General features: G+C 40.7%; 48 protein-coding genes (2 of these 48 only partly in view). 7 read left to right on the forward strand and 41 right to left on the reverse strand.

Annotated elements, in window-relative coordinates:
* The 23 genes from ACPUEN_RS15655 to ACPUEN_RS15765 all read right to left on the reverse strand — a co-directional run.
* On the reverse strand, window positions 1-677 hold the 5' portion of the coding sequence (locus tag ACPUEN_RS15655) for a glycosyltransferase family 4 protein (RefSeq protein ID WP_425636834.1). Its footprint begins 472 nt before the window's first position; 677 of the gene's 1149 nt are visible here — the first part of the coding sequence; the start codon lies at window positions 675-677; the stop codon falls past the left edge of the window.
* A gap of 15 nt (window positions 678-692) precedes the next feature.
* Complete coding sequence (locus ACPUEN_RS15660; protein WP_425636835.1) at window positions 693-1811, reverse strand: glycosyltransferase family 4 protein; 1119 nt, start codon at window positions 1809-1811, stop codon at window positions 693-695.
* Window positions 1812-1895: 84 nt separating this feature from the next.
* Window positions 1896-2639 (reverse strand): class I SAM-dependent methyltransferase, encoded by a 744-nt coding sequence (locus ACPUEN_RS15665; protein WP_425636836.1) that lies wholly within the window; start codon window positions 2637-2639, stop codon window positions 1896-1898.
* A 136-nt stretch (window positions 2640-2775) separates the two neighbouring features.
* Window positions 2776-4185 carry an O-antigen ligase family protein gene (locus ACPUEN_RS15670; protein ID WP_425636837.1) on the reverse strand — a complete coding sequence of 470 codons (1410 nt, stop codon included), beginning with the start codon at window positions 4183-4185 and terminating at the stop codon, window positions 2776-2778.
* Window positions 4176-5111: a glycosyltransferase family 2 protein gene (locus ACPUEN_RS15675; protein WP_425636838.1), complete on the reverse strand. Its 936-nt coding sequence runs from the start codon at window positions 5109-5111 to the stop codon at window positions 4176-4178. Before ACPUEN_RS15675 ends, ACPUEN_RS15670 begins: the two co-directional genes overlap by 10 nt.
* Entirely contained in the window at window positions 5095-6384 is a 1290-nt protein-coding gene (locus ACPUEN_RS15680; RefSeq protein WP_425636839.1) for an oligosaccharide flippase family protein, read from the reverse strand. The genes ACPUEN_RS15675 and ACPUEN_RS15680 overlap by 17 nt, the downstream gene beginning before the upstream one ends.
* A gap of 13 nt (window positions 6385-6397) precedes the next feature.
* Window positions 6398-7465, reverse strand: a complete 1068-nt coding sequence (locus ACPUEN_RS15685; protein ID WP_425636840.1) for an exopolysaccharide biosynthesis protein — start codon at window positions 7463-7465, stop codon at window positions 6398-6400.
* Complete coding sequence (locus ACPUEN_RS15690; RefSeq protein ID WP_425636841.1) at window positions 7465-10044, reverse strand: SLBB domain-containing protein; 2580 nt, start codon at window positions 10042-10044, stop codon at window positions 7465-7467. The genes ACPUEN_RS15685 and ACPUEN_RS15690 overlap by 1 nt, the downstream gene beginning before the upstream one ends.
* Before the next feature lie 119 nt (window positions 10045-10163).
* The gene (locus tag ACPUEN_RS15695) at window positions 10164-11168 is read right to left on the reverse strand and encodes a radical SAM/SPASM domain-containing protein (RefSeq protein ID WP_425636842.1); all 1005 of its coding nucleotides are present in this window, start codon (window positions 11166-11168) and stop codon (window positions 10164-10166) included.
* Between the two features lie 45 nt (window positions 11169-11213).
* Complete coding sequence (locus ACPUEN_RS15700) at window positions 11214-12254, reverse strand: adenylate/guanylate cyclase domain-containing protein (RefSeq protein WP_425636843.1); 1041 nt, start codon at window positions 12252-12254, stop codon at window positions 11214-11216.
* Between the two features lie 11 nt (window positions 12255-12265).
* On the reverse strand, window positions 12266-12649 hold the full coding sequence (locus tag ACPUEN_RS15705) for a response regulator (protein ID WP_425636844.1): 384 nt from the start codon (window positions 12647-12649) through the stop codon (window positions 12266-12268).
* Window positions 12646-13563: a sensor histidine kinase gene (locus tag ACPUEN_RS15710; RefSeq protein ID WP_425636845.1), complete on the reverse strand. Its 918-nt coding sequence runs from the start codon at window positions 13561-13563 to the stop codon at window positions 12646-12648. Before ACPUEN_RS15710 ends, ACPUEN_RS15705 begins: the two co-directional genes overlap by 4 nt.
* The gene (locus tag ACPUEN_RS15715) at window positions 13556-17269 is read right to left on the reverse strand and encodes an ATP-binding protein (protein WP_425636846.1); all 3714 of its coding nucleotides are present in this window, start codon (window positions 17267-17269) and stop codon (window positions 13556-13558) included. The genes ACPUEN_RS15710 and ACPUEN_RS15715 overlap by 8 nt, the downstream gene beginning before the upstream one ends.
* Window positions 17270-17271: 2 nt before the next feature.
* Entirely contained in the window at window positions 17272-21036 is a 3765-nt protein-coding gene (locus ACPUEN_RS15720; protein WP_425636847.1) for a two-component regulator propeller domain-containing protein, read from the reverse strand.
* Window positions 21037-21291: 255 nt separating this feature from the next.
* Window positions 21292-22674 (reverse strand): sensor histidine kinase, encoded by a 1383-nt coding sequence (locus ACPUEN_RS15725; protein WP_425636848.1) that lies wholly within the window; start codon window positions 22672-22674, stop codon window positions 21292-21294.
* Between the two features lie 139 nt (window positions 22675-22813).
* A complete protein-coding gene (locus ACPUEN_RS15730; protein ID WP_425636849.1) occupies window positions 22814-23881 on the reverse strand; it encodes a DUF3500 domain-containing protein in 1068 nt (355 codons plus the stop codon).
* Between the two features lie 58 nt (window positions 23882-23939).
* Entirely contained in the window at window positions 23940-24131 is a 192-nt protein-coding gene (locus ACPUEN_RS15735) for a hypothetical protein (RefSeq protein ID WP_425636850.1), read from the reverse strand.
* Window positions 24132-24151: 20 nt separating this feature from the next.
* The gene (locus ACPUEN_RS15740; RefSeq protein ID WP_425636851.1) at window positions 24152-26185 is read right to left on the reverse strand and encodes a prolyl oligopeptidase family serine peptidase; all 2034 of its coding nucleotides are present in this window, start codon (window positions 26183-26185) and stop codon (window positions 24152-24154) included.
* Window positions 26186-26210: 25 nt separating this feature from the next.
* Window positions 26211-27098: a catechol 1,2-dioxygenase gene (locus tag ACPUEN_RS15745; protein ID WP_425636852.1), complete on the reverse strand. Its 888-nt coding sequence runs from the start codon at window positions 27096-27098 to the stop codon at window positions 26211-26213.
* A gap of 140 nt (window positions 27099-27238) precedes the next feature.
* The gene (locus tag ACPUEN_RS15750) at window positions 27239-28537 is read right to left on the reverse strand and encodes an APC family permease (RefSeq protein ID WP_425636853.1); all 1299 of its coding nucleotides are present in this window, start codon (window positions 28535-28537) and stop codon (window positions 27239-27241) included.
* An 18-nt stretch (window positions 28538-28555) separates the two neighbouring features.
* Window positions 28556-30253, reverse strand: coding sequence for a gamma-glutamyltransferase (gene ggt, locus ACPUEN_RS15755; RefSeq protein ID WP_425636854.1), 1698 nt, complete (start codon window positions 30251-30253; stop codon window positions 28556-28558).
* 113 nt (window positions 30254-30366) lie between these two features.
* The gene (locus ACPUEN_RS15760; protein WP_425636855.1) at window positions 30367-31113 is read right to left on the reverse strand and encodes a DUF2490 domain-containing protein; all 747 of its coding nucleotides are present in this window, start codon (window positions 31111-31113) and stop codon (window positions 30367-30369) included.
* A gap of 129 nt (window positions 31114-31242) precedes the next feature.
* Entirely contained in the window at window positions 31243-31602 is a 360-nt protein-coding gene (locus ACPUEN_RS15765; RefSeq protein ID WP_425636856.1) for a cupin domain-containing protein, read from the reverse strand.
* A 147-nt stretch (window positions 31603-31749) separates the two neighbouring features.
* Between ACPUEN_RS15765 and ACPUEN_RS15770 the strand changes: the two genes are divergently transcribed.
* Window positions 31750-32388: a type IV toxin-antitoxin system AbiEi family antitoxin domain-containing protein gene (locus ACPUEN_RS15770; RefSeq protein ID WP_425636857.1), complete on the forward strand. Its 639-nt coding sequence runs from the start codon at window positions 31750-31752 to the stop codon at window positions 32386-32388.
* The gene (locus ACPUEN_RS15775; protein WP_425636858.1) at window positions 32385-33242 is read left to right on the forward strand and encodes a nucleotidyl transferase AbiEii/AbiGii toxin family protein; all 858 of its coding nucleotides are present in this window, start codon (window positions 32385-32387) and stop codon (window positions 33240-33242) included. Before ACPUEN_RS15770 ends, ACPUEN_RS15775 begins: the two co-directional genes overlap by 4 nt.
* Before the next feature lie 42 nt (window positions 33243-33284).
* Here ACPUEN_RS15775 and ACPUEN_RS15780 read toward each other — a convergent pair whose 3' ends face one another.
* Both ACPUEN_RS15780 and ACPUEN_RS15785 read right to left on the reverse strand, forming a co-directional pair.
* On the reverse strand, window positions 33285-35273 hold the full coding sequence (locus ACPUEN_RS15780) for a heavy metal translocating P-type ATPase (protein WP_425636859.1): 1989 nt from the start codon (window positions 35271-35273) through the stop codon (window positions 33285-33287).
* Between the two features lie 9 nt (window positions 35274-35282).
* The gene (locus ACPUEN_RS15785) at window positions 35283-36395 is read right to left on the reverse strand and encodes a P1 family peptidase (protein ID WP_425636860.1); all 1113 of its coding nucleotides are present in this window, start codon (window positions 36393-36395) and stop codon (window positions 35283-35285) included.
* 340 nt (window positions 36396-36735) lie between these two features.
* On the opposite strand from ACPUEN_RS15785, the gene nth reads away from it, so the two are divergent.
* The 3 genes from nth to ACPUEN_RS15800 are packed head-to-tail and all read left to right on the forward strand — an operon-like array spanning window position 36736 to window position 40402.
* The gene (gene nth, locus ACPUEN_RS15790) at window positions 36736-37407 is read left to right on the forward strand and encodes an endonuclease III (protein WP_425636861.1); all 672 of its coding nucleotides are present in this window, start codon (window positions 36736-36738) and stop codon (window positions 37405-37407) included.
* Window positions 37407-39182 (forward strand): asparagine synthase (glutamine-hydrolyzing), encoded by a 1776-nt coding sequence (gene asnB / locus ACPUEN_RS15795; protein WP_425636862.1) that lies wholly within the window; start codon window positions 37407-37409, stop codon window positions 39180-39182. The genes nth and asnB overlap by 1 nt, the downstream gene beginning before the upstream one ends.
* Entirely contained in the window at window positions 39179-40402 is a 1224-nt protein-coding gene (locus tag ACPUEN_RS15800; RefSeq protein ID WP_425636863.1) for a glycosyltransferase family 4 protein, read from the forward strand. The genes asnB and ACPUEN_RS15800 overlap by 4 nt, the downstream gene beginning before the upstream one ends.
* 337 nt (window positions 40403-40739) lie before the next feature.
* Here ACPUEN_RS15800 and gldB read toward each other — a convergent pair whose 3' ends face one another.
* The 7 genes from gldB to ACPUEN_RS15835 all read right to left on the reverse strand — a co-directional run bounded on the left by gldB (window position 40740) and on the right by ACPUEN_RS15835 (window position 48488).
* Window positions 40740-41753, reverse strand: a complete 1014-nt coding sequence (gldB, locus tag ACPUEN_RS15805) for a gliding motility lipoprotein GldB (RefSeq protein WP_425636864.1) — start codon at window positions 41751-41753, stop codon at window positions 40740-40742.
* Between the two features lie 66 nt (window positions 41754-41819).
* On the reverse strand, window positions 41820-43193 hold the full coding sequence (locus tag ACPUEN_RS15810; protein ID WP_425636865.1) for an alkaline phosphatase family protein: 1374 nt from the start codon (window positions 43191-43193) through the stop codon (window positions 41820-41822).
* Between the two features lie 92 nt (window positions 43194-43285).
* Window positions 43286-44497, reverse strand: a complete 1212-nt coding sequence (gene eboE / locus ACPUEN_RS15815; protein ID WP_425636866.1) for a metabolite traffic protein EboE — start codon at window positions 44495-44497, stop codon at window positions 43286-43288.
* A 23-nt stretch (window positions 44498-44520) separates the two neighbouring features.
* Window positions 44521-45675 (reverse strand): 3-dehydroquinate synthase, encoded by a 1155-nt coding sequence (locus tag ACPUEN_RS15820; protein WP_425636867.1) that lies wholly within the window; start codon window positions 45673-45675, stop codon window positions 44521-44523.
* A 69-nt stretch (window positions 45676-45744) separates the two neighbouring features.
* A complete protein-coding gene (gene eboC / locus ACPUEN_RS15825) occupies window positions 45745-46659 on the reverse strand; it encodes a UbiA-like protein EboC (protein ID WP_425636868.1) in 915 nt (304 codons plus the stop codon).
* Between the two features lie 2 nt (window positions 46660-46661).
* Window positions 46662-47567 carry a TatD family hydrolase gene (locus tag ACPUEN_RS15830; RefSeq protein WP_211320443.1) on the reverse strand — a complete coding sequence of 302 codons (906 nt, stop codon included), beginning with the start codon at window positions 47565-47567 and terminating at the stop codon, window positions 46662-46664.
* Window positions 47568-47606: 39 nt separating this feature from the next.
* On the reverse strand, window positions 47607-48488 hold the full coding sequence (locus ACPUEN_RS15835; RefSeq protein ID WP_425636869.1) for an EboA domain-containing protein: 882 nt from the start codon (window positions 48486-48488) through the stop codon (window positions 47607-47609).
* A 293-nt stretch (window positions 48489-48781) separates the two neighbouring features.
* Here ACPUEN_RS15835 and ACPUEN_RS15840 point away from each other — a divergent pair, with 293 nt between their 5' ends.
* Both ACPUEN_RS15840 and ACPUEN_RS15845 read left to right on the forward strand, forming a co-directional pair.
* Window positions 48782-49432 carry a hypothetical protein gene (locus ACPUEN_RS15840; RefSeq protein WP_425636870.1) on the forward strand — a complete coding sequence of 217 codons (651 nt, stop codon included), beginning with the start codon at window positions 48782-48784 and terminating at the stop codon, window positions 49430-49432.
* Window positions 49433-49685: 253 nt separating this feature from the next.
* Entirely contained in the window at window positions 49686-50987 is a 1302-nt protein-coding gene (locus tag ACPUEN_RS15845) for an APC family permease (protein WP_425636871.1), read from the forward strand.
* Window positions 50988-51087: 100 nt separating this feature from the next.
* On the opposite strand, the gene moaA is transcribed toward ACPUEN_RS15845, so the two are convergent.
* The 9 genes from moaA to glp form a co-directional block, all read right to left on the reverse strand.
* Window positions 51088-52101, reverse strand: coding sequence for a GTP 3',8-cyclase MoaA (gene moaA, locus ACPUEN_RS15850; protein WP_425636872.1), 1014 nt, complete (start codon window positions 52099-52101; stop codon window positions 51088-51090).
* Complete coding sequence (moaCB, locus tag ACPUEN_RS15855; protein ID WP_425636873.1) at window positions 52085-53002, reverse strand: bifunctional molybdenum cofactor biosynthesis protein MoaC/MoaB; 918 nt, start codon at window positions 53000-53002, stop codon at window positions 52085-52087. Before moaCB ends, moaA begins: the two co-directional genes overlap by 17 nt.
* 232 nt (window positions 53003-53234) lie before the next feature.
* Entirely contained in the window at window positions 53235-53663 is a 429-nt protein-coding gene (locus ACPUEN_RS15860; protein WP_425636874.1) for a molybdenum cofactor biosynthesis protein MoaE, read from the reverse strand.
* Window positions 53644-54678, reverse strand: coding sequence for a molybdopterin-synthase adenylyltransferase MoeB (moeB, locus tag ACPUEN_RS15865; RefSeq protein ID WP_425636875.1), 1035 nt, complete (start codon window positions 54676-54678; stop codon window positions 53644-53646). The genes ACPUEN_RS15860 and moeB overlap by 20 nt, the downstream gene beginning before the upstream one ends.
* A 1-nt stretch (window position 54679) precedes the next feature.
* Window positions 54680-54916: a MoaD/ThiS family protein gene (locus ACPUEN_RS15870; protein ID WP_111609834.1), complete on the reverse strand. Its 237-nt coding sequence runs from the start codon at window positions 54914-54916 to the stop codon at window positions 54680-54682.
* Window positions 54917-54944: 28 nt separating this feature from the next.
* Window positions 54945-55757, reverse strand: coding sequence for a uroporphyrinogen-III C-methyltransferase (gene cobA, locus ACPUEN_RS15875; RefSeq protein ID WP_425636876.1), 813 nt, complete (start codon window positions 55755-55757; stop codon window positions 54945-54947).
* Complete coding sequence (gene mobA, locus ACPUEN_RS15880; RefSeq protein WP_425636877.1) at window positions 55754-56335, reverse strand: molybdenum cofactor guanylyltransferase; 582 nt, start codon at window positions 56333-56335, stop codon at window positions 55754-55756. The genes cobA and mobA overlap by 4 nt, the downstream gene beginning before the upstream one ends.
* A gap of 3 nt (window positions 56336-56338) precedes the next feature.
* Window positions 56339-57091, reverse strand: coding sequence for a sulfite exporter TauE/SafE family protein (locus tag ACPUEN_RS15885; protein WP_425636878.1), 753 nt, complete (start codon window positions 57089-57091; stop codon window positions 56339-56341).
* A 1-nt stretch (window position 57092) separates the two neighbouring features.
* On the reverse strand, window positions 57093-57671 hold the final stretch of the coding sequence (gene glp, locus ACPUEN_RS15890; RefSeq protein WP_425636879.1) for a gephyrin-like molybdotransferase Glp. The gene runs 597 nt beyond the window's last position; 579 of the gene's 1176 nt are visible here — the last part of the coding sequence; the start codon falls outside the window, past its right edge — the gene reads right to left on this strand; the stop codon is at window positions 57093-57095.

The raw sequence follows: 57671 nt of genomic DNA on the forward strand, positions 1-57671 counted from the left end.
TAAGAACTTACTATCCTCTTTGCCATTTCTAAAAAGAAAAGCTGTCCTTTACCAGGGTTAATCCTGCCCACCATAGTGATGATTAGGTGATCATCGGCTATTCCTAGCTCTTGAGGCAGTATTTCAGGTTTTTCAAGAAAATCTGAGTAGGGAATTCCATTGTGGATAACTGTTGGTTTGGATACGCTTAACTTCTCCTCCCAATGATTTTTCACCGCATTTGATACTACGATGGGTGAGGGAGTAGTACGATCTAACAATCTTCTCAATAGACCTACCAAAGGAGCAGGGCCCAAAAGGATTTCATGAATGTGCCAGGTATGAGGTATGTCGTTTGTCCTAGCCCAATGTGCGCCGACAACGACGGCTAAGGTGTTGGAATAGACTAGGTCGAAATTGAACTCACGGTGGAGCTGACTTAAAAATATATAGGCTTTATAGTTCATGATTAGCCTATTCACAAGACCAGAAATAGTCACATACTTCCTGCGTAAAATTCCGAGGTTTTGAATATGAACAATAGCACCCAACTCCAAAAGGTCTTGTTGCAACGGACCTGGTTCAGGCAGCACAACCACTGCTTTTAGCCCAGCACTTTTATAAACTTTTACTACTTCTATCAGAATTCTGGAAGAGCCATATCGGTCTGAGGAACTATTGAGGAAAAGTACTGTCAATTGAAAAATCGGTTGCTAATTTTTAAGGATTACATTTTGAAATCCTTCAATAAATTTCTGAGCAGAAAATTTCTTGGATTGCTCTTTGCCTTTTTTAATCATAGTCGCAACCCGGCTATTTTCGCTAATCAAAAGTATCATTTTTTCAGTCAAATCTTGCTGATCTCCTGTTGTCACAGTAAGGCCTGCCCCGCCTGCAACTTCCATCAAAGCTGGCTGATCCGAATGGATTACAGGCAGTCCAAAGGTCATTGCTTCTACGATAGGAATGCCAAATCCTTCGTTTTCCGAAGGGAAAATATAGGCAAACCCATTTTCATACAAGGATCTGACTTGGGCATCGCTGACATAGCCTGGTGCAATTACTTTTTCCTGAAGCCCAAGCTCCGCAACTAGTTCGTCTATAATTGGCTTATCATTCATCTGTGAACTTTGACCTGCGCCACCAGCTAATACCAATTTGAAATTGGAGTTGGTCTTTTTGAGAAAATCGGCATATGAGCGGACAAGGAGAGGCAGATTTTTTCTTTTGTCAAAGGTGCCAATATGTAAAAAATATTGTTGGCTCTGTAAGTCGTGATTTTCCAAAAATGAAGGATCTACCCCATTGGCCAACTTTTTAGGTGCCTGATGAATGACTGTCATCGGGTATATTTTTTTTAAGTATTTGTAGAGGGATTTACGGGAGTATTCAGTAGTAGTAATGATCTCTGTATCTTCTTTTAACCCTTTTCTTATCAAGCTCAAAAAGTAAGTTCTCCACCATTTTGGATAGTTCTGAGGCATTTGCCAGAAAAAAGCATCGTGGATCACAGTTAATCTTCTGCAAGGTAAAGATGCAACTGGGGAAACGAAATCTGGGCAAATCAGCACATCTGGCTTATGCTTTTTGATTAGGTCAGGAAGTTGAAACTCTTTCCAGCGAAAGTAATCCATGTGGTAATTCAAGCGCTGAATTTTAGTCTGTGGACCTTTGAAGGTCTGGTCTGCACTTTGTTTTTCGGGATCGTGTGAAAAAACCCACTCGATGTCCGGGTGTGGATGAGCCACTGCCGCTTGAGCCAGTTCCATCATGTAGGTTTTGATGCCAGTGGTGGCGACATTGAGGTATTGAAGATCGAGAAGGACTTTCATTAATATGTGGTTTCAAGCGTGTTTCAAAAGAACCAATTACCATTCCAGAGATGGATATCTTGAAATCAGATCAATTTGAATTTTTTATTTTTTACAGATAAGCCACTGATTCACCTGAAAAACATTCTGAATTAGCCTATTAAGCTTTTTACTGACTGGCATCTTATAGCGAACTAAGTTGCTGAATTTCTCTCCTAAATTGTGTGTATAATGATCATCTATCTTCAGCTCTTGCTCTTCACAAATGTTGCGAAGTAATTTCTTGGGGAAAATAAAAGTATGCTCTAGACCGTCAATCACGTCTGGCACATTCATCTTTATCATTTTCGACCAGCGATGAAAGCGATACAAGTTACTCGACATATTTGGTGTTCCAATTGCAATAAATCCCCCAGGCTTTACTATCCGCTTCATCTCCGCGATATAGGCTTTCGGATCTAGCACATGCTCTATTACATGTGAAATATGGATAAAATCAAAAAAGGAATCAGAATATTTCGCTTCCCAGATATCACCCTGGAAAGTTTCCACAGGGAAATTACTTTTCACAAATTCTAAAGCTCCCGTATCAAATTCGGTGGCATATAATTCACATTTCAGCTGATTTGCATAAGCCAGTCCCAAACCGAGTCCACATCCCACATCCAAAAACTTTGCTCCACTTTCAAGTCTCGTTAAAAATTTAGCTTCTTTCTTTATTTCTTCTTCTCTCAGGCCAGCAATCCTTTGAAAGTGACTCATTATTAGATTTTTATAGTCAAATGCCTCATAATGATCCTTATCATAATAGTTGGTGTAATAATCAGCTAATTCTTGACTATCTGCCATAGGATTTGCAAATACTAACTCGCAATTCAAACACTGAACTCTCGAGATATGGGGCCCTTTTCGATACGTGTCTATTGCGTATCCCTTAAGACTATTTGATCCACAAATCGGACAGTTTCTATATAAAATCATACAATTAAATTACTATTTCGTTTCTATTGGTCTCCAATTTTATCCGAGAATACTCCTGTACACTCAGACCTACCATCCACCAAGAAACCCAAGATACATAAGTATAGATTTCCACATTGGCCGTAAACAATGGAAGCAATAGTCCTACTTTAACTGTACCTGCGACAAAAGCCATTCGAGCCAAATTCAGATTGTCGGAATTTTTAAAAACCCTGATTGAAGTCCAGATTCCAGAGAATAGTGTCGCTATGTATAGGAGCATTCCAGCCCAACCTAGCTGTACACCATAAATCAGAAACTGATTTTCACCTCCTACACGTAGCTCTTCATTCACACTGCCAAAGTTACCACTCATTGCCAGCCCAATTCCAAAAGGATTTGAAACCATGGACTCAAGTGCCATCACCCACTCTACCACATGACCTATACTGGAAGTGTCGGCCATCGTCAGCGTATCTACCACATAGTAGTAAAAATCCTCAGAGGCAAAAAAGAGTACGTATGCCACAAAAAGAAGTAAAGTCAAGAAACCAAGCCCAATCAACTTGTATAGTTTAAACACTAATGCAACGAAAAATATCATCAGGAAAAATGCTGCAAAAGATGCTCGGGAAGAAGCAAATACAAGGCTTCCAATACAACACAGCATCACTACTAAATATTTCCATTGATGTGGCCTCTCAGAAGTCAAAAACCAAATCAACCCAGCTGCAAATCCCATCAATACTGAGCTAGCCAGCTCCAAGGGATCGGAAAAGAAACTTCCCAGTCGCTTCATCGCATTGGTGGTTTCGAATGTCCAAGTCAGGTTATAATTTCCCTGAGGCTCTATATTATTGATCTCTGCGTTGAAAAGGGCATAGCCGGTAAACTGCTGCAAGTGTGCGTTCAGAAGGTAGTTTTCCACCAGATTCATCAGAAATGCACTGATAGCGATGATAAAAATTATCTGAAATAATCGCTTCAATTCGATTTCGCCAAACTGTGTATTTCTGCCCAGTAAGTAGATCAAACTAGGGATGAACATACTCTTGAAATAGAGTGCCTTATTCATAAAGCTTGACTGGCCAATTGGTAGGATGAGAAAGATAATTGCCAAACCCATAAAGGCTAACAAATACCAATCTGTGGCTTGCATTCGTAAGGGATAGCTGAAGATTTTCTTTTGATAAATCACAAAGATTAACCCAGCCGTAAGTACGATTATTTCCTTACTGACCTGGAATAAACTTACGATAATTGGAGACCTGGTCACCAAAAATGTTACACTGAGTGTCGTAATATAAAATGGCAAAAAAGCAGCTAGAAAGAAGATAAAATAGCTCCATTTTCCATTGAATATCATTTCCTGAAGCGTCCAGAGAAAGCCGGCAGCTACTGCAAATGCGATTATAATGAAAAATATCAGCCCCATAATTCTACATTTTGTAGGGGTGATTTCAAGCCATCTTTGATTCCTCGAGCCACCGCTTTCAGCTTATTGAACCTCCCCCTAGCACAAAAATAACCCATCCATAGTACAAATCTGGTAAGATGGTAAGAGGCAGCCAAGGGAATCTGAGGACCTTTTGCATGTGAACGAACAAGGTAAAACTGATTACGCACATGGTAATAAAATACAGTAGCGCTTAAAGTTCCTTCAGCATGTTTTTTCTTGGATGAGGCCCCGGCCTCATGATAGATCATGGCATCTGCTGCCAATTCAATTGTATAGCCTTTTTCTCTAAAGCGTAGAGACCACTCTACGTCCTCGAAATAGGTAAAATAGGACTCATTGAGCAGACCAGTTTCCAATAAAGCCTTTCGCGAAATGAGCATGCAGCAACCTGTCGCCCAATCCAGTTCTCTATCTTTCGCTTGATACTGCGTATTGTGCTTTCTGTCTCCTTGAGTGATTGACCTGCAAAATAATTGATTCCATTTTCCTCCTGCACTCCATATTTTTGTCCGATCATGAAGAAAGAAAATTAGAGGTTGCACTACACCTAGAGATGTGTTTCCATAAAATTTTCGAATCATTTGGCCAAGAAAATCAGGAGCAACTTCAGTGTCGTTATTCAGTAACATTACATAAGAGTAGCCATCTTTCAAAGCCTTCTTGATACCTACGTTATTTCCACCAGCGAACCCTAAGTTAGAATTGGTTTCAATGAGGTCTATTTCAGGAAATTCATATTTCAGTTTATCCCCTTCCTGGTTTTCAGACCCATTATCTACTACAATGATCTTGAAGTCCGGATAATCTAGCAATCGTAAGGACTTCAGGCATTCAGTTGTAAAAGCATACCCATTCCAGTTTACCAGTATAATCGCAACAGATGGATCAGGAGTAAAAGCCATGGAACAAATCAGGTTTTTCAGTGCGTAAAAGCAGCATGCTTATAATATAGGCTACAATTTCTGTGGATAAAATAGCGAAACAAAGTCCTACTCCTCCAAAAAAATAGGTCAGAATAGAAGCAACTATAATCATATACAGGCACATCATCCAACTTGCTTTGAAGAGCAGTTGCTTAAGATCTGCTACTAGCAGGATCGTGATGTTCGGAATGTTCAAACACGATAGAAACAACAAAGGTGATAGGAGCTGTAAATACAGCACCGATTCACTAAGTTCTGACCGTGAAAGTACACGAATAATCCAAGGAGCTGAGAAATATGCTGATGTTGCGATGAATGCTCCTCCGAATAATACTCTGATGTACACTATCTTTAAAAATCGGTAAAAGGATTGCTCATCTTTTTTAAATAGTTTGGAAGCATTGGGGAATATTGCCTGAATAATAATTGCTGGGAAAAGTCTTAAAACCATCACCACCCGCTCCGCTAGACTGAACATTCCCAATGTTTCTGCTCCCGTAAAAAAACTGAAAATTATCAATCCCCCATTTATTGAGATGTAACCCGTAAGATTGCTGAAAAACAATAAAATATTTTCCTTCAAACTAGTCCAGATTGCTGAAAACTGGGGTCTATAGAATCTGATTTGAAGGGAACTGTGAATGTAGCCAAGTATGAACAAATTGATTAGTAGGCCTGAAAATCCCATCATAAAATTCACCCATTTGCTCTGGTCTGGCTTGTGGATAAATAGCACAATCCCCATTAGGAAAACTAGCTTGCTCAAAATATTCGCTATGCTGATAAGCTTCATTTTTTCCATACCCTGAAAAAACCACAATGGTAAGGTCGCCTCAGAAAATAGCAGCAAGACTGAGTAAAGGAGGATAATTTGGTATCCTTTGAAAAGGTTTAGCCCAAATATTCCTACCAAAACCAACAGCGTAGCAAAAACAGCAAGTAGAAATTTAGCGGAAAAAATGTTGGAAACTAGGTGGGAAAGTGCCGTCTTATCAGTTTGATTTACTGCGACAGCGCGAGGTGCGCTTAAGTTGTAGCCGAACCCCACCATAATATTGAGTAGGATGATAATTGAGAGCGCAAGATTAACCAAACCAAATTGATCTACTCCAATACCCTGAATCAGCAGCGGCATGGATATGATGGTGATCAAAATGTTGGAGGATTGAATTATAGCCAGAAAGAGAAAATTCTGAATTGATTTACTCTTGATGATTTCGCCGATAGGAATGAGTCCCAGTTTTTCTAGCATGCCAGCTTACCGTTTAGCTTTCCTGCACATGCTTCTGATATAATCGTAGGAAATAAAGCCACATGACAGCAATTATTCCAAGGATCAAGCATCCATAAACCATACCTTTTACCAGACGAATCTCGGACCTTTCCAATGGAAATCTCGGAGAATCGATGATTTGAATCAATGGGGAATTGTTCCGATGGTTGACCTTGGCGATCTCTAAGTTTTTTACTACTTCTTCATACACAGCACCAGTTGCCTGCACATCAATCTGCCGCTTTTTCGTTTCTATAGTTGCTGACGAAAGTAGCGGGTTGGCATTAGGTACACGGTCAGTGGCTGTGGCAAAAGCTCCTATGCTTTCGTCCAAAATTTTGCGAACACTATCTGCTTGAGACTGAAGAATTGCCAGATTTTCACTGGTCTTTTTAGTCTTTGTTTCCCTGTAAAATTCATTCACGTTTTCCACCAAGCGTTCATTAAATACCTTGGCATAGGCCTCATCTTTGGAAGAAACAGAAACTTGTATAATGGTAAGTTTTCGGTCTGGTTTGGCTACAGAAAGCTGTTTTTCCCGAACCAGTTGAGCAACTTCTTTGACTACTGAATCCTGAGCTACAGGGAAACTTTCTCTGGGAATGGAAAAGTCCATTGATGCTATATCCACTTTGGAAGCCCATTTTTTATCTAGTTTTTCAAAAGCTATAAATCGATCAATTAGCAGTTGGTTTTCGTCAAAAGGACTTAATAAAGCTTCATCAAGCATTCGCTCAGAACGATAAAGCTCCATGATGTTGTCACCTTGGAAAAGGCCACTAGTCCCACCCATAGAACCTAGATTGACGCCTACTAAAGAAGCTAATCCAGACATACTACCCATTCCTCCTGAGTCGCCATCTTCCAATACAAAGGAAGTGGTCGCAATGAAAACTGGCTTTTTAAAAATTGAAACAAGTGCTCCAAGACCTATTCCGAGCAAACTAGCCAAGAGTAAAATCTTCCATTGGGAAAGAAAATAGTTAATCCAACTGGAGAAGTTTTGGATGACTTCTTTGATTGTGAATTGGTTATCTGTAAAGTGCTTTGATCCCGCCATTACTGCCAGTTGATTTGTGAAATGACTAATCCAAGCGTAGCTAAGCCAGTGGTAATTCCCACAATTTCTCCAAGTCTAAGTGGCACTTTTGGACCTTTGGTAGGGACGATGACTTCTGCTCCAGGTTCTACAGGTGGATAATTCCTAATTCCTAAAAAGCCTTTGGTTCTTTTTACTGCACCGTTGGCATAGACCACGTACGTTTGCTTTCTATTTGCACGACGCTCAAAACCTCCCGCACCGTTGATGTAGTGTTTCAAACTTCTGCCTGACTCATGGCGAAGGGTAGTTGGATAGACCACATCTCCTCGCATTCTTACTGTTTGGAACAATTTGGGAACAGATAAAATATCTCCTTCTTCAATTAGCAAATCGTCTTCGGAGCCTGGATTCCTCAGTATTTCTTCCAAATCAATAGCGACGGCTTCGGTTTCTTTTAGTTTCACTGCAAATCCTGGAGTTTCAGAAGCAATCTGATCCAGAGACTCCTTTTTACTTTGGGCCAATTGATTATCTACCGGAGACTCAGCACTTGGAGATTCTGTCAATAAACGTTGAAGTAATTCTGCCTGTGCCTCGGAATTGCTTGGATCTTCGGCAAGTTTCATTTTCAAGCCTTCCAAATTTCGCTGACGGCGAATTTGTTCTGATTCTGTATTGAAAAACTCAGTTCTGCGGATTAAAGTAGCGCCTTTGGCATAAGCAAATTGATTAAGCCCGCCCGCTCTTTTGATCAAATCAGAGATTCGTTCTCCACTACTTTGAATTGCAAAAATCCCAGGTGAATTCACTTGACCTTCTACCGCAGTTAATTTCTGCATGGTGAAGCTGGCTCTTTTCCGTACGATTACCTGGTCAAAAGGTACAAGGGAAGGAGAGTTTGGGTTGTAGCCCAAATTAGGATCTACTTGAGTCGGAATGATATCAGCTAATGTACCTAAGTCTGAATCTTCCAGTCTTCTGGCAATTTCTATATCTTGGGAATTAGCAGATTCCTGGAAACCTCCAGCCATCACAATCAAATCTTCCACTTTCATCTCCGCAGAATATGGGTAAACGCCAGGCTTTTTGACCTCGCCAAGAATTTGAACATATTGTTCATTGTTGATGTCGTATATGCTGGCAATTCTTACCACATCTTCCCGTCTCAAAGGAACATCTGGGACTGTGCCATCAAGAACTCCTCTAAGATTTACCTGAATCATTTCTGTACTTAAGTCTTCCTTTGTGCGCAGGATACTCGCCTGGGTGGTGTACGCATCACCGCGAAGCCCTTCGGCATTTTTTACCAGTTGGGACAAAGTAAGTCCTTCTTCCAATGCAAAAGTGCCTTCTCTGTAGACAGCGCCTTTAATTTGAACTCGGTTGGAATAGCGATCTAGGATTCGTTGAACTGTAATTTCATCACCACCTTTCAGAATAAACATGTCGAACTGGTTCTGATAAACGTCCGAAACTGAGCGCTGATTTCCTGTGATTCTGGAAATGGCCACTCGGTCCTTGAATGCTTGATCTGTAAATCCTCCGGCATATCGTAAAAGGTCAGAGAAATTATCATTTTCCATAGCCTCAAAAATCATCGGGCGCTTTACTTCTCCTTTGATTTTGACATGAGAAACATAGGGAGGCACTAGGATCACATCCTGATCTTGAAGCTTGAGGTCAAGTTTAGCAGTGCCATTAATCAATAAATCATAGACATCTATCTCAGCGATTTGCTTATTATTTCTCACCAACTTGATTTTCCGCATGGAGCCATTTTCATTTGGTCCACCAGCAGCATATAAGGCATTGAAGACAGTAGAAAATGCACTTAGGGTAAAAGTACCAGGAAGACGAACTTCACCCAGAATATTCACTTTTATGGAACCAACATTTCCTAGAGTCACTTGAAGAAATGTATTGGGATTGCTTCCGAGCAGACCAGTATAATATCTACCAATTCTATTTTTCAGGATGCCTGTAGCTTCTTCTATTGACTTTCCAGATACAGAAACAGGCCCAATATTATCCAAAAGAACGAAACCATCTGGATTTACTGTAGCTTCATAATATTGCTCCGATTGTCCGTAAATATCTACATAAATCAAGTCTCCAGGGCTTAAAACATAACTTTTTGGCGTAGCCTGATTCAGACTTGGTTCAAAGCTTAAACGTCGATTTCTCTGGTAAAAAAGAGATGTCCCAAAGATTTCATTCCCATCTGGCTTTTTAAATGTGCCATCGGAAAATTGAAACATTCCTAAGGCTATTTCATCCATGTCGACTTGCACACGTTCGTCGCGTTTAGAAACTTTGGTGTTGCGGATGGATTCATCTTCGCCTTCAGATATTCGATTTCTCATCTTGGCTACCTCGCTAGGAGGCATTCCTTGGATTTCAAGCGCCTTCAGAAACTCCGATTTTGAAAGCCCTGCGTTAGTTGACCGGTCAAGTAAATCCTGTACTTGATCATCAGAAAGTTCATCAACTTTGATTTTGCTTGCGTCGCTTGTTTCCTGCGCGAAAGTTTGAGGAATAGATAGCCCCAGAAAGGCAAGAAATACGAAAAAGTAAGAGAAGCGTTTGATTGAAATCATAAAGAAAAGGTAGTCCCAGGTGAATCAAGAACAAATATGGAGATTAAAAATCCATGAATTTCTTAATTCTACCAAATATAGTTCCAAAAACCTAAGTTCTCATGCTCACTTGAGTATACTCACTCCGTACAATTCCGGCATATTTCGATCTGGGATCGATCGCTTAGCAATTGCTTTCTGAAGTTATGATAGGGTAGGGATGACCAAATGGATTCCAAGGATTGGGCTTTCAACTCACCCATGACAAACTTTGCGTCTTTATCAAAGCAACAGGGGACGATCTTGCCATCCCAAGTGGAGACTGCACCTTGCCACATGCGCCAACATTTGTTTTCTAAGCGCTTTTTTAGTTTCCACTTACCATTTCCCTCAGGTACATATCTTGAATAGCCTAAGTCAGAAGGAATCAACTCGGAGCCATTTTCGAAGTCGTAGATCTGGGTGGTTTTTAATTGAAGTTCATCAACCTCCATTTCTTTGGCCCAACGCTTTAATTCTGGAAGTTGGTGTTCATTCTGTCCGGTGACGAGAAACTGTAACACCACGCGTGGGAAGTTTTGCCGGGATTTTTTTCGTTCTGCCAAAAGCAATTTTATTCCATTTTGTACCTTCCCCAAATTTCCTCCAATTCTATATTTTTCATAGATGTCCTGCGTGATTCCATCCATCGACACGATCAATTGCTTTAGACCACTTTCTAAAACTTCAGCTACTTGTTTTTCCTGTAAATAGTGAGCATTGGTGGAGGTGGAGGTGAAAATTCGCTTGGAATTTGCGTAAGCCACCATTTCCAAAAAGCGGGGGTTGAGGAATGGCTCACCCTGAAAATATAAGTGTAGCCAAGTGAGGTGACCTTGAACTTCGTCAATCGTTTTCTTGAAAAGTTGTTCTTGAAGCAAACCTGTCGGACGGGAAAAATCACGTAATCCAGAAGGACATTCTGGGCATCTGAGGTTGCAGCTAGTAGTAGGTTCTATTGAAAGTGTTGTAGGTTTTCCCCAAAGAATTGGTCTACCAAATACTCTTGAAATCTGAAAAGAAATAGCCAATAAGGCGTAATTCCATGTTTTCCGAAAGGTCAGAAATCGTAAGAAGCAAACGGCCGTGACGAGGTTGTTTTTCACGGGACTAAGTAAAGAATAGATAGAGGAAGAAGCAATTCAGCTAGTTTATTTTACTACCTCTAAAACTGATACTGGTTTGGCTTTATTTTTCAGTGTGAATTCTCCTAAATCTCTAAAGGAGAACAACTCTTTGATTTCATTGGTACACTTTTCCAAGATTAATATTTGACCAGGAGAGGCTGCATTTTGAAGTCTCGCAGCGACATTCACTACATCACCAATTACGGTATAATCAAGGCGTTTCAACGACTGGGAACCGATATTTCCAGAAACCATTTCACCGGAATTAAGACCAATCGATACTTTAGGACTAAAGTTTGATTTCTCTGAGTACAGAGGCATCGCGTTCATTTTATCACGGATGGCGATGCAAGCTCTTAGTGCCCTAGCTACTTGATCGGGACCTTTGAAAACAGCCATCACCGCATCTCCTATGAATTTGTCTACAGCGCCTTTTTCCTCGATTATTTCCCGGACCATCAGGTCGAAATATTCATTGAGTAAAGGCACCACGATATTTGGCTCTTCATTTTCTGAGATTTTTGTGAACCCACACAAATCCACAAAAGCTACCGTCGCCTCCACAGTTTCATTTTCCATCAGTGAGGTTTCAGATTCTTTACCCACCATGAAATTGAGAACGGTCTCATCCACATACATTTTTAGAATGTTATTTTCCCTCATTGCAGTAAGGGTGGATTTGATCTGATTGATGTGCTGAAGTGTCTTCTCTATGGTGATCTCCAAATCCTGAAAATCTACCGGCTTGGTAATGAAGTCAAATGCACCGCGATTCATGGCTGTTCGGATATTTTCCAAATCACCATAGGCAGAAATAATCACTGCTTTTAGCAGAGGATTTTGCTCCTTCACTTTGGTCAAAAGAGTCAATCCGTCCATTTCTGGCATATTGATATCACTCAGAATCATGTCGATATCTGGCTGTTCTTTTAGAATATCCAATGCTTCCCGACCATTTAGCGCAAACACAAAATCATATTCTCCAGCTCTGATCTTACGCCTGAATTTCTGGGTAATAAGGACTTCTAAATCTGCCTCATCATCTACTACAAGTATCTTAGACATAGTTTAATGTTCTACTCTTGGTTGATAACTTTACCGATTTCTTTACGAAGTGAATCAAAATCAATCGGTTTTGTGAAAAATTCTTTCGCACCAGACTCCATTGCCTTTTTATAGTTCTCGGTGTCTCCATAGGCCGAAATCATACTGACATTGATTGTGGGAAATTGGCTTTTCACTCTATCCAACAATTCTAGTCCTGTCATGCCTGGCATATTGATGTCTGAAAACACATAAACAACCTCTGGTGGGTGCTCACTATCAAGTAGCCTCAGCGCCTCGTCGCCCGAAAAGGCGAAGGCAAGTTCCAAAAGTCCACTTCTAACTTCCTTTCTAAATTTTTGACGAAAAAGTAATTCTACGTCTCGCTCATCATCGACTATTAATATTTTTGTCATGGTGCTGTTGATATGGGTGGTAATGTAATTTCAAATCTGGTAAACTCTCCTTCTTTTGATAAAATCGACAAGCTACCTTTATGGGCTTTCACTATATCGTGTGTTATTGACAAGCCTAAGCCTGTACCTTCCTTTCCTTTTTTTGTGGTAAAAAAGGGCTCTAAAATTCTATTCAAAATTGGCTCTGGGATTCCTGCGCCATTATCTTCTATCTCAGTAATTATTTTTTTCTCTATTTGTTTAGTCCTAATTATAAGTTTTGGCTGATAGGTTGGTTGTTGATCTACTTCGGAAAGTAAGTTGAGCTTACTTCTCATGGCATCAAATGCATTATTACAAAGGTTTACAATCACTCGACTGAAATCTTCTGCGATGATGGATACCAATCCGATGTCTGTATCTAAATCCCATTCAAAACTGACGTTAATTGGGTTTTTACCAGCACGCATGCCATGAAAAGCTAGGTTGACAAACTCTTGAAGCAAGCCATTTAAGTTAGTCTGCACAAACTCACTTTGCCCACCTCTGGAGTGCATCAACATGGACTTAACTATACTATCAGCCCGCTTACCGTGCTGTAGGATCTTTTCAAGATTCGATCTGATATCTTGTAACAATTCTTCAATGTCAGCAATCGTATCATTTTGCTTTAGGTTTTTGAGCTCCTCTACTATTTCCTCTACATACTCTATACTTAGTTCAGAAAAATTGTTGATAAAGTTGATCGGGTTTTTAATCTCATGAGCAATACCAGCCGATAGTTGTCCGAGACTTGCTAGCTTTTCCTGTATTAATAATTGCTCTTGAAGCTCCTGATATCCCTTCAGGGATTTCTCCAGCTCCAACGTTCTTATTTCCAAGAGGCGTTTTAACTCCTTATTTTTCTCAATCCAATCTTCTTGTACCTTATCCATAATTTTGGGTATCTATCGGTAATCGAATACAAAACTCCGTGCCCTCACCTTCCTTGCTTTCCACAAGAATTTTTCCTCCATGTGCTTTTACAATATCGTAACTTATTGATAAACCTAAGCCTGTCCCTTGTCCAGTAGGTTTGGTAGTGAAAAATGGTTGGAAAATCTTTTCCTTTACTGACTGATTAATTCCTTTCCCGTTGTCTTTTATTTTGATTTCTACCCAATCCCCAACTCGCTTCGTAGATACTTGGACTAGGGGTTCAAATCCAGCTTTGCTTTCGCTCTTTTTTTCAGTCACTGCGTAAAAAGCATTATTTATTAAGTTAAGCAAAACTCTACCTAATTCCTGAGCAACCAGTTCTATTTTCCCAACTGTAGGATCATAATCAGCGTCCATTGAAGAATTAAAAGTCTTGTCTTTTGCCCTTAAACCATGATAAGCTAGTCGCAGGTATTCATCAGCTAGCGCATTGATATCTGTCAGCGCTCGATTGCCTCCACTGATCCTGCTGTGCTGAAGCATTGCTTTTACAATTGCATCAGCGCGTTTGCCATGTTGATTTATTTTATCCAGATTCTGCTGAATATCTACACTGATTGCTTTGGCTTCATCCAGATCACCTTTTTCCAATTCTTCACGCATCTCCTCCAGCAGTTCACCACTGACCTCTGAGAAGTTGTTGACAAAATTCAGCGGGTTTTGGATCTCATGTGCTATTCCTGCAGTTAGCTCGCCCAGTGAAGCCATTTTCTCTGATTGTACGAGTTGACTTTGAGCATTTTTCAGATCATCAATACTCTTCTTGAGCTGTGCCGTCCTGTGTGATACCCGTTCTTCCAAAATGCGATTTTCTTTTTGAAGATATTTGGATCGCACTTGGACAATGGCATAAATAAATGCTGCTAATATGGACGCAAAAACTAAGTATGCTACCCATGTCTGCCACCAGGGCGGAGAAATAGTGAACTTGATAGTCGCTTCCTCGCTCCATATTCCATTAAATCCACGAGTAGCCACTTTAAAGGTATAATCACCGGGAAGGAGATTGTAGTAATTTTGTGTGATACTTCTTGGGCTTATTTCAGACCAACTCTCATCTTCTCCTTGTAACACATATCGATATACAATTTTATCTCTCCCCATAACATCCTGATTCATAAAGGAGAAGTTCATAGAGTTTTGATCAAAAGGCAGTACTAAGCCAACAGGCATTTTACTCACCAAATTGACACTGTCCCATGTAATTTGATTTTGAATCAAGTAGCTACTGTCATTTGGGATATCTTTTTTGGTATAAAACTCGGTGTGATCTGTATTCCAGATGGTGTCTTCCTCAGTGAATAAACTTTTGATAAAATTGGTACCAAGAAAATCAGGATTTTGATCCATGATATTGATTTTAGTCAGGACCACGGCGGGCTGTAGCGTGTCAATTTTAGGAACTTGTGTATTAACGGACATGATAGGGGCAGCACCCCACCAGACATTCCCATTGGAAGTATAGGTTGCTGTTGCCTGGTTGTAATCATTAAAAGGAAAACCTTCCCGCTTACCATAATTGTAAAAACGCCAGATAGAATTAGGGTTGTCTTTGATCGGTCGTTTGGCTACTACAATGCCATTATCAGTTCCGAAATGCAAGTCATTTCCTACTTCCACGATATCGTATATCACTGGAGGGTTTAAGCCTTGCTTTGGAGTCAAGTTTGTGATCGTATTACTTGTCAAATCAATGACAGAGAATCCTGCATCACTTCCAACTATAATTTCTTCGCTTTGAGTTTTGATCATCATAGAAGTGTAATCACTGGTCAAGCCAGTGCGCTCACTTAGGTAGCTGACCTGCCCAGAGGCCGGATCCACAATATCTACTCCTATGTCGTTTCCGAGCCAAAGTCTTCCGTTTTTATCTTCTTCTATTAGCCATACACGTCTAGACGCTAGGCCCGAAGATTCATCTATTTTTTCCAGAGAGGAAAAGTCTGGACTAAACTTCAGTACACCGTCCACAGTTCCAAGCAAAATATTTCCCTTTGAATCCCGAATTGATTTCCATGCAATTCTGGCAACATCTGGATCTAGTTCAAATACCGATGCAATATTCGTGTTCAAATCAATAAGGGTAAAGCCACCAAAACTTCCGAATAGAAGTTCGTGATTTGATATTCTCGAGACAGATCGATGGTTGTTTATATTAGCATTGCCTGGGAATTTTAAGAGATATATTTTCTCTTGCTCAGGATCGTAAATATTAATTCCTTCATAAGTCGCCATCCAAACCTTCCCATTTGGGCCTTCGTGTATTCCCCAAACTTCATCATTCACTAAACCACTGTTGGCATTGAAGTGCTGAGAGAGCATTCCTTCTGGGTTAATCAAGAGCACCCCCGAATTATCTGTTCCTAGCCAAACATTTCCCTTTGCATCGGTCATTGTAGCCGAAGGAAAACTACTGCCTCTAAACTTGGCACCTGTATGTATTTTTTTGATTTTTTGAATTTCAGGATCGTACAAGCTAATGGTATCGTTGTCCGTAATCCAAGCCCGATTATGCAAATCAAAAGTGACAGACAAGGACTTCCCAAAATAACCCTGCTCAGGACCAAGTCTGGTAAACGTATTTTCTTTTAAGGAAATAGCAATGGGTTTTTCCTCAGGTGAGGATGCCCAGACCTCACCAGTTGCATTCTCGGTAAACTCGTAAAAGAAGCTTCCTGAGCCTATTCCTGCGTTTGCAGAGATAAATCTGATAGACGAACGCTCGGGGTTTAATACTCCGATTTTTCCAGTCATACCAAACCAAAGATTATTTGCTTTATCCAAATGTATCCCGCCTGCAGTTCTTATGCTTGGCTTGCTAAGGAATGTTAATGCATGAAGCTTCTTAGAAGTTGGGTCTAGAAAATGTACCCCTGTATCTAGATTTCCCAGCCAAAATAATCCAGATTCGTCCTCATCTATTCTTATAAATTGTGTCCCAATCTGATAGTTGGTCAGCAAGCTGTGGTTTATATCCAATACATAAAGGCCGGACAGTTGCGATAAAATCAGCAGACTTCCATCATTTGCAATCTCTAGGTCAACAATGTAGTCGATTAGCCCATCAGGATTTCTTGGGAGTACATTGTAATTTTCAAATTGATCTCCGGTAAATTTAGAAAGCCCTCTTTCTGTAGATATCCAAATCATGCCATTGAGATCAGTCACCACGGCAAAGACTTTATTACCAATTAATCCCTCAGTTTGACCTATTCTCAATATGCCTGCGTTCGAAAGGTCGGACTTGGAAAGAAATGCCAGTTTGGTGATTTGAGGCTCTAGCAAAAGCTGTTTTTTGACTGGAATTGAAATGCCTGAAATCGAATCCAGATTTAGCTTTATTTCTTCCTCATCTGTCCAAGCAATTGGTGAAGCTAAAGGAGGAGATTCTAGCCGTTTAAAATCTAGAATATCAAATGGTTTCGATGGTAGCCTAGCAAAATCTATTGTATGATTAATAGCTTCTGGGACTTTTTCCGAGGGGATCTTACTCCAAATTAGAGGTTTTCCATTGGGTACTTCAAATGGCTTTACAATTGGCTCCTGATATTCAGAGGGGTTTTCAGGAAAGGGAACCACACCTCCTTGTTGGCAAGACGCAACTATCACTATCAAGCATAGAAAAAGGAAATAAGTTGATATATGATGGTAGCTTTTCTTCATAATTAACTAGGGTTGGAGGATGAAATAAACAGGTTGATTGTAAAGGTTGTTCCTTCCCCTTCAGTAGACTCTACACGGATTTCGCCGTTGTGAGCCTTAATAATATCATAACTCAAAGAAAGTCCCAGTCCAGTTCCTTGCCCTGTTGGCTTGGTCGTAAAGAAAGGTTGAAAAACCTTTTCTACTATTGCTTTTGGTATTCCTTTTCCGTTATCAGTCACTTTGATTTGAATGCCATGTTTATCGTTGCTTAGCTCGATTTTCGAAGTTTGCACGGTTACTAAAGGCTTATAATCATCTCCTACTTCACTCTTCTTTTCATTGACTGCATAAAAAGCATTGTTAAACAAATTAAGCAGTACTCGTCCCATGTCTTGACTCACCATAGGAATTAATGGAAGAGTTGAGTCAAAGTCCATTTCAAAATCAGAATTAAATGAGCTGTCTTTGGCCCTTAAACCGTGATAAGATAGTCTTAAATACTCATCTGCAAGCACATTTATGCTCGTTGGTTCTTTTGATCCTTTGCCACTTCTGCTATGTTGAAGCATACCTTTTACTATAGCACCGGCGCGCTTCCCATGCTTGGTGATTTTTTCAAGATTACTTTCAATATCCTCAAGAATATCATCTTCCAATTCTGAATCACGCTCTTCTTGTGGTCTTGCTCTTTCTTCTTTGATTTCTTTGACCAATTCATTGGTCACTTCTGAGAAGTTGTTCACGAAATTCAGCGGGTTTTGAATTTCATGTGCTATTCCAGCCATCAATTCACCAAGAGAAGCCATTTTTTCCGAATGCAGTAGCTGAGCTTGCGTATCCTTCAAATTCTCATGTGTGGAAGCCAACTCAGTGTAGGCAACTTCTATAGCTTTGGCATGTTCTAATTCACGTTCCTTTGTTCGCTCATTTTCAGCCTTGATAACCTGGTTTCGCTGATAAATAGTAATTGGGTAAATCAGTGAAATGAAAAGTAAACCATAAATCAAATATGCCCACCAGGTTCTGTAAAGTGGAGGTAAGACTTCGAAACTGTAACTAATTGGAACCGTCCATTCGCCAGCGCCTGCGTCCACAGGTCCCGTAAATCGAGCTTTTACCTTGAAAGTGTATTTGCCTTCTTGAATGTTACCGAAGTTGGCGGTGGTTTTCTTCAGAATCGGACTCCATTTCTCATCGTAGCCTTCGAGAATGTATTGATACTCTACCAAAAATGGCTTGGATAACTCGTCCGTCCCAAAATCAATGTTGATGTCGTTGTTTCGGTAAGGAAGAACAAGATTTTGTGGAAGGGTAAAAAAGCCAGAAATACTGTCGAATTCTATTCCATCGTATTTATCCTGTAACTCTGTTCGCTCAGTAGTACTCAATTCTTTTCCATAAACAATCAATTCATCTATGGTGCGGGGAAAGGTATTCGTCGAAATAGCATCATATTGCTTATTTAAACTGTGCCAAGAGATCACTTCTTCACTTAAGCGCAATTCCTTGATCAAGACAGATGGAGTTGTATGATTTCGCTTTAATTTATTGTAATCAAACCGAACCAAAGCAGTTTTGTTATTTCCTGTTCCGGCCCAAAGTATGCCTTTTTGATCCACGTACATTCCATTTTGGCCATCAACAAGATCTTTGACAGGAAAGCCTGTTTCAGAATTAAAGACTTCAATATTTCTCAGTGAATCTAATGGTTGACCTGTTTTGGCCCCATCAAAAACTGTGATCCCAAGATTGGTGCCTACAGCAATTTTTCCATTTGGTAATTCTGCGATTTGTAGAATCACATTGTCAGGAAGTCCTTCGTTTGTGGTGAAGTTTTGGAATAAAGAGGTAGGATCTTCTAAAATTGATTTGTAATCACCCAGCTCACTTACAGCTTCTATTTGCTTGATTTTTTCAGCACTCAAAATGCTTAGGCCATTCTCTGTGCCTATCCAGAGATTACCTTGTTTGTCTTTTACAAGTCTTATCACGGCATTATCAGCTAAACCCTGATCAGAGGTGAAATTTGTGAATGTCAATCCATCAAATCTACTCAAGCCACCGTCTGCTGCTCCAAACCAAAGCTTTTTGAAATTATCTTCTGCGATACCTAAAACGACGTCTCCGGCTAAGCCATTCTGCGAGGTGTAAGTAGTGAATGATTCCCAATCAAATTTGCTTACTCCTCCGCCATCTGTGCCAAACCACAAATTTCCCTTTTCATCTTCACTAATATTATAAACTTCATTTGCAGCCAATCCATGGTCGATGGTATAGGTAGTAAATGCTGCCCCATCGTACATGCTCACGCCTCCTCCACCTGTTCCGAACCATAAGTTGTCTTTTTGATCACGATGGCTACTACTTACAATTTCACCAGCTAGCCCTTGAGCAGCAGTATAGTTTGTAAACTTTTCACCATTAAACCGGCTTACGCCACCTCCAGCCGTTCCAAACCACAAATTCCCAGCTTTATCCTCAACCGTGCTCAAAACAATATTTCCACCTAAACCTTGAGAGGTGGTAAAGTTGGTGAAGCTACCTCCATCAAACCTGCTGACACCGCCTCCTTCTGTACAAAACCATAATTTCCCATTGGCATCGATCACCACATCCAAGATACTGTTGCTTGCCAAACCTTGCTCTCTGGTGTAGGTAGTCATATGTTGCCCATCGTATCTGCTCGCGCCTTTTTCGGTAGCAAACCATAGGATCCCTTCACGGGTTTCGGCAATGCTACGTACTACCAAGCTTGCAAGACCATCTGCATGCCCAAAGGTTCTGAAGTTTTGTCCATCGTAACTACTGACTCCACCGCCTATCGTTCCAAACCAGATTTTTCCTGAACGATCAACTTTAATACTTCTAATTCTATTAGAAGAGAGCCCTTCCGAAATCGTGAAGGTTGTAAAAGTAGTTCCGTCAAATTTACTTGCTCCTCCTCCATTCGTTCCAAACCAAATGTTTCCAGAAAGGTCCTGAGCAATACTAATCACTACATCATCTGCTAATCCCTGCTCCATAGTATAGGTTTGGAAAGAACTACCATCAAATTTGCTTACTCCACCACCGTAGGTTCCAAACCAAATATTGCCTTCAGCATCCTCCATTATGCTCAAAATGGCATCATCCCCTAGTCCACTTTCAGTAGTATAGTTGGTGAATACTTTGCCATCAAATCGACTGACTCCACCTCCTACTGTGCCAAACCACAGAATACCTTCACTATCTTCTAAAGCAACTCGAACCGAATTGCCGGCTAATCCCTGTGAGGTTGTATAGTTTGTAAAAGCTAAACCATCAAATCGACTGACTCCTCCTCCATTGGTAGCAAACCAAAGATGCCCTCTGCTATCCAGAACAGCGCTGTTAACTGCATCTAAGGCCAAACCATTGTCTGTCGAGTAATTTTTGAACTGTGAAACTCCGCCATCTCCTTGGATGAATGGTTCACCTGTTAAATCACGTACGATCTGATCATTTTCATCAGTTAAATAAGGTAAGTTTTGAGAAATAGGGTTTTCTAAATTGACCCGAGTCAGGGACCCTAATTCATTCATGTGCGAATAGGAGCCACCAGATTGGGTTGGAATTTTGATTCGTACTGGTTTTGGTGCTTCTGCTAAATTTATTTTAATAGGCTGAATTGAATCTGCAAGATCACTCAGGGAGGTCATTTGTGGAATAGCCAGAAGAGTAGTTGTAGGTACAGCTTTGTCCTCCTGTGGTGTAGCACAGGAAAAAAGAAGTAGTACGCCTCCTAAAAAAAAGAGAATATTTCTCATTACAAAAACTCGATTTGGTATAAATCCGTTGGCCTAGATGTTCTAAAAAGAATTGTAAAAGGTAAATATATTTTATGCCATATAAAATGCCTTACATAAAACAATTTTTGCACTTTTTTAATAATTCAGCCAATCATTAAATCTTCAAAAACGCCTGATTCTTACTTATTTCAAAATTTTTGATGAAAAGGTAAAGTTTGAAAAGTCCAATTTTGAAACAGTTAATGTGTAGTTATGTTGGTGTCTCATCTTAATTCAATTGCTCAAAGAAATGAAGAATTCTGTCCAAGATTCTTGTCCGTTTTCCAGCTCACTTGTTTGACTAGTTACTGACAATTCTCCTCCATGGGCTTTGACTATATCGTAGCTTAATGAGAGGCCTAAGCCAGTTCCAAGTCCAGTCGGTTTCGTCGTGAAAAATGGTTGAAATATTTTGTCCTTGACAGAATCTGGCATACCTGTCCCATTATCTTTCACTCGTATTTCAACGCCATTAGTTGTTCTCTTTGTACTCAGCCAAACAGTAGGCTTATATGTGCTTGCCAGTTCAGAATCCTGAATTGTACTCAATTGCTTTTTCTTCTCAGACACCGCATAGAATGCATTATTCACCAAATTTAGAATCACCCTTCCTATCTCCTGAGGGATTACATCTACTGTACCTACTTCATCGTCAAAATCAGTTTCCATGCTTGCATTGAATGACTTATCTTTTGCTCTCAACCCATGGTAAGATAGGCGAAGGTATTCATCAGCCAACTCATTAATATTGGTAGGTTCTTTCACCCCAGTACTGCTACGGCTATGTTGGAGCATGCCCTTCACGATGGCATCTGCACGCTTTCCGTGATGAACTATTTTCTCCTCATTCGCCTCCAGATCACTTACGATGAGCTTTATTTCGTCCAGATCTCCCTTTGTCAATTCGACTTTTAACTCTTCCAGAAGCTCTTTATTTAGCTCAGAAAAGTTGTTTACAAAGTTCAAAGGATTCTGAATCTCATGGGCTATGCCTGCCGTCAGCTCACCCAGTGAGGCCATTTTTTCAGAATGTACCAACTGTGATTGCGCTGCTCTGAGTTCGTGTAAGGTCTTTTCCAGCGACTCTTTTTGGGCTGTGATTTCTGCAGTACGTTCGGCTACTTGAATTTCCAAGGCGTCCTTTAGCTTTTGCGACTTCTTAAACTCAAGTTCTTGATGAGCAGCTTTAATTCGCTCAAGCTCTAAGGCCTTTCTTTGCTTTCTATTAATGATAAACTGAGCTACAAGCCAGATCCACGCAAATATGGATGCAGTCCCAAACAAATTGTCCCAACGATCATAAAAATCAGGTGCTATCAGCTCAGTAAGATCTTCGATCACATGAACAAGCACCACGGGGAAAAATGCATATACAAAAGGCTTTAGCGGTTCAAATACTTTTCGATTGTAAGCTGCGTAAACCACATATAAATTTACGGCATGGCCTATCCATCGCGTTATTTCTTCTAGGCTATCAAAAACTATGTTTAAGGCTAATAAACAAGAGGAGGCTATTAACGCTTTTAAAAATATACTTTGCCACTCAGGAAAAAGCTCCTTGGTTTGGGCATGCGTTTGGAGGAATCTAAAAGCAATGATCAGAAGTATAAAATCCATAGATACTGAGCTAGAATTAAAAAAACGGTACTAAGCAAGAAGCAAAATAAGCATAATTTCACTTCTAGAAGTGATTGCTAGGGCAAGTTCCATATCAAACTATTAACTGCCTTGAGGGGAATGACAGAAAGGGAACCTGTTAATGTTGATGAGCGAGACGATGTTGCTTTAAGATATCCTCGCCAAAGTCATTTCCGTTCTCCCTCCATATCGTGTGGATGTGATTGGCATTGTCAAGAAAGCCTACATTATCATACTCAATGATGAAGTCTGGGCTGTGGATCATGTAATAGTGAGCTTTCATAGGCTCATAGCTTCCTATCCAGCTGAAATATACTTCGTCCATTCCGCGCGCATGCAAGATCCCAAGGTATTCCTCTGCTTTTGGGTGGTCTAGATTATTAACATATTCTTCGATGAGGTAATGAAGGATTTTCTGCTGGTCAGCATTCAATTCCGAGCCTTTGATTCCTTTAAATTCCTTGATCCACTGATCTCGACCAGGGCTGGTAAGAATATCTCCAGGCACTTTTTCACTTAAGGTCGCTTTGGCTTTTTGATCATCATCAAGGGTATTCACGAACCAAAAACCGTAATCTTCTTCTTTGCTCAAAGGACGCAATCCTGCATATTGGGTCACTTCCACCACAGCTGGATCAGAACCCAGAAATAAGGGTGTCATGGAGAATTTATCCCCAGAAACAGTCAGATTGAGAGAAATGTGGTGCCCCTCGAATTTCAAACCCCAAGTATCATCCTTCTCTGGATCTCCAAGTAAGGCAATAAAGTAGTTGCCATAGTCCCAATCCAAGGTTCGGATCATCTTGATGGTATTCTCATTCATCTGCCCTTTCTGATAAGCTATCTCCATGATTTCGTGAAGAATATCATCAACCTGCATGATTGAGAATACTTTTAAATAGCCTTGAGAACTTAAGATAGTACTGAGCATCTTATGGAATTGTATCTTACTTTCTTCAGAAAGGTTACCATACTTTACTCCACTTCGAGGAGCTAGTCCTAGCGGCAAATTCGTCCACTTGGTTCTCAAACTATCAGAGAAGTCAAATTCCACCGCTGATTTCTGCTCATCAGGTAATGTTTCTATAAAGGAAACCGTTACGTTTTTAAGAGCTTCAACATCCTGTGCAAGTGCAAGGCAGCTCGTCAGGAAAAAAAGAAGGATAATTAAGCTTGGTTTAAGCATAGTTTACATAGATAAGTTTCAAAAGATAATTTTAGATAGAGTTTCACCTTAGAAATATTCACCTAATTCTTCCATCTCCATCTATGTCCTTACCAGATTGCTCTTCGAGAATTTTGAGTGTTTTGATTAATAATTCTCTGGTATTTGCCAATTCCCATTCTAGGTTTCTGACTCTTACCTCGAGCGTCTCGGCTTTTGCTTTATGGTCTTGAATTTGACTTTGCTGGATTAGGTTCCAAAATAGTCCCATTTGCTATTTACAATTATGATTTATTTCTTATTTAAATAATGGTTGAACCAGCTCAGAATTGAAGCCGATTTGCTCATCAACATACTTGGTCGATTGACTAGTCCATGGGAAGCGTTTGGTATGCGAACCATGGCGGTTTCCACTCCCTGAAGCTTGAGCGCTGCATAAAATTGCTCGGATTCAGCGATGGGGGTTCTGTAGTCATTTTCACCGGATAAAAGCATGGTTGGTGTCTTTACATTTCCTACAAATGTTATTGGAGAGCGGGCAGCATAGTTTTCTGGCTCTTCCCAAGGGTTTCCTGGAAACCAGTATTTCGTAAAAAAAGCAGGATTATCAGCATAAAGTACATGAGTAGACCAATTAATCACTGGCTTTGCGACAACCGCCGCTTTGAAGCGATTCGTCTTGGCCACAATCCATGCGGTTAGCAATCCACCGCCACTTCCGCCTGTTACAAATAGATTTTCCGTATCCACATATCCTTTTTCGATGACAGCATCCACCCCAGACATCAAGTCTGCATAATCATGATTTGGGTAATCGTGGTGAATCGAATTACCAAAATCCTGTCCATAACCAGTGCTGCCTCTCGGGTTGGAGTATAACACCACATAACCAGCCGCTGCATATTGTTGCACTTCGTATGAAAAGCTGGTTCCGTACATAGCAAATGGACCACCATGAATTTCTAAGATGAATGGATACTTTTTGCTTGGGTCAAAATTTGGTGGAGTAACTATCCAGCCCTGAATATCCAGTTGATCAAAGGAAGACTTCCACCAGATCTCCTCTACTTTTCCAATATTTCGGTATGAAAATACATCGTCGTTCAATGCTGTAATTCTTTTGATCTCTCCATCTGACCAAACTGCCAAATCAGCAGGATGATCTGCTCCGCCAAGTGTAAATGCAAACTTCGTATTGCTAGAAACAGTGTAGTCTCCGGCATTATATGGCCTTCCTATATCAAGACCTCCAAGTCCTTCCACGACTGTTCTGATTTTTCCAGTGAGCGTCACATGCCCAATTTTGGTGTCTCCCTTTTCGTCGTATTGAAAATAGATTCCTTTGCTATTGGACTCCCATTGCGGGTTTCCAGCGTCTCTATCCAAATCCGCAGTTAGGTTTTTAATTCCTGAGCCATCGGTATTCATGACGTATAGATTCATTACTTGATAACCTTGGAATGTGTCATCAAATCCAGTAAAAGCAATTTGGGAGCCATCGGGAGAAAGTACTGGAGTCCTATCGGGGCCAAATCTTGAAGTCAAAGCTTTGATTGAACCAGTGGATAAATCCAATTGATAGATTTCAGAATTGGTAGGCTCGAATTCATGGTTTTCGTTGAGATTTGCCGAGAAAAAAAGACTGGTGCCATCTTTTGACCAAAGAGGCGACCCATAATCAAATTCATCTGAGGTCCATTGCCTTGCCGTTCCTCCAGCTATTCCAATCGTAAAAATCTCTTGATTTCCGGGCTTGAGATATCCAGCTCCATCGCCACGATATTTCATGTCATCGATATAAATCGGAGCCTCATTCCATGTAGCGCCTTCTGGTTTTCCAGGGATACTCAAAAGTGACTTTTTAGCCTTTGGGACAAATTGCGTAAAAGCTAATTGCTGGTCATCGTATGACCAAGACACCGAGCCCGGTGGATTTGCCGAATTGGTTAGAGCCACAGATACCTTTGTATCCAAATACATGACGAAAAGCTTCATTTTTTCATCCTGCTGATTGGATCGATAGGCCACCTTAGTTCCGTCGTGAGACCAGACTGGACTTACATCTCTATGATTTCCTTGGGTCAAAGGCCGGTTTTGAGTACCGTCTGTGTTTGTGATCCAGAGATTGGAATAATCGCGATCGGTCATGATATCCTTGAAATTCCGAACGTAGATTACCTTGGTTCCATCAGGAGAAATCGAGGGATTGGTGACATACTCCAAGTCAAAAAGATCAGTGAGTTCCAGCTTGGTTTTTTGCTGGGCTTGTAGTCTGATCTGAGCAAAGAGTGCCAGGGCACAGATAAAAATAAATTTAATCTTCATAACTGTTTACTAAGTATTTGATAACTCATTTCTTATAATAAACTTCTTCTCCTTTTCCCATATTTCCATAGTCAAAGGAATGAATCAACTTGACTGATCCAGAAGCTACAAAATCGAATTGGAACTTCTCAAAAGTTCCGTCTGGATTTGCGGGATAAGTAAAAATATTATTGCCGCTGTAGACATATTCCTCTCCGAAAACCTCATTTTTCAACCACAGACCATTATTGTTTTTGAAAAAAGCGATAGTCTTTTTTGGGTCATTTTCAAGGCTGTATTCACCTGTCAGTCGATCTAATGAGGCTGATTCTACCTTGAGCGTAGCAGCCATTCCTATAGTATAAACTACTTGGCTAGTACCATCCGCAAGCTCTTTTATAGGTAACACCCGATCTGCTGACCGTGCAGCCCAAGGATCATTTGCGACATTTTCGTCTCCTTTGAAATACAATTGAGTGACTAAAGATTGATAGCCATCGGCAGTCACCATAAGATGAAAATGTGCAGGCCTTATCAATCCTCCTCCAGCATCGTAAGGGACAGGAAGAATGGTTTGAAACCCATAATTTCCATCCTTGTCCGTCATCACTGTGCCGCGATAGCGAAACTCTGAAGTGGAATTATCATAAACGCCTTCAGCATCGCAGTGCCATAGTTCTAACTTCGCATTTTTGTAAGGAGTAATACAATCCTGATGGAGCACTTTACCGGCTAATTCAATCTTTTTTCCTTTATCCCCCGCTATTCTTAAGTTGGAACGCATAGGGCTTTCTGGCCGATAAAATGGACCTAGAATATCTGAAGTTGTGGCACAATCACCGACGTACTTTTCTCCATTAAAATGGATAAATCCGAATGTGCTCATGGCGGTCACACTAAGTGCTGCAGAGCTAATAAATCGTCTCCTTTTCATGATTTTTGGGTTTAAGAATGTAGGTCAAAAAAACTAAAAAACAGCTATATCCTTCTGATTTTGAAAGGTCTACACTTGTAATAATACAATAAACAATCCGCTATTTTACAATTTTCAACTCGGGATTTCGCTTTAGAGCTTTAGTTGTTCTTCTTCGAAAGGAGCCTCACTGCAAAGTAAACTGCAGTGAGCACAGTTATAAAAACAAGAATTCCTGTTTTTTCATAGCCAGTCAAATTGGATAGGAAAAAGAGTATGATTCCAGCTGCCAGAATTGGGACTGTATATCCAAAAGGTATTCTGAAGTCTCCAAAATTAGCTTTCTCCTTTCTTCTCAATTTGATTACCGATAAGGCCCCACCAAAATAAACCAATAGCATACTGGCTGAAGCGATCACGGCGAGCTGTCGAAAACCGCCAATAGCTGCAAGGGTAAATCCGATTCCGGCATAAAGTAAAATGGAGTAATATGGAGTCTTGAACTTGGGATGAATTGCAGCCAATTTTTCGAATGGAATCACTCGGTCACTGGCCAATCCAAATAACACTCTTGGCAAATTCAGAATTTCTCCACTTAGCATTCCAAACATGGAAACTCCTGCAGTAATTAATAGAAGTGTGTAGCCTATTGGACCAAATACAACATTTGCCACAGATGCTAGAGGAGCTTCTTTAAACCCAGGTAATTGATCTCCCAAGACTCCTTGCGAAACTGATTGAATCAGGACATAAAGAATCAATACAAAGCCGATCCCCATGAAAATAGCCTTTGGAACTGTCTTTTGGGGGTTTTTGATCTCCCCACCGACGGTTAATCCTGCATCTCCACCTTGAAACGCAAAAAATAAAATCAGGGAAGCCGCTCCAAAATTTTTGAAGGAATCTGCATTTTCTATCATCAAATTGGAAAAGGAAACATCCTTCCAGCTGAACAGAATCAGCAAAAGTAGAGGAGTCAATTTCGCCACTGTATTGATCTTCACTAAGCCGATTCCTTGCTTCACCCCGATCACATTTAGAAAACACAAGCCTCCAAAAATGAGCAACAAAAGTAAAATACGAATGTATTGATTCGCAAAAACCGGAAAGGCCAGTGCGATCAATTCTATCAAAGCATTAGCTACAGCAGCATCTGAAAACGCACTTCCCATCACCATAAATACGGCGGCCAAAAAACCTGTATATGGCCCGAAAGCTGTTTCTACATAAGCATATGCTCCTCCAGATCGAGTCACTTTACTGCCAGCTTCGGCAAAACAAAGCATCACCAAAGCAATCAGAAATCCACAAAACAGGTACACAAAGATGCCTGCGGAACCCATAATTTCGGCTACAATCGCTGGCAAAACGAAAATCCCTGCACCGACAATAATGTTAACAATGTTGGCAGAGAGTCCCCATAAACCAATCTCTCTTTTTAACCCTGTTTCTTTTTCCATGATTACAGTTTGATTGGGTTAATAACCTCTTGCTCCGCCATCTTCACTGGAAGAATCAGAAGCGCCGGTGTATAGTTTCGTAGATGCATCGTAAGTGATGCCCATCAGTACCCCGATATTAGAAGTCGGCATAAGCGTATGTCCCATTTTTTCTAACGCCTCTCTAGTGTCTGGAGAAAGCAGATTATATTCATACAAAATTCTATCTGGAAGCCACTGATGATGGATTTTCATTGCTTCTATCGCTTTATCCACTCGCATATCATAGGCTAGCACATTCAGTACTGTCTGAAAAACGGTGTTGATAATTGTTCTTCCTCCAGGGCTTCCGATTACCAAATAGGGCTTGCCGTCTTTTGCCACAATCGTAGGTGTCATGCTGGAAAGCATGCGTTTTTCTGGAGCGACTAGATTTGGATTAGAACCGATTTGTCCGGTGGTAGTCGTTTCGCCAGGCACGGGATTGAAGTCACCCATTTCATTATTGAAGATGAAGCCAAGTTTGGAAGAACCCATTTTCACTCCATAGGAATTTTCTAAGGTATAGGTCATGGAAATGGCATTTCCGTCTTTGTCCACCACAGAAAAATGAGTGGTATTCTCTCCTCCATAGGGATGACCATATTGAGATGGATCAGAGATAGACGCTTTAGTCATATCTAGGTTTTCAAAGCGTGCTTTGGCATATTCCTTGGAAAGCAATCTATCTAAAGGCATATCCAAATTGAAATCTGGATCACCTAAAAATTCGGCTCGATCGGCGAAAGCTCTTCGCATTGCTTCGGCAACTAGATGAACATAGGCAGTGGAGTTGAACTCAACTTCAGAGATGTTCGCTTGCTCCATCAGATTCATCATTTCTATCAGTGCGACTCCGCCGGAACTTGGTGGAGGCATGGAGTAAATCTCATATCCATTAAAGGTGCCTTTTACGGGCTCACGCTCCACGGCTTCATATTTCTCCAAATCGGCTTTGGTGATAATTCCGCCGTTTGCTTTCATGTAATCTTCGATCTCCTGAGCGACCCAGCCTTTGTAGAAACCATCTCTGCCATGTTTCTGGATTTCTAGGAGTGTTTTTGCCAAAGCAGGCTGCTTCCAAATCTCTCCCGGCTTTACGATTTCTCCATTTTCTCCTCGGAAATAATCTTTCATGATGTCTTCCGAAGGATCCCTGTCACTTACTCTCACAGCAGCGTTATACAAACCCCAAGACATGGTAAATCCTTTTTTTGCCAACTCAACTGATGGTTTCACCAAATCAGCCCAAGGCAATTTTCCGTATTTCTGATGTGCTTGATAGAGTCCCGCTACCGTTCCGGGAACGCCTACAGCAAGCAAGCCTCGGTGATTTGAGTTGTCTTTGATCTTTCCATTTTCATCGAGAAACATAGTTGGGCTTGCTGCCAAAGGGGCTTTTTCACGAAAATCAAATGTGGTCACTTCGCCGGCAGAATTCAGAAAAACGATAAATCCTCCTCCTCCAATATTTCCAGCCTCAGGGTGCGTTACTTCCAAAGCGAAGGCAGTTGCGACTGCTGCGTCGATAGCATTTCCACCCTTTTTCAAAATATCTACTCCGACCTGAGACGCAATGACATGGTCAGAGACGACCATTCCATTTTCCGCATAGGTTTGGGCTTGGATGTCACTGGTAAAAAATAAAAGAAGGAATGAGTAGCCTACCGCTACCTTTTTAATAAAGTTAGTTTTCATCAAGTATAAAGGTTGGTAAAGTGTGGTTTGAGTAAAAATAAGAGAAAATACTAGATCATTGGTAAGAGTTCTGATAAGTGGAAAAATGGAAGTTATTTCTATTCATATCCTTTTTATTTAACCTCCAGACGGTGATTCACTGTTAATCTGAAAATATCCCGATTATAATAGCCACCTAATTGACGTTGATTAATCCATTTTTGATAGGTGAGGTCCATGTTTAATGCTGACGAAAAAGTAAAATTCACTCCGGCTATTAACCTGTTCTGGTCAAATGTATGATTCACGTTTCCCCCAGCCTGCACCATCAGCTCATCCCCTGCAATTAATTTCAAGAGTTGATTTTCTTTAATCTTCCAAATAGCGTAAGAAGCCATAATGCGATAGCGAAATCTAAAACTTCCGAAAAAGTAGCCGTCTGCCAATTCCGAAGCTACTAAATTCAGATGGTGAAAATACCGGGCTTCTGCTCGGTAACGATGATCAATTGTTAGTTTGTTGAGCTTTTGCTTATATGCCATTTCTAGATGAGGCCGTAACTCAGGCTCTACGAGGTCAAGCTCGGAATAAGGATTGCTTGGACTTTGGAAAAAGCCTGCAAAACCAGCAGAGGCTTCCCATCCACTTTCTCCTAATTTGCGATGAATGTGAGCTCTAAGTGACCATTGATGCTGAACCAAAGGATGAACAAAATGCCTTTCCTGCACCTCAGCTATTATAGACCATTTTTCACCAACCGGAACTGTGAAAAAATATCCGTACCAGATTAGTTGCTGATGGATGACATCCTTCTGAGCCAAGGTTAGTTTTGGCCAAAAACTCAGGATTACGAAAATAGAGGAAAATGCAACTGCTTTCAAAAGAGCAAATTAAGCTACAATTTTACACTAAATCCTAGTAATTTAATAGGGTAATAGAAAATATATATTTGTTGAAAAAAATCAGTATCAACGATCTCTCTTACGGGGTTTTGACTTTCATGAGTAAACCTATATTTTTTCAAACTTATCCACAGTCAAATCGGATTTGACATCACCTGTGTGCTTGGTGTTTTGAGGCTCAAAAAGTAAGATCCAAGCTTCCTCCTCAGCGACAGGTCTGTGTTCTACTCCACGCGGAACGACGAGCATTTCCCCTTCGTTCAGAGTGACGCTTTCTCCTTTGAACTCAATTTTTAATGAACCTTTCACTATTAGAAAAAGCTCGTCCTCATCGGTATGATTATGCCAAACGAATTCACCTTTCACTTTAGCCAGCTTCACATCCTGACCATTTAGCTCGCCAATGATCTTGGGAGTCCACAGTTCCTTAATCAAGCCAAATTTCTCGTTAATATTTACTTTTTCCATAGTTTATCAATTCCTGCATTTGCTACTGTTAAGCTGTATGAATTTAGGAAAATTATTGGGTCACTTACATGATATTTACGCTCTTTTATGTCAGAAAAAGAGAGGTAAATCGGAAAATATCCGATTTTTGTATTAATATTTGACATTATGGAAGTTTCTGAACTCTTGGAAGGATATCATGAAGAACCGTTAACCAGGCAGGTTATGCTTTCCCTTTTGAGAAGTTATAAGAGGCCAAATGATAAGATTTCAGAATTAGTGAAATCTGATTGGCTTACAATTGTGAAAAATGGAATCTATATTCCCGGACCAAAAAGTAAATTAACTAGGCCTGAACCCTTTCTCTTAGCCAATCATATCTGGGGTCCAAGCTATGTTTCTATGGAATCCGCACTCTCTTATTGGGGGATGATACCTGAACGAGTTTTTGAAATTACTTCGGTGACTGTCAAATCTACAAAAGCTTATAAGACAGCCGTAGGAAGGTTTAGTTACAAACAGGCACCCTTACCCTATTATACTTTTGGCATTCGCAGTGTAAATCTAACCCCAAGACAAACTGCAATGATAGCTTCTCCTGAAAAGGCCATTTGTGATAAGATAATTATGACTCCAGGAATTAACCTGAGAAGCAATAAACAGGTCATGGATTTCTTAATTGAAGATATGAGAATTGATGAAGATTTACTTCTAAAATTTGATTTGGAAGCTTTGAGCTCGTGGATTCCTGATGCAGCGAAGAAACCCAGTCTGGAGATGGCTGTCAAAACTATTCAAAGCTTATGATTCAAGAATGGATTGAACAGTATAACCCCAAGACGCAAGAAGATTATTTTGCTGCGATACGTGAAATCATGCAGGATGTAGCTTTGGCAGGATTACAACGTGCGGCATTTTTTGAGAAGGCTGCATTCTATGGAGGAACTGCTTTACGGGTTTTTTACGGTTTGGATAGATATTCCGAGGATCTTGATTTTTCCTTATTGAAAAAAGATTCAGACTTTTCCCTCGAAGTTTACTTTGAGGCCATCATTACAGAGTTTGAGGCGATAGGGATGAACGTAAGAATTATGGAAAAAAAAAAGCAAGTCGACTCAAGTATAGACTCTGCTTTCTTAAAATCAGCTACCGTTTGGAAAGAGTTGGAGTTGCAAGGTATTGTACCACAAGCTGGAGTGAAACATATGCCAACTATTAAGATTAAAATTGAAGTGGACAGAGAACCCCCTTTGGGATTCGAAACTGAAGAAAAATTATTGCTTCGCCCATTTTCTTTTTATGTCAAATGCTTTACGCCACCAAGCCTCTTTGCAGGCAAGATGCACGCTTTGCTGTTCAGAAAGTGGAAAAATAGAGTTAAAGGACGTGATTGGTATGACATGGAGTGGTATATCAAAAAAGGAATTCTATTGGATCTTAATCACTTTCTTCACCGAGCTAGAGACACAGGAGATTGGCATAAAGAAACAATAACCAAGGAGGAATTTATCAACCTATTAATTTCTAAAATATCAACTGTAGATTTTGGGGGTATTCGAGTTGATGTTGTACGGTTCATTCCCAATGAAAGTGTAATTGCCATTTGGAGCCGGCAATATTTTACGGATTTAATAAAAAAATTGAAGTTTTATAATAGCTAACTAGACATTCATCCGTCAGCGGACATCCAACACCCCGCCTTCTCACCCAAACTTCATCCTCTGAATCCGTATGGCATTCAATATTGCCAATAATGCCACTCCCACATCCGCGAAAACTGCAGCCCACATCGTCGCTATACCTAAGGCCCCTAGAATTAACACCAGCAGTTTTATTCCAAAAGCAAACCCGATGTTCTGCCAGACGATCTTCTTGGTCTTTTTCCCAATGGAAATGGCAATGGGAATTTTACTTGGCCTATCATCTTGGATCACCACATCAGCAGTTTCTATGGTTGCATCAGATCCCAGGCCGCCCATCGCGATACCTACATCGGAAATCGCAACCACGGGAGCATCATTCACTCCATCACCCACGAAGGCTACAGTCCCTGTTTGAGCTTTGATTTCTTTGACTTTTTGCACTTTATCTTCAGGAAGCAAATCACCAAATGCATTGGGAATACCCAGTTTATCCGCGACAAACTTGACGACGTTGCTTTTATCGCCACTTAGCATGGTGATGCCAACTCCCATAGATTTGAGTTGAGCTATGGTGTGCTGAGCATCGGATTTTATACTATCCGCTATGGTTAGATAGCCAGCAAATTTTCCATCATAAGCTATAGCTACCAAAGTGAAAACAATCCCGGAGGGATCGATGGAATAAGGAATGGAATACTTGTCCAGAAGTTTGAAATTTCCAACAAGCAGTTCTTTTCTATCTATTTGGGCTTTCAAGCCATGACCGGCTACCTCTTCTACATTTTCCAAAACAATGCTGGAATCAATCTCACCCACATGTTTTTTAATGGCAGTTGAGATTGGGTGCGTACTTTTGCTTTCTAATGCATTGACTAAATCAAGGATTTTTGACTGCTCAAATTCAGGCCGAAGATGAACTTCTTGTACATCGAAAACGCCTTCAGTCATCGTTCCTGTCTTGTCCATCACCACATTTTTGATCTCAGTAATGCTATCAAGAAAATTACTTCCCTTGAACAAAATGCCATGTTTACTCGCTGCTCCGATTCCTCCAAAATACCCCAACGGAATACTGATCACCAACCCACAGGGACAGGAAATCACCAAGAAAATCAGTGCCCGATACAGCCAATCACTGAATTCGTAACTGTCCACAAAGAGGAAGGGGAGAAAGCAAATTCCTATTGCTAGATAGACCACAATAGGTGTGTAGATTTTTGCGAATTTTCGGATGAAAAGCTCTGTAGGAGCCTTTTGAGCAGTTGCATTTTGAACCAATTCAAGAATTCTGGAAAGCTTACTATCGGTGTAAGCTGTAGTCACTTTGACTTGCGATACAGTATTCAGATTCACCATTCCAGCTAATACCTCCGCGCCTTTTTCTTTGGAATCAGGCTTGCTTTCTCCAGTTAGTGCGGAGGTGTTAAATGAAGCTTTCTCAGAAAGTAGCTCGCCGTCTAAGCCAAGCTTTTCTCCGGCTTTCAATTGAATGATATCCCCGATTTTTGCGGTGGCAGCTTTGATCGTTTTGGCAGAATTTCCTTCCAAAATCGTCACTTCCGCTGGCCGTTGATCAAGTAGCGTCTTAATATTCGTCTTTGCCCGCGTAACTGCCATAGCCTGAAAAACCTCGCCAACGGAATAGAAAAGCATTACTGCTACCCCTTCAGGATACTCACCGATCGCAAAGGCCCCAACCGTTGCAATTCCCATCAGCAGGAATTCTGAGAAAATATCACCTTTCAATATACTTCCCCACGCTTCTTTCAAAACAGGTAAACCAACAGGCAAATAGGCTACTAAATACCAGCCAAAGCGAATCCACCCTTGGAACCAATTCTGTGGAAAAATATGATCGAAACCGAGTCCAATCGTCATCACCACAAATGAAAAAATAGCAGGTGCAAAAAATCTTAGCAGGCTTTCTTCTTTTGAAATAGAATGGTCGTGATCATGTCCGCTATCATGCGAATGCTCTTCATGATTTACTTTTTCATCTACTGCGCAGCAATCACTCTCCAACTGGCTTTTTTGATTATTGCTTGTCATAAAGCTGCTTTAATTTTTCTTCATCAAGTTCATTACCACATCTACTGGCAACTGCTCGACTTTGTGGCCTTGGTTTCCTGTCATCGTTTCGGCTGCAAACAGGGAATTTACAATGGCTTCCTCTGTAGCCTCAATCACACCTAAAAAGAGGGAAGTCATGTCATCATTTCGTATAAATTCGCCACTTTCCAATGCTCCTGATTTTGCAGAATATGGAATTCGAAGTCCCTCTGCCGTACTAAATGCAATCACATAATCACCAGATCCATTTGACGCGATACCTCCTGTTTTGGCAAGACCCATGATGGCGCGTTTAGCCATTCTCTCCAAATTACGCTCCAGCACGGGAGCGTCAGTTGCCAATACGATCATGCAGCTTCCGTCAGATTTTTCCATCGCATCGCGAAATGGATACCTTCCCATTTCTTCTCCCACGGCGACTCCATCGATCTGAAGATTTCCTCCGAAATTTGTCTGTACCAAAACCCCGATTGTGTAGCCTCCCAAACTTTCGGGAAGTTTTCGTGAGGCAGTTCCAATTCCGCCTTTCCAGCCAAAGCAAACCGTACCAGTTCCAGCACCCACATTTCCTTCAGTGACTTTGCCACTTTCTGCCGATTTGATCGTTTGGATGACTTCTTCTGGAGAAATTTGCATTCCGCGGATATCATTGAGATAGCCATCATTCGTTTCACCGACCACAGCATTCACTGATTGGGCATTTTCATTTCGTTCTAAAGAATAACGAACCGCACCTTCTATTCCAGCGGCCACGCTGAGTGTATTAGTCAAAATAATGGGAGTCTCAATATTTCCCAATTCCTGCACTTGTGTGACGCCAGCCAACTTTCCAAAGCCATTTCCAACATAAATAGCTGCAGGGACTTTCTGCTGAAAGAGATTTCCTCCGTGTGGCAAAATGGCGGTTACTCCAGTGCGAATATTGTCTCCTTCTATTTTGGTGAAATGCCCCACTTTCACTCCGGGAACGTCAGTAATTGCATTGAGCGAACCCGTCGGAAGTACTCCGAAAATGATCCCTTTTTCACGTGGTCTTTCCTGAGAAAATGCTGCTGAGGTAGATAAAAGTAGGATTGTGATTAAGTAGTTGAGGTGCTTCATAGCTGGGAGTTTCCCGAATTTAAACTTTATGCATTGAAGGAAAAATTACTTGGTCCACCAATCCAAATAATTAAGAGCTTTTTGATTTGATAATAGTTTTTTCTTACCTATTTGTCCGGAAAAATGGGAATGCACAGCGCATCTTTTAAATTAGCATTCGGCTCAGAAGAAAATTAGGAATGATGACTTCGAATTAGCTCAGTCTGAAAGCGATTGTGATCTCAGATTCTTTTTCTGGGATTGAATTTTAATATGGTCTGAAGAATAAATACTTGCTAGCGTCCTCTGTGTTTCCCGATAATCGGGACTCCGCGCCTTCTTTGCGGTTAAATAAATCAACATGCTCAAAAAAGAACGATACGAAGCCATCATCAATCACTTTCGGGAAAATATGCCCATTGCTGAAACAGAACTTCAGTATGAAAATCCTTTCCAACTCCTGTGTGCAGTGGTACTTTCGGCGCAATGCACAGACAAGCGGATCAACATGGTGACGCCAGCTTTATTTGAAAAATTCCCTGAACCTGAGTTTTTGGCCGCTTCGAATTTTGATGAACTTTTCCCCTACATCAAAACCGTTTCTTATCCGAATAATAAGACTAAGCATCTTTTAGGCTTGGGCAAAATGCTCATGGAAGACTTTGGAGGTGAGGTTCCTTCGACCGTTCCTGAGTTGATCAAACTTCCTGGTGTGGGTAGAAAAACAGCAAATGTCATTACCTCGGTCGTCTGGAATCAGCCAAATATGGCTGTCGATACGCATGTTTTTAGAGTTTCGAAAAGACTGGGTTTAGTCTCGCAAACAGCCAAAACTCCTTTGGAAGTAGAAAAACAACTAATCCGCCACATCCCTAAAGAGTTTGTGCATATCGCACATCATTGGCTGATTTTGCATGGGAGATACGTGTGTTTGGCTCGAAGGCCAAAATGTGAAGAATGCACGCTGACCCATTTGTGTAAGTATTTTGAGAAAAATCAGGGCAAAATCACCAAAGTAGAATCTGATAATTAATGTGTGGAATCCATCTGATCTGGGGAAAAGGCGCAAATGAAGAAGCTATTAATAGCATGCTTCAGCAAAGTCAGCATCGTGGTCCAGATCAGCAAGCAAGCTTAAGTCCATGGCCTGGACTTTGGATAGGCGTAAGTCGCCTGAAAATTCTACATACTGGGGTGGAAGCAGACCAGCCATTTTGGGCTCCAGATGGAGCTTCCCTATTGATTTGGAATGGTGAACTATACAATTATAAAGCCTTAAAAAATATCCTGGCGAAGATGGGAATCATCTTCATTACAAAATCAGACACTGAGGTAGTTTTGCATGTACTTCGAGTTTTTGGTACGAAAGGAGTGGAGCAACTTCAAGGTATGTTTGTTTTGATTTTTGTGGATTTAAGAGATAAATCTCTGATTGTCGCAAGAGATGGAAATGGTGAAAAACCACTTTACTATGCTCAAAATCCAGATACTCTTATCCTTTCTTCAGAATGCAGAAGTATTCAAGAATTAAAGTCCTCGAAGGTCGATTCAAAGCATTTTGAAAACTATTTCTACCTGAGAGCACCTCATTTGGGCAATACTTTTTTCAAAGGAATCCATGAATGGAAACCTGAGCGATACAGTAAAATTTTAAGTCACTCAGCATTTCGATGGGATAAAATCTCCATCAAAGCAAAACCATCTGCTGAACCAATTTTTGACTCCTTCAAAACCACGCTAAATGAAGTCGTTTTGAATCAATTTCGAGCGGATGTCCCTGTGGGAGTGCAGCTCAGCGGGGGAGCAGATAGTTCGCTTCTCTACGCGATTTGGTATAAGGAAACGGGAATTCCCTTACCTACCTACACCATTCAAACAGAGGAAAAATATCGAAAGAAATATGCGGATGGAGTTGCAGCAAGACGCTTCACGGAAAAATGTCCTTCCTTTAACCATCAAATTACTATCAATCAAAAAACATTCTGGGAAAACTGGGATGAATATCTGAAAAGTGTGGATCTACCTATTGGGGATTCAGCAGGATTTTTGACTTGGATGATCGGGGGAGAAGCGAGAAAATCTGTGAAAGTACTGATTTCGGGCGCTGGTGCTGACGAACTTTGGGGAGGATATCAGCGACATAAGGCATTTGATATTTACCAAAAACATAAAGAGTTACTCCTAAGATTTCAGGGAATTTTGGGAAATATACCTCTGGGTAGAAGTTACCAAAAGTTCATTTCAGCAATCGACCCAAGTCCTCAAAAGACCTTTCTTAATTTCAGTGGATTGGAAAACCTACCAGATGATTTGGCTGAAGATCATTCCAGAATTTTTAATAAAAACCTCCCGGAATACACTCAAATGTTGGATTTTGACCGACAAGTTTACCTAGTCCAAGATGTGCTGAAGATTCAGGACAATGCCTTGATGGCACATAGCATAGAAGGAAGAAGTCCTTACTTAGACGCTTCAATGCTAGCATTGTGGAAGAATGTAAAAAACGAGAATTCGTTAAAAGGCAAGCCTTGGATCAAGCAATATTTAAATGAGTTGGAACTCAACTGGATTTCTGAGCGTAAGAAAATGGGCTTTGGGTTGCCTTTGAAAGAATGGTTTGCAGAAAATGGAGAATTTGCCAGCCGCGTTTTCAATTCGATAACAGCCTTTGAAAAATCTCACGGAGAATATTTCCCTGAAAGAATGAGAGAAATTTCCTCCAGACCTGAGCTTTTCGTGAAGCAACATTTTTTAATACTCTATAACCTGTTTCTTCTTGCAGAATGGGTGAAATTGCACAAGCTATGAGGATCATTTACATCCATCAGTATTTCAAAACGCCGCAAGAAGGAGGAGCTGTGCGTTCATTTCACCTGGCAAAGGGACTAGTAGATGCAGGACACGAAGTGGAAATGATCACTGGTGGAGGGCAAGAAGGATATGATCAGCGCTGGATAGAAGGGATTAAAGTTCATTATTTACCCGTTAGTTACGATCAGAAATTTGGATTTATTAAAAGAGTCTGGTCTTTTTTAAGCTATGTCCGGCAAGCTAAAAAATTAATTAAGAAGCTTCCTCGGCCTGATTTGATGTATGTCACTTCCACTCCTTTGACTACAGGATTGCTTGGACTTTGGGCAAAAAAAAAGTTGGCGATCCCATATATTTTTGAAGTTAGAGACCTCTGGCCGCAGGCTCCCATAGAAGTTGGGGCGATCAGTAATCCTATCTTAAAAAAGAGCTTAGTTTCCCTAGAGAAGAAAATCTACCAGCAAGCAATGAGTCTAGTTGCCCTCTCTCCCGGAATAGCGGCTCACCTTCGGAAAGTTACCCCTGCACAACGGATTCACTTGATTCCAAATTTCTCAGACTTGGACAGGTTTTATCCAATGGAGAAAAGAAAAGAGATTCTTGATGAGTTTGGGTTAACCACTAGCCTGACTATTGCCTATACTGGAGCATTAGGAAAAGTAAATGCAGTAGAAGAGCTCTTGAATCTAGCAGAATTGGCTCAAAATCGAGGAAAAAACTGGCATTTTCTGATTATGGGTGAGGGCAGTCATGAAGCTCAATTGAGAAAAATAGCATTGGAAAAATCTCTTGTAAGTATTCGTTTTATTCCCTTTGGCTCCAAAGAAAAGGTAAATGAAGTCTTGAGTTTGGCAGATTTAGCCTGGATTTCTTTCGCGCATTTACCTGTTTTGAAAACGAACAGTCCTAATAAATTTTTTGACGCTTTGGCAGCAGGCAAAGCAGTTTTGGTTAACCATAAGGGTTGGGTGTTTGATTTGATGAAGACGCATCATCTAGGAATTAATTGCCTTCCATCTAAGATTGAGTCAGCTTTTGCGAAGCTTGAAAGCCTGGAAAGGAATCCAAAAGAATTGGAAAAAATGGGGGCAAATTCGCGGAGGCTGGCAGAGCAACATTTCACCAAAGAACTGGCTATTTCTCACTTGATAAAAGTGATATTACCTGGAAAGAACGAAAACTCATCTGATAAAGATTATATCATTTTGACAGGTTAGCCCCATTTTTTTATTGGAATGCCTATCCCTCTTGAGAGATCTATTACGAGTTCTTTGCTTCAAAACAGCGTTATAACTAGTTGATAACTAAATTGATCTGAAAGGTTTAAAAAAAATATACATTTTATTTAAACCTTTTGGAATTGCGTAGGTTAAGAATACTCAACAGTTTGAAAAAAATGTAAAATGTTGATTTTTATCTGTTTGAGTCAAATAGTTGATGCTAACATCAACAGTTCAAGAAATTAAAATAGTACGATAATATAGGATAGGGTTTATTGGTGAAAAACGAGTCTAATTTTAGACTCGTTTTTTTGTTTCAGGGGGAATTGAAACCTTACTCATTTGGCTTTCGTGGCCTGTAACCTGATTCTCTAAAAATTTTCTCTGCATCAGGTTCTGCCATCAAGATGTCTAATGGCACATTTTGGGTAAACTGGTAGTCGTCTACGATATTCCAGCCTAACCATCTTCCCAATCTGCCAGGAGCTTTAGTACTTATAGCATCGGTAAATGGCGCCTCCCCAATATATTTCCTGATTTCAAAAGGGTTTGTCTCGTATAATAATTCATTTTCCACAAAGTGAGACCATATCAATTCCTCATTATCAAAACTCTCAGAAATCGCCTCTGGTGTGTACCCGATGATGTATTGATCCGAGGTACAAGGCAAAATGGCTTTTGTGAAATGATAGGTTTTACCATAGTAAATCATCTCGGCAAGCAATCTATTATCCTGAGGATTAGTTTCATTAAACCTAGCTGAAATAGCCATCACTATCATCGGGACAATGTATGGGCGATCGTAGCGCTCGGCCATATAGCGGGGTAATTCTGGCTGGAAAGTATGGGTAGGAGGTAAGAAATAGTCCAATCCTATGACAATCAAGTCATCGGTCACTACCAAGTCAGAATTAAATCCTGAAGTAAAAGTATAAACCTTTGGAATTTGAAATTGAGGAAAATAATATTTTATCGCTTTGAATGCATTTTCAAGATCTTTTTCCACATCAGAAAAATCGCTGAATACCACTTCAACTGAATCATAAAGAACTCGCATGGAAGAATCCTGATGTATTGCTAGTAGCTCGGCAGCCAACGTGTCTGCACTTGGGTATAGATCCATTTGGAGATATTCTTTTGTGAATTCTGGATTCTCCTCAAATAAATACTTGAATTCATCAATTGATTTGGCATTGAAAAAGTCCTGCTCTAATCGAACAATATTTACAGTTAGATCTTGGTCTAAGATCTCAGATGAAAGTTCGCAGCTTTGTTCCTTTTTGCCACAGGCAAAAGCAATAATCAGTAATAGGAATAAGTATGGGTATGATTTACTGGAAATTTGCATCAATAATTTTTATCAAAACTAGGAATAGAAACGCTAAAGAGACTTAACGATATTTTTTAAATACTATTACCCTCTTACGGCTTTCAAAATAACATCATAAACATCTGTTGGCTGAATAGTATCCGAATTTACTAAACTTGAGTCTTGAGAAACCAACAGAGGTTTGTCAAGGTCATCTGCGCTCAATCTTCCATGGGCACCTTTTACCAAGGTTGCATCTAGAGGAATCACGTCCATCAAGTAACGGAAACCAAGCTTTTTCTTTAGCACCTTTGACCCGACGGTGAGCAAAGGAATTTTGATGTCTGGATTAAGGATTAACTCAACAGGATCGTATCCTGGCTTTTTGTGGATATCCACGCAGCGTGCATAATCTGGTGCTTTGGCATCATCCAACCAGAAATAGTAGGTAAACCAAGAATCTTTATCTGCCATTACCACCAGATCACCTGAGCGCTCATGGTCTAGGTGGTGCTTCTTTTTCCCTTCCTTGTCCAATACTAATTCAACTCCTGGAGTTGTCTCCAAGAGTTTTTTCACTTGTGGTAAAATAGCTGGGTCATTCACATGCACATGTGCTACCTGATGATCTGCTACTGCAAAAGCTTTGGACGTTCCGGCATCTAATGTTTCCAATCCCCGTTCATCTTTCACCTGAATCCAGCCTTGATTTCTAAAAATTCTATTTAAATGAATCGGCTTGCTCACGGTTGTGATCGCATATTCAGATAGCAATATCACCTGAGTCCCTTGTGATTCGAAATGAGTAATCAAGTCCTCACAGAGCTCATCTACTTCTTTTAGGTACTTGCCTATTTTGTCAAAATCGATTCCATACTTCTGAAGCGAGTAATCCAAATGAGGAATATAAATCAAGTTTAAGGTTGGATTGTGCCATTCATCTACTTTTTTGGAGGCATCTGCGATCCACTTGCTTGAGGCAATGTTTGCATTTGGTCCCCAAAAAGAAAACAAGGGAAATTGACCCAATTCTTTTTGAAGTCGATCCCTTAACTCCATGGGTTGGCTATGGCAGTCTGGCTCCTTGCGGCCGTCAGCAAGATAGAGTGGTCTTGGCGTGACCGCATAATCCGCACTGGAGTACATATTGTACCACCAAAACATGTTGGCTACAGTAAATTCAGGATTTTCCTTCTTTAGTGTTTCCCAGATTTTCGGTGATTGTACCAGCTTGTTGGATTGGCGCCAAAATTTGATTTCACATTCATCTTGGAAATACCAACCATTTCCCACAATCCCGTTTTCAGTCGGCCACTTTCCTGTCAAATAAACTGACTGAGCTGAGCATGTCACAGCTGGTAAAACAGGCTCTACTACTGCACGTTTTCCTTTTTCTATCCATTTTTTCAGGAAAGGAGTATGCTCCCCAATTACTCGAGGAGAAAGCGCTACTATATCTAAGACAACTGTCTTTTTCATATGATTATAATAGTTTATCAATTGCCATATGGAATCTCGCAGAGATTACAATCATGCCTCTGTGTGTCGCTTTCGACATGCTCGATTTCATGTTAATTCAATTTTTCGATTACCCAAGCCAGCTCCCTGGAGATTGATTCGCCTAAGCTCAAGCGTGTGTCCTCCGGTAATACTTCCCAAGTATAGGTCTCAACTTCGAGATGATTTGTCAAGGATGGATTTTTTAAAATTTCATTGAGTACAATTGAAATTTGATCCTGTGTTGAGGCTAGAGCGCCATAATTATCCAAAAAGACCGGCACATGAAAATGTATCCTCCATTCTTCTTCGTCCGTCTCGTTTAATATTTTAAGTGCTTCTGGTAAGTCGGAATAGGATTTCAAACTTCCATCCTTTGTTCTTGCCACAACCTGGTGGAGATAAGTTGATTCCTCAAAAGGCAATAATTTCAACTTTACAATATCTCTAGCCTCAGGTTGAGTAGGAATCAAAGCTTTAAGGGCAGCTGAAATTTGAATCTTTCCAATTTTTATCCCTGCCTTTTCAAATTTTGCAAAAGTGTCAGCGGGCTTTTCATAGACTATCGCAAAGTGGCAAACATCGTAGCAAACCTGAATGTGCTCTTTCAAAGCTTCTTCGGCCTCTTCTTGAGAAATGTTTAATTTCTTAGCAAGCCATGGTTTTCCAATTGGTAGTAACCAATCTGAAAACAACCAAATCATCTCATCCGAATTCTCCAGTATTCCGTCGGGTTCTGGCTCAATGTCTAGGTGCAAGGACTTCCCAGTTTGTTTTTTGATATCGGCAAGCTCCCCAACTACTTCTAACAAGTGTCTCGTGGCAGTTTCCATTCCGACATTTAGGTCTGAATCGGATTTGAACCAATGTCTATAGGAAACTGGGGAAGTTGAGATTCCCCCATCCATTCCTTCAGGTAATAGTTGTGCTAATATTTTGAAAGATCTGATGGTGTAGTCACGCCGTTCTACGGTGGTCCAATCGGGAAAATGTACCTTATCTTTTACAGTTGTTCTATGAAAATCGCCGTACGGAAAGCCGTTTAATGTAAAAACAAAAGCATTTTCAGATTGCAGCCAATTCCTGAATTCACTGAGTTGATTAGCTTTTTCAAGTATAAGACTTGCTTCATGAGAAAGTCTTAATCCAATGCCAAAGGGCTTATCTACGCTTAACCGATTTTTTACCTCAGGGATATATTTCTTTAGGTTTTCAAATGTCGCTTCCCAGCTTTCTCCGGGGTGAATATTGCTGCAGTAACTGAGTTGAAACCCTTTGATTTCCATGAATAAGGTGATTTTGTACTGAATTAACTAGTAACCAAATTCTGCTTTTGGTTATAACTTTTAAGTAAATCTATAGCCTGATGGATTAGCTGATGATCCATTTCATGCACTTCCTCTCCTTTGCCCAATGCCTTCAAAAGCATGATGGTGAGCTGACCTCCTAAGTGCTCTTGGAATTCCTTCAAGCCTTTGATAAGGTTTTCTCCGCCTAATTCGGGAGCAAAAAGATCAAACCCTAAGGTCTTAAATACTGTAATAATCCTAACGAGATCATCCTCGGAAATCCATCCTTTCAAAAAAGAATAAGTTGAATCTAATGCGATTCCTATTGCCACAGCTTCACCATGGCGAATTCGGAAGTCACTCAAATGCTCTAATTTATGTGCTGCCCAATGTCCGAAATCAAGAGGTCTGGAAGAACCGAATTCAAAAGGATCTTTGCCAGAAATATGATCCAAATGCATTTGTGCACAGCGAATAATTACCTCCTGCATTGGAGCCATTTCTCTGTCTGCCAAAGCTGTGGAATTATCCTCTATCCAAGTGAAAAAGCTCAAGTCTTTAATTAAAGCCACTTTTATCGCCTCAGAAATTCCAGATCTCCAATCTCTATCGTCGAGAGTTTTCAGGAAATTGAAATCATTTAAAACTGCGTAAGGTGGTGTAAAAGTCCCTAAGTAATTCTTTTTGCCAAATACATTCACAGAGTTTTTAACGCCTACGGCTGAGTCATTTTGCGAAAGAACAGTAGTAGGGATACGGATCAGGCGAATCCCACGGTGCGAAATCGCAGCAGCGAAACCCACCATATCAATCACAGCACCACCACCTATCACGGCGATGTATGAATGCCTATCTATGCCGTACAAATGGGTTGCTTCAACGATTTCCTTGTAAATGGCCTCGTCATTTTTAGAGGCTTCTCCACCTACTACGACAATAGGATTGGTTGCCAATGTAAATGCCTCCGAATGAGCTTCTGAATAGGTTTTCAGTTGCTTTAGCAAATTTGGGTGAGCTTCCGCAACCCCATTATCCACTACAAATAGGACTTTGGATTTTCTTTCTTTCGAAAGTAGATCAACAAATAATCTATTCTCAGGAACAAAAATTTCCTCTGAAAAACAGACTTGATAGTTGAAGGGTACTGAAAATGATTGTTCGATAATCGTATTCATAATCAACAGGGTATAGGCTTAAGCTGCTTGCTGGAATTAATACAATTCCAAGCCCTTTTTAGTTCTTTGTTAGGTTACTGCGAATTTCTTGGCTAGCCAAAGAGAAATAGGCAGCAACAATAACACAATTATTCCAATCTGCCATCCTGCGAAAGCCGAAGCTATGGACGCATTGACAATAATTAAGGAAATAACTGCAGCTTTGACTGATTTGCCAATAAGTTTTGGGTCTTGGCTACGAATAGCTTTGATCAATGGTGGGAAAATCATGTAGCAAAGAAGAGCTAAAAAAGGGATCACTTCAAAAATCGGGGTACCATGCATGATCGGCATTGCAGCAATGACCAATATCACAAGTAGATACATGGACAATCCACCAAAAAGTGCATTCCTGTTTTTTCCATGAACCTCGCCACGACTGATCATCGTAATAGCTGCCACAAAGATTAAAGGAATCAATCCCAATGGCCAAAATGAGGATAGTAAACTTGGAGCTATACTGACACCTAAAAGTAAGTTACCAGAACGACAAAGTCCCATATTGATAGGGCCTATCAAATTCTGATGTTTTCCCCAGTAATCATACAAGACTGCGAGAATGGCAACCGCTAAAGCTATTCCTGCAGAAACCAGATTTACCTGCGCTGCAGCTATTACCCCAACAGCAAGAAGTATAAACGACATCCACGCAGCTCCCGACTTAGATACTCTTCCACTAGGAATTGGTCTTTCTGGCCTCTCAACGGCATCAAGGTCTGCATCAAAGACATCATTAAAGGCAACTCCACCAGCATACAATCCAATTGTACTCAATGAAAGCCAGACTAGTTTGATAAGAATTTCATTAGCTAAAATGCTTCCGTCGAATGCGATAAATGCCCAAGCGCCAGCCACGGCAATTCCCGCCCAAATATCAGCAATAGCAGTTACAACGTTAGCAGGACGGGTGAGCTGCAGGTAGGCAAAAATGCGGGAAGAACCCATAATTAATTTTCTACAAAATCAGAAGAACCTTCCACTCTTGGTGTTTGTCCACCACGAAGAACTGAATTGCCACTCATCTTTTTGGTTTGGTCCAATGGCGCAGCATTTAACCAATCCTGCTCATCCATTTGTCCACTTTGGCCAAAAGCAGTCAAGGCATTTTGATACGTTACGAGTTTGATGTGCTCTTCAGGAATCCCGGATTTGCGCATCAGGTCAGCTGTTTTCGGGACAGCCAAAGGATCCGAAATGCCCCAATCCGCAGCGGAATTGACAATTATTCGCTCTGGACCATATTGCTTCACGATTTCAACCATTCGCTCAGAACCCATTTTGGTGTGTGGATAAATAGTAAATCCAGCATAGTAACCTCGGTCTAAAACTTCCTTTACAGTCTCCTCATTGTTATGATCCACAATTACCATTTTAGGATCCAACCCATGCTCCTCGGAGACATCCATACTTCGAATAGTACCTTTTCTCTTGTCTCTATGTGGTGTGTGGATAAGTACAGGCAAGTCCACTTCTTTTGCTAGCTCTAACTGGAGTCGGTAGAACTTGTCTTCTGCTTCAGTCTGATCATCATACCCGATTTCTCCGATGGCAACCACTCCTTCTTTTCCTACATAAAGAGGTAGCAATTCCATCACCTGCTCAGCCAATGGTTCATTATTTGCCTCCTTTGAATTGAGACCCATCGTGCAATAATGTACTATTCCAAATTGACTCGCACGGAATCGCTCCCAACCAACGAGTGTACTGAAGTAATCTTTGAAACTCCCTACTTCTGTTCTTGGCTGTCCTAGCCAAAATGCAGGCTCAATGACGGCAACTATACCAGCTTTTTGCATGGCCTCATAGTCATCAGTTGTGCGGGATACGACGTGGATATGTGGATCTATATACATGGTTATTTATTTTAAATTTGGGGAATGTAAAATTAGTGATTAAACGCGAGTTCGCTGAAACTCCGAGCCAATCCTTTCCCAAGCCAAAGCATCCATATCAAGAGTAGCTACTTGATCGGGGTATGTTTCTAAAAGTTCTTTTCCTGGTAAATAGGCAGATTCTCGAAGGGTCAGGAGAGCCGCTAATACTTGAGGCTCATCTTTGGTTGCTAATGTTTTCTTCAGATCCTCCAAGTACATTTCATTCACAAAAGGGGCGACCAAGCGCCAAATCTCGGGCATCACGTCTCTCCCAGCGGCCCAGCGTTCATGAGCAAAATCCCGGGCAATAGCAGCCAAAGCTGGATTTCTTCTTTCCTCCATTCCTTGTATTCTATACAAAGGACGCTGCATAAATATGGCTTTGAGTACCATTTGATTCCAATTGGCTTCTGGGAAATACTGTGCAGGAAATGGGTTATTTAAAGCAATTGCATCAAATACCAGAGAGATATTGGTCCGTAATCCATCAATGGCCCTAGGAATCAAATCCTTCTGAAAAGGCATCAATGGCAAAGCTGCGAAAAGTGCTTGGTGCTCATGCATGTCCGCCGTTTCAAAGAGCTGAATCATTGCTGCAAACCAAGCTTCTTTCTCTTGTGGATAACTTAGCATCAAGACTGTCCTTGCTGTTTGTAATTCATCCCAATGTTGAGGCTGAAATCCTGTAACGAGCTCATTTGCAATCTCTAACTTTTCTTTTGTTAGGTTTTGTTTCTCTTTCTTAAAGAACCTGGATGCTTGGCTGAAAGCAAGAAAAAACTTTGATGGGGCCCCTTCTGTGCTAATCTTTTCGACTTGTTTATTCAGCCAATCCAGTCCCTTCTGATTAGTTGATGTATCAAGTAGTTGGGTGAGATAGCTTTTTAATTGATTTTCCATAATTAAGAGTTGCCGTTTAGGGCTCAGCGTCAACTTTGCTTTATTTTTCTAAAATACGCTGAAATCTACCAGAATATCCAATTAGATAATGCTCAGCGGTTGGAAAAAGTGCCCTACCTGACAAAAATCACTTTCTTGAGAAATCAAACTTCAGATATTTTCTTTTTCCTTAACTTGCTAGCCTTTTGAAACAAGATTTACCTCTTTACACGTAATGCGAGGCATAATTCTTTACTTATTCATCCTCAATTTCTCTTTGGAATGAGTTTTATTTTCTTGATTAATAATTCTTTATGACTACTAGTACCATCCTGCTTACTATCTGCGGAATAGGCTGGATCATCACCTATATAGAAGCATTGAGGGTTGGCCATAGAGACAAGTCCTACGGTATTCCTTTTATAGCACTAGGTCTTAATTTTACTTGGGAACTTTACTACACTCTTCCTGGCTATTTTGAGTTTGGTACTCACGTGTCGAGCTTTTTCAATGCCTTTTGGCTACTTCTGGACTGTGGGATTCTGTATATGTATTTCAACTATGGAATCAAGGAAGTATCTACCAAAAAAAGCACTTTTTACATTCAGGCGATTGTGTACTTAATAGGTTGCATGATTTTGCAACACTTCGTTTTTCAATGGGTTGGAATAGTGCTTGGAGCGCTTTATATGGGTTTTCTGCAGTGTATTCTTATGTCTATTCTGTTCATACGCATGTATTATCGAAGACCTGGATTGCAGGGACAATCTTTGATACTTGCGATTGCAAAATTTGTTGGGACCCTTCCACTGACCATTTTATTTGGAATAATTGGATCAAAAAGAGGTGGTGGTGTCCATGAGCCTATTCTCTACATTGGATCTGTTATTTTTATCTTGGATGTGATTTACATCTACCTTGTTGCCAAGAGATTAAAGAGTCTTAAGCTGTCAACTCCTGAATAATAGAGCTTAGTATTTTACTTTTTCAGGTTGCCCTAATGATTCTTTTTTATTAATGGTTATAAGGATCACATTTACTCTCAACTGTTCCTTTGGTACTTTTCTCCTTCGATTTACGAGAGAATTGCCAAGACGCTTTAAACTTCAAAACATTCCGATAATCCTATTTCCAATTGCGATTTAGGCATATTAAGCTATTTTACTCTCAGTAATTATTTTGGCTCTTTTGGGTCAAGAAAAATTAGATACAGAATAAATGGATGACTATAAAGAAGATAGCCTAACGCTGAAAGGAGCAGTAGCTCTGGGTACTGGAGTGATGATCGGGGCTGGAATTTTTGCGCTTTTGGGTCAGGTAGCGGAACTTTCAGGGACTTGGTTTCCCTATATTTTTATCGTTGGAGCAATTATTTCAGGTTTCAGCTCCTACTCTTACATCAAAGTTTCCAACGCCTACCCCTCAGCAGGTGGGATCGCTATGATTTTAACGAAAGCCTATGGAAAAACTACCATCACCGCAGCAGCTTCCGTACTGATGGCACTTTCTATGGTGATCAATGAAAGTTTGGTTGCGAGAACTTTTGGGTCCTACACGCTACAGCTTTTTGACGTGGAAAAAGATTCTATTTGGGTGCCCGGTTTGGGAGTTGCGCTCTTGATCCTTGCCTATATTATCAATGTGGCTGGAAATAAGGTAATCGGGAAGACCTCCCAATTTATGGCATTTGTTAAAATAGTGGGTATTCTGATATTTGCTATAGGCGGGCTCTGGGCAGCTGAATTTACCATGAGTGATCTTGTGCCTGAATCTACCAATACAGAGAATTATTCTGTAGCTAGTTTTATAGGGGCTATGGCACTATCTATATTGGCCTACAAAGGGTTTACGACCATCACGAATAGTGGAGGAGAAATTACGAACCCTCATAAAAATGTAGGGCGCTCAATCGTTATTTCCCTAATCATCTGTACTGTAGTTTACTTTCTGGTTGCTACTGCAGTAAACTCAAGCCTAAGCATTTCTGAAATTGTCAGCGCAAAAGACTATTCTTTAGCTGAAGCTGCAAGACCGGCTTTTGGAGACTATGGACTTTATTTCACAGTAGGAATAGCAATAGTCGCAACCATTTCTGGGGTAATCGCCAGTATTTTTGCAGTATCACGCATGACAGCCATGCTCACAGATATGGAGCTTATTCCGCATAGTCATTTCGGCATGTCGGGAAGCGTTCAAAAGCACATGCTACTTTATATTGTCGTCATTGCAATAGTATTAACTATCTTCTTTGACCTCTCCCGCATCGCTTCCATGGGAGCAATTTTCTATCTGGTGATGGACATGATCATTCATTGGGGAGTTTTCAAGCACTTGAGAAAAGACGTGAAGGCCAATGGAGTTATTTTGATATCCGCTTTATTGCTCGACTTAATCGTACTGACCGCTTTCGTTTGGATCAAGGCAAGCTCCGATATGTTTGTTGTCATTGTCTCAGCAATAGGAGTGGTTTTAGTATTTGCTGGAGAGAAATGGTTTTTGCATTGGAAAAAGAGGGAGTAAGGAATTGCCTTCTGTAGTTATCATTTTGGAAAAAGAGGAAAAAAATAGAGCTAATGATCAATTTATAAACACAGGAGAATTGATCGTCTTTAAATGCTTATCACCCCCCAATCGCAATCATACTTCGATTATCTGAATGAAGTGTGGGGTCTGATAACTTCTCCAAACTATCCATGCCTGCACGCACCGCTTTTTTCTTTAAGATAGATTCCAAAATCAAGTTTTCCACATTTTCACCAGCTCGCATGGCAGATAATAAATCTGTTTCCTGATTTGAAAAAAGGCAATTTTTGATGCGGCCGTTTGCAGTTAGTCGGATGCGATTGCAGGTTCCACAGAACGGATTAGTCACAGAAGAGATAATTCCGAAATCGCCTTGGTAGCCGGAGATCTTGAATTTACGAGCTGTGAAATTGGTCTCATGAGGAAGAGCAGAAATCTGCTCGGCACCAAAGTGGGAACCTAATTGGCTAAGTACTTCCTTCTCTGAAACCATCTTTGACCTATCCCAGCGATTTCCATCGAAAGGCATAAATTCTATAAACCGTACTGAGACGTTGTAGTCCTTTGTCAGATTGACCAGATCAACCAACTCGTCATCATTGGTTCCTTTTACCAACACGGTATTGATCTTAAGGTTAAAACCTTCTTCATGCAAAAGCCGGAAATTGTCAAGAGTTTTTTCAAAACCTGTTCTTCTCGTAATCTCAAAAAATCGATCTTCTCTCAATGTATCCAAACTGAAATTGATGTTTTTGACACCTAACTTTTTGAAGTTATCCACATGCCTATCAATCAGCAATCCATTGGTAGTGAGTGAAAGATCAACAGGAAGCTTGGAAAGGCCATCTAAAATCTCATTGATGTCTTTTCGAAGTAGAGGTTCCCCGCCAGTTAAACGAATCTTATCCACACCCAAACCGACGAAAATTCTGGCAAATTCAAGTATTTCTTTAGCGCTCATCAATGAGGCTTTGGGACTGAGTGGAATGCCATCAGCAGGCATGCAATATTTGCAGCGCAAATTGCACTTCTCTATCAGAGAGATTCGCAGGTAATTGTGAGTTCTCCCAAAAGTATCCTTTAGCTCACTAATTTTACTCGCTTGGCTCATGATTGGCTCCTTTCAATATTCTAAATACATGCAGCAAATGCGGAAAAACCGCATCCATTGATTCCTTTGCACCATTTGTGGATCCTGGCAAAGCCAATACTATGCTGTCCCCAATAGTTCCTGCCACGGACCTGGAAAGCATCGCAAATGGCATAATCTTCTGTCCATAGCTTCGAATTGCCTCTTCCACACCCGGAATTCTACGTTCCAAAATCGGTTCCAAAGCTTCTGGTGTAACGTCTCTTTTGGAGAGTCCAGTTCCTCCTGTGAAAATAACCAATTGATTCTTCTCTACCAGTTCAAAAGTTCGCGCGCGGATCAGTTCCAACTCATCAGGAATTACCTCATAAGAAGTCACATTCACGCCATGTGATTTCAACTTATCCACAATCACTTTTCCTGCTTTATCTTCCTTGATTCCCTTTGAAATGGAATCAGAGCAAACCACGACAGCAGCTTGAATTTCCTTCCGATCTTTTTCCTTGAAACTGGATTTACCGCCTGTCTTCTGCACCAAACCAACTTCTCGAATCGTAATTCCCTTATCAATAGGTTTCAGCATGTCGTACATCGTCAGCGCGATCACTGAGGCTCCATGCATGGCTTCTACTTCCACACCGGTTTTATAAACAGTCTTAACGGTAATGTAAATCCGTATTTCTAGACCATCAATCTCGTATTCCACAGCCGTATATTCCACAGGAAGTGGATGACAATCTGGTATGGTAATGTGGGTATTCTTCACTGCGAAAAGACCGGCTACTTTGGCCATTTCGAACACATTACCTTTTGGCACCCGGTTTTCTACGACAGCTTTGATCGTCTCTACAGAACTGACTTGAACAATCGCTTGAGCTTTTGCCGTGCGAAGCGTAGTGACTTTATGTGTGATATCTACCATTTCTAATTTTAATCTCTAATAGCGTTAGTCTGTATTAAGACCTCTCGAGTGTCAGTCCGAGCGGAGTCGAGGACAATAATTTTACTTGCTTTAAAATAGACTTCGACTTCGCTCAGTCCGACACCGCCATCACTCTTTTGTCAATTTTTCTTACTAAGGGTGACACTAGACTTATTCGCTACCAATCTATACAATCCCCTTTCAGATTTCAGACTTTATCCTTCTGAATTTCTCAACTATTTACCTTCCACTGATGATCAGCATTGTCCAAGATCTCCTTGCCGAAAATCGGAACATGCTCTTTCACTTGATTCACGAGCCATTCTGTGGCTTCATAAACTTGCTTTCTTCTAGGTGAAGAAACGAATACGAAAATGCAAATCTCTCCAACTTTGACCTCACCCAAACTATGATAAATGTGGAGGCAAGTCAAATCAAATTTCTCGAAAGCCGCTTCACGGATATCATGTAATTTTTCATTTGCCATCTCCTCATAACTCGTGTATTCTATGGCCACCACTTTTTGATCGCCTACCTCGTCCGCACGAACCTGTCCAAGGAAAATGTTATGTGCCCCTATGCTATGCTTGCCTTGATGCTTTGCAATAGAATCAGCTATAAATTCAGGAGAAATCGCTCCTTCAAGAAATACTTTTTTCATAATCAATCAATTTCAATATATCTTTTGCCCCACCTCTTACTGCTTTTACATCTGTGAAGCCAGCCTTTATCAACATTCTACCTGCTTGAATCGCTCTTCCTCCAGCTTGGCAGAACAACCTAATTCCACTCGCTTTATTTAATTCGGCAATTCTACTTTCCAGTTTAGAAAGAGGGATTTTTAAGCAATAACTGGAGGGCAATTCCGGTTTCTCACCAATTTCACGAACGTCTATTAAAATGCCTTTCTGTAATAAAACTAATTCAGGATTAATCAACTCCACTCGATCAATAGCAGTTTTCACTGATGCTTCATTTGGCTGATCCGCTAACTGGAAGACCTGCTGGTCGTTGGTTAGCATGTTATAAACCAGTATTTTGCCAGAAAGCACCTCACCAATTCCGAGAATTATTTTTAATGCTTCGTTTGCCTGAATCATTCCTATCATTCCCACTGTAGTCCCTAACACGCCAGCTTCAGCACAGTTCAAAACCACTTTGTCTTCCCGTGGAAAAAGGCTGATGTAGGAGGGCCCTCCGTCGTAATTGAAAACCGAAACCTGTCCCTGAAATCGGAAAATAGACCCATAAATCATAGGTTTTTTCAGGCGAGAACAAGCCTCATCTAAAGTATATCGAACCTCAATTGTATCCGTGGCATCGATGATCAACTCATACGATTCAATCAAGTTATCCACATTCTCATTTGACAAAAACTCAGGGATGATTTCAATCTTCGCAGACGAATTCATTTGCTGAAGAGCCTTTTGAGCCGATTTTACTTTCAGCGAACCAATAGAATTCTCTTGATATAAAACCTGCCGATGAAGATTGCTTTCTTCCACACGATCCGCATCCACGATCCCGATTCTCCCTACTCCGGCAGAAACTAAATAAGGTAAAACGGCACAGCCCAATCCACCTGCTCCCACCACCAAAACGCTACTTGAATTGAGCTTTTGCTGACCCGAAGTCCCGATTCCCGGAAGGATGATTTGTCGCTGATATCTTTCCATTTTATCCTCCTGCAAATGGTGGAAGAAGTGCTACTTCGTCTGAATCGGAAATATTCAAAGCTTGCTGCTTTGAGACAATTTTTCTGTTGACAGCTACCTGAAAAGGGAATTGTGCAATGGCATATTTAGAGTCCAACAGGTCAAGCAACTCAGACAAGCTCATGGACTTTTTATCCAAAGTTTCAGAATTGCTTTGTGCTGCTTCCGCGATATTTCCAAAATAGTTTACTGTAATCATAGCTTCAAGTTAATACAGATCATTCGTATTAATTACTAAACGGCAAGGTATTCAGGTTTTGGAAAATAAATTCATCTTCCAAAATCCAATCTTCTTTCAGTTGCTTTTTGACTCTTGCCAGATGCACCACCTCGCCAATGACAATGACTGCTGGTGCAGTCAGGCATTGATTTTCGCTGATTTCTACGATATTTTGAATGGTTCCGACCACTTCTTTTTGCTCCGACTTGGTGCCGTCTTGGATGATAGCTATTGGTAAATCCTGTTTGCCAAAAGATGCATAAATCGCAGCTATTTCCCTCAGCTTGCTCATTCCCATAAGTACAACCACTGTTGCAGAAGATTGAGCAGCCAAGGTCAAATCTTTCGAAAGCTCCCGATTGCTCGTGGTTCCAGTGATCACCCAGAAGCTTTCGGCTACTCCGCGCGCAGTCACAGGAATTCCCACAGATGCAGGAACGGCAACGCTGGAAGAAATTCCAGGAATCACTTCCACTTCTATTCCATGTGCCAACGCAAAGTTTTCTTCCTCTTTTCCTCTTCCAAAAACAAAAGGATCTCCACCTTTCACTCGGACTACATGTCCAAAGTCAGTTGCATAATTCACGATGAGCTCATTGATCTCCTCCTGCGTATGGCTGTGATTGCCTTTTCTCTTACCTACAAATACCAACAATGCCCGATTGGCATGGTTCAGAATTTCCTCATTAACCAGCGAATCATATAAAACAACATCCGCCTCATTTAGTGCTTTCACTGCCTTCAAAGTGAGCAGCTCTGGGTCTCCAGGTCCAGCACCTATTAGAGTGAGTTTTGGTGATTTTCCAGTGATAGTTTTCATTGTTCAAGTTGGATTAAAGACTGCAGTTCGGCCTTGCTATTGATATTTTGGACAAGCGATTTTTGTTCAGCAGTGATCATGATTTTTTGATTCGAGATCATGTTCACCAATGGGCAAAGCTTTAATTTATCCGCCGAAATCGCTTCAGCGAAAGTTTCAAGAACTGATTTTTTATAAACGCCTATAAGAGGGTAATCATTTTTTCCATCACTAAAGAGGGTGACCGAAGCATCTTGCGCGGATTCCTCAACCAAGGTTTGGAGAAGTGGAGCAGTAATCTTCGGAACATCGCAGCTAAGAATCAGATTCCTTTCTGTCTTACTAAACTTCAATGCAGTATAAATGCCACCTACAGGTCCTTTTTCAGGGTAAATGTCCTCGATCATCGGCAATCCAACCAAGCTATAATCTCCATTGCTGGTCACCAAAATGATATTGGAGGTGATGGGAATAATCGCTTCAATTATCCAGCGGATAAATGGTTTGCCTTTGTAGTTTACCAAACCTTTCTCGGTTTGCATTCGGACACTTTTGCCGCCGCAAAGTATAAAAGCGGTAATATCTTGTGGATTTTCCATAACCTAAACCGTCATTAATTTGATAAAAGCAATGAAAAGCACGAATGAGAGAATGTATTTCAAAGTCACATTTGAAAATCTTTTACTCCCGTAAATTGCTCCAAAAGTCCCTCCAATGAGAGCGGCAGGGATCAGATAACTAGCTTCTATGGGGATTTCTCCTCCGCTGAGTACGAAACCCAAAGCTCCAGATGCTGAGTTGACCCAAATGAAGAGAGCAGAAACGGCAGCGGCTTCTTTCATATTTCCCCAGCGCAACAACAGAATTACAGGACTGAGAATTATTCCTCCTCCTATCCCGATCATCCCAGAGAAAAAACCAATTCCTAACCCGATCAACAATGCCAAAGAAGTATTCACTTGCTTATTTTGATCTGTATCTGTTTTGCCAAAAACACCCAAAATTCTCAAAATAGCAATCAAAAGGAAAACGCCAAGAATTTGCTTGTAGAGCGTGGGATTGATGGTGATCATGCCTCCGGCAAATGCTGCAGGAATGGAAGTGATCGCAAAGGGATAAAATAATTTCCAGCGGAAATGCTGCGCCTGACGAAAGAAAATAAAGGAAATCCCAGCTACGAATATATTCAAAATTAACGCTGTAGGTTTCATTACCAATAGCGGAACTCCCACCAAAGCCATCATCGCCAGATAGCCGCTCGCTCCTCCATGTCCGACGCTGGCATACATAAATGCGACAACCGCAAGCACTGCGGAGAACACAACAATAAAAACCGGATCATGAAAATCGATCATCTTAACTTCTATTTATTGGAAGGAAAAGCACAGATTCACCAGGTTCAAGTATTTCCTTTTCTGCTGGAACAAGTACCAGTGCATTCCCCAAAGCATAAGAAATCAACATGCTAGAGGCTTGTTTTGGATATATTTCCAACTGCCCATTTTTTTCTGTACCTAATATAAAAAGGGTTTTCCCAAACTTATTAAAGGTCCGATGCTTGAGCACTCCAGTCTGGAAGTTTAAGTCATAATCAGGATTGCCTGACATGATTTTCAGCGCCGAAAGTGCATAAATCAAAAAGCAAGTCAGGGAAGAAGCAGGATTTCCAGGCAAAGCAAAAACCAATGTCTTATCCGACTTGCCAAACCAAAGTGGCTTTCCTGGCTTTTGGTTGATTTTGTAGAAAATCTCCTGCACTCTATTTGCCTGCAAAGCTTCCTGCACGAAATCGTAATCACCTACAGAAATCCCTCCGGAGATCAACAAAAGATCACTTTCCAGTCCATATGCAATGGTTCGTTTAGTAGCTTCCAGATCGTCCACCACTTTTAAAAGCTGCACTGAATCAAATCCTCTTGATTTCAGTGCAGATTC

The sequence above is a fragment of the Algoriphagus yeomjeoni genome, assembly GCF_049821175.1.
Taxonomy (GTDB): domain Bacteria; phylum Bacteroidota; class Bacteroidia; order Cytophagales; family Cyclobacteriaceae; genus Algoriphagus; species Algoriphagus yeomjeoni_A.

What these genes read in the sequence shown, in the direction of transcription:
- ACPUEN_RS15660 (WP_425636835.1), bottom strand. Translation starts at nt 1,811, where the DNA reads ATGAAAGTCCTTCTCGATCTTCAATACCTCAATGTCGCCACCACTGGC.
- ACPUEN_RS15665 (WP_425636836.1), bottom strand. Translation starts at nt 2,639, where the DNA reads ATGGCAGATAGTCAAGAATTAGCTGATTATTACACCAACTATTATGAT.
- ACPUEN_RS15670 (WP_425636837.1), bottom strand. Translation starts at nt 4,185, where the DNA reads ATGGGGCTGATATTTTTCATTATAATCGCATTTGCAGTAGCTGCCGGC.
- ACPUEN_RS15675 (WP_425636838.1), bottom strand. Translation starts at nt 5,111, where the DNA reads ATGGCTTTTACTCCTGATCCATCTGTTGCGATTATACTGGTAAACTGG.
- ACPUEN_RS15680 (WP_425636839.1), bottom strand. Translation starts at nt 6,384, where the DNA reads ATGCTAGAAAAACTGGGACTCATTCCTATCGGCGAAATCATCAAGAGT.
- ACPUEN_RS15685 (WP_425636840.1), bottom strand. Translation starts at nt 7,465, where the DNA reads ATGGCGGGATCAAAGCACTTTACAGATAACCAATTCACAATCAAAGAA.
- ACPUEN_RS15690 (WP_425636841.1), bottom strand. Translation starts at nt 10,044, where the DNA reads ATGATTTCAATCAAACGCTTCTCTTACTTTTTCGTATTTCTTGCCTTT.
- ACPUEN_RS15700 (WP_425636843.1), bottom strand. Translation starts at nt 12,254, where the DNA reads ATGTCTAAGATACTTGTAGTAGATGATGAGGCAGATTTAGAAGTCCTT.
- ACPUEN_RS15705 (WP_425636844.1), bottom strand. Translation starts at nt 12,649, where the DNA reads ATGACAAAAATATTAATAGTCGATGATGAGCGAGACGTAGAATTACTT.
- ACPUEN_RS15710 (WP_425636845.1), bottom strand. Translation starts at nt 13,563, where the DNA reads ATGGATAAGGTACAAGAAGATTGGATTGAGAAAAATAAGGAGTTAAAA.
- ACPUEN_RS15715 (WP_425636846.1), bottom strand. Translation starts at nt 17,269, where the DNA reads ATGAAGAAAAGCTACCATCATATATCAACTTATTTCCTTTTTCTATGC.
- ACPUEN_RS15720 (WP_425636847.1), bottom strand. Translation starts at nt 21,036, where the DNA reads ATGAGAAATATTCTCTTTTTTTTAGGAGGCGTACTACTTCTTTTTTCC.
- ACPUEN_RS15725 (WP_425636848.1), bottom strand. Translation starts at nt 22,674, where the DNA reads ATGGATTTTATACTTCTGATCATTGCTTTTAGATTCCTCCAAACGCAT.
- ACPUEN_RS15730 (WP_425636849.1), bottom strand. Translation starts at nt 23,881, where the DNA reads ATGCTTAAACCAAGCTTAATTATCCTTCTTTTTTTCCTGACGAGCTGC.
- ACPUEN_RS15735 (WP_425636850.1), bottom strand. Translation starts at nt 24,131, where the DNA reads ATGGGACTATTTTGGAACCTAATCCAGCAAAGTCAAATTCAAGACCAT.
- ACPUEN_RS15740 (WP_425636851.1), bottom strand. Translation starts at nt 26,185, where the DNA reads ATGAAGATTAAATTTATTTTTATCTGTGCCCTGGCACTCTTTGCTCAG.
- ACPUEN_RS15745 (WP_425636852.1), bottom strand. Translation starts at nt 27,098, where the DNA reads ATGAAAAGGAGACGATTTATTAGCTCTGCAGCACTTAGTGTGACCGCC.
- ACPUEN_RS15750 (WP_425636853.1), bottom strand. Translation starts at nt 28,537, where the DNA reads ATGGAAAAAGAAACAGGGTTAAAAAGAGAGATTGGTTTATGGGGACTC.
- ggt (WP_425636854.1), bottom strand. Translation starts at nt 30,253, where the DNA reads ATGAAAACTAACTTTATTAAAAAGGTAGCGGTAGGCTACTCATTCCTT.
- ACPUEN_RS15765 (WP_425636856.1), bottom strand. Translation starts at nt 31,602, where the DNA reads ATGGAAAAAGTAAATATTAACGAGAAATTTGGCTTGATTAAGGAACTG.
- ACPUEN_RS15770 (WP_425636857.1), top strand. Translation starts at nt 31,750, where the DNA reads ATGGAAGTTTCTGAACTCTTGGAAGGATATCATGAAGAACCGTTAACC.
- ACPUEN_RS15775 (WP_425636858.1), top strand. Translation starts at nt 32,385, where the DNA reads ATGATTCAAGAATGGATTGAACAGTATAACCCCAAGACGCAAGAAGAT.
- ACPUEN_RS15780 (WP_425636859.1), bottom strand. Translation starts at nt 35,273, where the DNA reads ATGACAAGCAATAATCAAAAAAGCCAGTTGGAGAGTGATTGCTGCGCA.
- ACPUEN_RS15785 (WP_425636860.1), bottom strand. Translation starts at nt 36,395, where the DNA reads ATGAAGCACCTCAACTACTTAATCACAATCCTACTTTTATCTACCTCA.
- nth (WP_425636861.1), top strand. Translation starts at nt 36,736, where the DNA reads ATGCTCAAAAAAGAACGATACGAAGCCATCATCAATCACTTTCGGGAA.
- asnB (WP_425636862.1), top strand. Translation starts at nt 37,407, where the DNA reads ATGTGTGGAATCCATCTGATCTGGGGAAAAGGCGCAAATGAAGAAGCT.
- ACPUEN_RS15800 (WP_425636863.1), top strand. Translation starts at nt 39,179, where the DNA reads ATGAGGATCATTTACATCCATCAGTATTTCAAAACGCCGCAAGAAGGA.
- gldB (WP_425636864.1), bottom strand. Translation starts at nt 41,753, where the DNA reads ATGCAAATTTCCAGTAAATCATACCCATACTTATTCCTATTACTGATT.
- ACPUEN_RS15810 (WP_425636865.1), bottom strand. Translation starts at nt 43,193, where the DNA reads ATGAAAAAGACAGTTGTCTTAGATATAGTAGCGCTTTCTCCTCGAGTA.
- eboE (WP_425636866.1), bottom strand. Translation starts at nt 44,497, where the DNA reads ATGGAAATCAAAGGGTTTCAACTCAGTTACTGCAGCAATATTCACCCC.
- ACPUEN_RS15820 (WP_425636867.1), bottom strand. Translation starts at nt 45,675, where the DNA reads ATGAATACGATTATCGAACAATCATTTTCAGTACCCTTCAACTATCAA.
- eboC (WP_425636868.1), bottom strand. Translation starts at nt 46,659, where the DNA reads ATGGGTTCTTCCCGCATTTTTGCCTACCTGCAGCTCACCCGTCCTGCT.
- ACPUEN_RS15830 (WP_211320443.1), bottom strand. Translation starts at nt 47,567, where the DNA reads ATGTATATAGATCCACATATCCACGTCGTATCCCGCACAACTGATGAC.
- ACPUEN_RS15835 (WP_425636869.1), bottom strand. Translation starts at nt 48,488, where the DNA reads ATGGAAAATCAATTAAAAAGCTATCTCACCCAACTACTTGATACATCA.
- ACPUEN_RS15840 (WP_425636870.1), top strand. Translation starts at nt 48,782, where the DNA reads ATGACTACTAGTACCATCCTGCTTACTATCTGCGGAATAGGCTGGATC.
- ACPUEN_RS15845 (WP_425636871.1), top strand. Translation starts at nt 49,686, where the DNA reads ATGGATGACTATAAAGAAGATAGCCTAACGCTGAAAGGAGCAGTAGCT.
- moaA (WP_425636872.1), bottom strand. Translation starts at nt 52,101, where the DNA reads ATGAGCCAAGCGAGTAAAATTAGTGAGCTAAAGGATACTTTTGGGAGA.
- moaCB (WP_425636873.1), bottom strand. Translation starts at nt 53,002, where the DNA reads ATGGTAGATATCACACATAAAGTCACTACGCTTCGCACGGCAAAAGCT.
- ACPUEN_RS15860 (WP_425636874.1), bottom strand. Translation starts at nt 53,663, where the DNA reads ATGAAAAAAGTATTTCTTGAAGGAGCGATTTCTCCTGAATTTATAGCT.
- moeB (WP_425636875.1), bottom strand. Translation starts at nt 54,678, where the DNA reads ATGGAAAGATATCAGCGACAAATCATCCTTCCGGGAATCGGGACTTCG.
- ACPUEN_RS15870 (WP_111609834.1), bottom strand. Translation starts at nt 54,916, where the DNA reads ATGATTACAGTAAACTATTTTGGAAATATCGCGGAAGCAGCACAAAGC.
- cobA (WP_425636876.1), bottom strand. Translation starts at nt 55,757, where the DNA reads ATGAAAACTATCACTGGAAAATCACCAAAACTCACTCTAATAGGTGCT.
- mobA (WP_425636877.1), bottom strand. Translation starts at nt 56,335, where the DNA reads ATGGAAAATCCACAAGATATTACCGCTTTTATACTTTGCGGCGGCAAA.
- ACPUEN_RS15885 (WP_425636878.1), bottom strand. Translation starts at nt 57,091, where the DNA reads ATGATCGATTTTCATGATCCGGTTTTTATTGTTGTGTTCTCCGCAGTG.